The sequence below is a fragment of the Embleya sp. NPDC059213 genome, assembly GCF_042754445.1.
Lineage (GTDB): Bacteria > Actinomycetota > Actinomycetes > Streptomycetales > Streptomycetaceae > Embleya.
Map to the genome: position 1 here is coordinate 1 of NZ_JBHZAV010000070.1, position 49,151 is coordinate 49,151.

At 70.7% G+C, this 49,151-nt stretch carries 46 protein-coding genes, 2 tRNA genes and 1 pseudogene; 22 read left to right on the forward strand and 27 right to left on the reverse strand.

Annotation, left to right across the window (positions count from 1 at the left end; all coding sequences use genetic code 11):
• From ACFXMF_RS24825 to xerC, 5 genes and pseudogenes are all read left to right on the forward strand, one after another.
• Positions 1-456 (forward strand): annotated as a pseudogene (locus tag ACFXMF_RS24825) (DNA primase); the annotation flags it as partial.
• Positions 457-502: 46 nt separating this feature from the next.
• Positions 503-715: a hypothetical protein gene (locus ACFXMF_RS24830; RefSeq protein WP_379991534.1), complete on the forward strand. Its 213-nt coding sequence runs from the start codon at positions 503-505 to the stop codon at positions 713-715.
• Positions 716-860: 145 nt separating this feature from the next.
• A complete protein-coding gene (locus ACFXMF_RS24835) occupies positions 861-2,105 on the forward strand; it encodes a DUF3631 domain-containing protein (RefSeq protein WP_379991533.1) in 1,245 nt (414 codons plus the stop codon).
• Positions 2,106-2,288: 183 nt separating this feature from the next.
• Entirely contained in the window at positions 2,289-2,528 is a 240-nt protein-coding gene (locus ACFXMF_RS24840) for a helix-turn-helix domain-containing protein (protein WP_379991532.1), read from the forward strand.
• Positions 2,525-3,805, forward strand: coding sequence for a tyrosine recombinase XerC (gene xerC, locus ACFXMF_RS24845; RefSeq protein ID WP_379991531.1), 1,281 nt, complete (start codon positions 2,525-2,527; stop codon positions 3,803-3,805). The genes ACFXMF_RS24840 and xerC overlap by 4 nt, the downstream gene beginning before the upstream one ends.
• A gap of 94 nt (positions 3,806-3,899) precedes the next feature.
• On the opposite strand, the gene ACFXMF_RS24850 is transcribed toward xerC, so the two are convergent.
• Positions 3,900-3,972: transfer RNA gene (locus tag ACFXMF_RS24850), tRNA-Arg, on the reverse strand.
• A 581-nt stretch (positions 3,973-4,553) separates the two neighbouring features.
• Positions 4,554-4,642: transfer RNA gene (locus tag ACFXMF_RS24855), tRNA-Ser, on the reverse strand.
• A 144-nt stretch (positions 4,643-4,786) separates the two neighbouring features.
• Between ACFXMF_RS24855 and ACFXMF_RS24860 the strand changes: the two genes are divergently transcribed.
• Positions 4,787-8,053: a PAS domain-containing protein gene (locus tag ACFXMF_RS24860; protein ID WP_360311124.1), complete on the forward strand. Its 3,267-nt coding sequence runs from the start codon at positions 4,787-4,789 to the stop codon at positions 8,051-8,053.
• Positions 8,054-8,261: 208 nt separating this feature from the next.
• Here ACFXMF_RS24860 and ACFXMF_RS24865 read toward each other — a convergent pair whose 3' ends face one another.
• Complete coding sequence (locus ACFXMF_RS24865) at positions 8,262-8,579, reverse strand: hypothetical protein (protein ID WP_360311126.1); 318 nt, start codon at positions 8,577-8,579, stop codon at positions 8,262-8,264.
• A 338-nt stretch (positions 8,580-8,917) separates the two neighbouring features.
• On the opposite strand from ACFXMF_RS24865, the gene ACFXMF_RS24870 reads away from it, so the two are divergent.
• On the forward strand, positions 8,918-10,573 hold the full coding sequence (locus ACFXMF_RS24870; RefSeq protein ID WP_360311128.1) for a long-chain fatty acid--CoA ligase: 1,656 nt from the start codon (positions 8,918-8,920) through the stop codon (positions 10,571-10,573).
• 77 nt (positions 10,574-10,650) lie between these two features.
• On the opposite strand, the gene ACFXMF_RS24875 is transcribed toward ACFXMF_RS24870, so the two are convergent.
• The 6 genes from ACFXMF_RS24875 to ACFXMF_RS24900 form a co-directional block, all read right to left on the reverse strand.
• On the reverse strand, positions 10,651-11,457 hold the full coding sequence (locus ACFXMF_RS24875) for a DUF1906 domain-containing protein (protein WP_360311130.1): 807 nt from the start codon (positions 11,455-11,457) through the stop codon (positions 10,651-10,653).
• A gap of 158 nt (positions 11,458-11,615) precedes the next feature.
• On the reverse strand, positions 11,616-12,797 hold the full coding sequence (locus tag ACFXMF_RS24880) for a lipid-transfer protein (protein ID WP_360311132.1): 1,182 nt from the start codon (positions 12,795-12,797) through the stop codon (positions 11,616-11,618).
• Positions 12,794-13,243 (reverse strand): MaoC family dehydratase, encoded by a 450-nt coding sequence (locus ACFXMF_RS24885; RefSeq protein ID WP_360311133.1) that lies wholly within the window; start codon positions 13,241-13,243, stop codon positions 12,794-12,796. Before ACFXMF_RS24885 ends, ACFXMF_RS24880 begins: the two co-directional genes overlap by 4 nt.
• Positions 13,240-14,367: an acyl-CoA dehydrogenase family protein gene (locus tag ACFXMF_RS24890; protein WP_360311135.1), complete on the reverse strand. Its 1,128-nt coding sequence runs from the start codon at positions 14,365-14,367 to the stop codon at positions 13,240-13,242. Before ACFXMF_RS24890 ends, ACFXMF_RS24885 begins: the two co-directional genes overlap by 4 nt.
• Entirely contained in the window at positions 14,367-15,341 is a 975-nt protein-coding gene (locus tag ACFXMF_RS24895) for a bifunctional MaoC family dehydratase N-terminal/OB-fold nucleic acid binding domain-containing protein (protein WP_379990327.1), read from the reverse strand. The genes ACFXMF_RS24890 and ACFXMF_RS24895 overlap by 1 nt, the downstream gene beginning before the upstream one ends.
• An 8-nt stretch (positions 15,342-15,349) precedes the next feature.
• A complete protein-coding gene (locus ACFXMF_RS24900; RefSeq protein WP_360311139.1) occupies positions 15,350-16,531 on the reverse strand; it encodes an acyl-CoA dehydrogenase family protein in 1,182 nt (393 codons plus the stop codon).
• Between the two features lie 281 nt (positions 16,532-16,812).
• Between ACFXMF_RS24900 and ACFXMF_RS24905 the strand changes: the two genes are divergently transcribed.
• Positions 16,813-17,424: a DUF4291 domain-containing protein gene (locus tag ACFXMF_RS24905; protein ID WP_360311141.1), complete on the forward strand. Its 612-nt coding sequence runs from the start codon at positions 16,813-16,815 to the stop codon at positions 17,422-17,424.
• Between the two features lie 12 nt (positions 17,425-17,436).
• On the opposite strand, the gene ACFXMF_RS24910 is transcribed toward ACFXMF_RS24905, so the two are convergent.
• The gene (locus tag ACFXMF_RS24910; RefSeq protein ID WP_379990326.1) at positions 17,437-18,219 is read right to left on the reverse strand and encodes an SDR family NAD(P)-dependent oxidoreductase; all 783 of its coding nucleotides are present in this window, start codon (positions 18,217-18,219) and stop codon (positions 17,437-17,439) included.
• Positions 18,220-18,391: 172 nt separating this feature from the next.
• Here ACFXMF_RS24910 and ACFXMF_RS24915 point away from each other — a divergent pair, with 172 nt between their 5' ends.
• Entirely contained in the window at positions 18,392-18,937 is a 546-nt protein-coding gene (locus ACFXMF_RS24915; protein ID WP_360311145.1) for a nuclear transport factor 2 family protein, read from the forward strand.
• A 409-nt stretch (positions 18,938-19,346) separates the two neighbouring features.
• A complete protein-coding gene (locus tag ACFXMF_RS24920; protein WP_360311147.1) occupies positions 19,347-20,348 on the forward strand; it encodes a helix-turn-helix domain-containing protein in 1,002 nt (333 codons plus the stop codon).
• Positions 20,349-20,366: 18 nt separating this feature from the next.
• Here ACFXMF_RS24920 and ACFXMF_RS24925 read toward each other — a convergent pair whose 3' ends face one another.
• Positions 20,367-21,266, reverse strand: a complete 900-nt coding sequence (locus tag ACFXMF_RS24925) for an MmgE/PrpD family protein (protein ID WP_379990325.1) — start codon at positions 21,264-21,266, stop codon at positions 20,367-20,369.
• A 177-nt stretch (positions 21,267-21,443) separates the two neighbouring features.
• A complete protein-coding gene (locus ACFXMF_RS24930; protein ID WP_360311151.1) occupies positions 21,444-22,850 on the reverse strand; it encodes a VWA domain-containing protein in 1,407 nt (468 codons plus the stop codon).
• A 137-nt stretch (positions 22,851-22,987) separates the two neighbouring features.
• Between ACFXMF_RS24930 and ACFXMF_RS24935 the strand changes: the two genes are divergently transcribed.
• Positions 22,988-23,164: a hypothetical protein gene (locus ACFXMF_RS24935; RefSeq protein WP_379990324.1), complete on the forward strand. Its 177-nt coding sequence runs from the start codon at positions 22,988-22,990 to the stop codon at positions 23,162-23,164.
• Between the two features lie 314 nt (positions 23,165-23,478).
• Here the strand turns inward: ACFXMF_RS24935 and ACFXMF_RS24940 are convergent, their stop codons facing one another.
• From ACFXMF_RS24940 to ACFXMF_RS24980, 9 genes are all read right to left on the reverse strand, one after another.
• On the reverse strand, positions 23,479-24,177 hold the full coding sequence (locus tag ACFXMF_RS24940; protein ID WP_360311155.1) for a transglycosylase family protein: 699 nt from the start codon (positions 24,175-24,177) through the stop codon (positions 23,479-23,481).
• Positions 24,178-25,219: 1,042 nt separating this feature from the next.
• Entirely contained in the window at positions 25,220-25,876 is a 657-nt protein-coding gene (locus tag ACFXMF_RS24945) for a response regulator (RefSeq protein WP_379990323.1), read from the reverse strand.
• Between the two features lie 5 nt (positions 25,877-25,881).
• Positions 25,882-27,066, reverse strand: a complete 1,185-nt coding sequence (locus ACFXMF_RS24950) for a sensor histidine kinase (protein WP_379990322.1) — start codon at positions 27,064-27,066, stop codon at positions 25,882-25,884.
• 5 nt (positions 27,067-27,071) lie between these two features.
• On the reverse strand, positions 27,072-29,285 hold the full coding sequence (locus ACFXMF_RS24955) for an MMPL family transporter (RefSeq protein ID WP_379990321.1): 2,214 nt from the start codon (positions 29,283-29,285) through the stop codon (positions 27,072-27,074).
• A gap of 97 nt (positions 29,286-29,382) precedes the next feature.
• Positions 29,383-29,724, reverse strand: coding sequence for a hypothetical protein (locus ACFXMF_RS24960; RefSeq protein WP_379990320.1), 342 nt, complete (start codon positions 29,722-29,724; stop codon positions 29,383-29,385).
• Positions 29,721-30,863 carry a serine/threonine-protein kinase gene (locus ACFXMF_RS24965; protein ID WP_380020783.1) on the reverse strand — a complete coding sequence of 381 codons (1,143 nt, stop codon included), beginning with the start codon at positions 30,861-30,863 and terminating at the stop codon, positions 29,721-29,723. The genes ACFXMF_RS24960 and ACFXMF_RS24965 overlap by 4 nt, the downstream gene beginning before the upstream one ends.
• 605 nt (positions 30,864-31,468) lie before the next feature.
• Positions 31,469-33,214, reverse strand: a complete 1,746-nt coding sequence (locus ACFXMF_RS24970; protein WP_379990318.1) for a hypothetical protein — start codon at positions 33,212-33,214, stop codon at positions 31,469-31,471.
• A 697-nt stretch (positions 33,215-33,911) separates the two neighbouring features.
• A complete protein-coding gene (locus ACFXMF_RS24975; protein ID WP_379991319.1) occupies positions 33,912-35,849 on the reverse strand; it encodes a hypothetical protein in 1,938 nt (645 codons plus the stop codon).
• Between the two features lie 77 nt (positions 35,850-35,926).
• A complete protein-coding gene (locus ACFXMF_RS24980) occupies positions 35,927-36,286 on the reverse strand; it encodes a hypothetical protein (protein WP_379991318.1) in 360 nt (119 codons plus the stop codon).
• A gap of 170 nt (positions 36,287-36,456) precedes the next feature.
• On the opposite strand from ACFXMF_RS24980, the gene ACFXMF_RS24985 reads away from it, so the two are divergent.
• The 4 genes from ACFXMF_RS24985 (at position 36,457) to ACFXMF_RS25000 (ending at position 38,391) form a co-directional block, all read left to right on the forward strand.
• Positions 36,457-36,849: a phage tail protein gene (locus ACFXMF_RS24985; protein WP_379991317.1), complete on the forward strand. Its 393-nt coding sequence runs from the start codon at positions 36,457-36,459 to the stop codon at positions 36,847-36,849.
• A 131-nt stretch (positions 36,850-36,980) separates the two neighbouring features.
• The gene (locus tag ACFXMF_RS24990) at positions 36,981-37,217 is read left to right on the forward strand and encodes a hypothetical protein (protein WP_379991316.1); all 237 of its coding nucleotides are present in this window, start codon (positions 36,981-36,983) and stop codon (positions 37,215-37,217) included.
• 177 nt (positions 37,218-37,394) lie between these two features.
• Positions 37,395-37,691: a hypothetical protein gene (locus ACFXMF_RS24995; RefSeq protein WP_379991315.1), complete on the forward strand. Its 297-nt coding sequence runs from the start codon at positions 37,395-37,397 to the stop codon at positions 37,689-37,691.
• A gap of 316 nt (positions 37,692-38,007) precedes the next feature.
• Positions 38,008-38,391, forward strand: coding sequence for a profilin (locus ACFXMF_RS25000; RefSeq protein ID WP_379991314.1), 384 nt, complete (start codon positions 38,008-38,010; stop codon positions 38,389-38,391).
• A gap of 186 nt (positions 38,392-38,577) precedes the next feature.
• Here the strand turns inward: ACFXMF_RS25000 and ACFXMF_RS25005 are convergent, their stop codons facing one another.
• Together ACFXMF_RS25005 and ACFXMF_RS25010 are read right to left on the reverse strand one after the other, a co-directional pair.
• On the reverse strand, positions 38,578-39,423 hold the full coding sequence (locus ACFXMF_RS25005; RefSeq protein ID WP_379991313.1) for an IS5 family transposase: 846 nt from the start codon (positions 39,421-39,423) through the stop codon (positions 38,578-38,580).
• 137 nt (positions 39,424-39,560) lie between these two features.
• Positions 39,561-40,472, reverse strand: coding sequence for a recombinase family protein (locus tag ACFXMF_RS25010; protein ID WP_379991312.1), 912 nt, complete (start codon positions 40,470-40,472; stop codon positions 39,561-39,563).
• Between the two features lie 99 nt (positions 40,473-40,571).
• Between ACFXMF_RS25010 and ACFXMF_RS25015 the strand changes: the two genes are divergently transcribed.
• Positions 40,572-40,940, forward strand: coding sequence for a Mu transposase C-terminal domain-containing protein (locus tag ACFXMF_RS25015; protein WP_379991311.1), 369 nt, complete (start codon positions 40,572-40,574; stop codon positions 40,938-40,940).
• A 145-nt stretch (positions 40,941-41,085) separates the two neighbouring features.
• A complete protein-coding gene (locus ACFXMF_RS25020; protein WP_379991310.1) occupies positions 41,086-41,301 on the forward strand; it encodes a hypothetical protein in 216 nt (71 codons plus the stop codon).
• A 233-nt stretch (positions 41,302-41,534) separates the two neighbouring features.
• On the opposite strand, the gene ACFXMF_RS25025 is transcribed toward ACFXMF_RS25020, so the two are convergent.
• From ACFXMF_RS25025 to ACFXMF_RS25040, 4 genes are all read right to left on the reverse strand, one after another.
• Positions 41,535-42,335: a hypothetical protein gene (locus ACFXMF_RS25025; protein ID WP_379991309.1), complete on the reverse strand. Its 801-nt coding sequence runs from the start codon at positions 42,333-42,335 to the stop codon at positions 41,535-41,537.
• A 7-nt stretch (positions 42,336-42,342) separates the two neighbouring features.
• On the reverse strand, positions 42,343-43,185 hold the full coding sequence (locus ACFXMF_RS25030) for a radical SAM/SPASM domain-containing protein (protein WP_379991308.1): 843 nt from the start codon (positions 43,183-43,185) through the stop codon (positions 42,343-42,345).
• Positions 43,186-43,432: 247 nt separating this feature from the next.
• Positions 43,433-43,654: a DUF397 domain-containing protein gene (locus ACFXMF_RS25035; protein ID WP_379991307.1), complete on the reverse strand. Its 222-nt coding sequence runs from the start codon at positions 43,652-43,654 to the stop codon at positions 43,433-43,435.
• Positions 43,651-44,514, reverse strand: coding sequence for a helix-turn-helix domain-containing protein (locus ACFXMF_RS25040; protein ID WP_379991306.1), 864 nt, complete (start codon positions 44,512-44,514; stop codon positions 43,651-43,653). The genes ACFXMF_RS25035 and ACFXMF_RS25040 overlap by 4 nt, the downstream gene beginning before the upstream one ends.
• Positions 44,515-44,713: 199 nt before the next feature.
• Here ACFXMF_RS25040 and ACFXMF_RS25045 point away from each other — a divergent pair, with 199 nt between their 5' ends.
• The 5 genes from ACFXMF_RS25045 (at position 44,714) to ACFXMF_RS25065 (ending at position 49,014) form a co-directional block, all read left to right on the forward strand.
• Positions 44,714-45,181, forward strand: a complete 468-nt coding sequence (locus tag ACFXMF_RS25045; RefSeq protein WP_379991305.1) for an ATP-binding protein — start codon at positions 44,714-44,716, stop codon at positions 45,179-45,181.
• Complete coding sequence (locus tag ACFXMF_RS25050) at positions 45,174-45,509, forward strand: hypothetical protein (protein ID WP_379991304.1); 336 nt, start codon at positions 45,174-45,176, stop codon at positions 45,507-45,509. The genes ACFXMF_RS25045 and ACFXMF_RS25050 overlap by 8 nt, the downstream gene beginning before the upstream one ends.
• A gap of 107 nt (positions 45,510-45,616) precedes the next feature.
• Positions 45,617-46,525, forward strand: coding sequence for a radical SAM protein (locus ACFXMF_RS25055; RefSeq protein WP_379991303.1), 909 nt, complete (start codon positions 45,617-45,619; stop codon positions 46,523-46,525).
• Positions 46,522-47,571 carry a mevalonate kinase gene (locus ACFXMF_RS25060; RefSeq protein ID WP_379991302.1) on the forward strand — a complete coding sequence of 350 codons (1,050 nt, stop codon included), beginning with the start codon at positions 46,522-46,524 and terminating at the stop codon, positions 47,569-47,571. The genes ACFXMF_RS25055 and ACFXMF_RS25060 overlap by 4 nt, the downstream gene beginning before the upstream one ends.
• A 90-nt stretch (positions 47,572-47,661) precedes the next feature.
• Entirely contained in the window at positions 47,662-49,014 is a 1,353-nt protein-coding gene (locus ACFXMF_RS25065; protein ID WP_379991301.1) for a phosphomannomutase/phosphoglucomutase, read from the forward strand.
• The last annotated feature ends 137 nt before the right edge of the window (positions 49,015-49,151 follow it).

Here is a 49,151-nt window from a genome sequence, read left to right on the forward strand (position 1 = left end):
GTCCGGCCCCGCGTGGACATCAAGTCCCGCATGGCCTACGCCCGATGGCTCGGACCCGGCACCGGCCACGTGGCCCCTCTGCCCCCGGCCGTCCGTGCCCTGCTGAACCGGGAAGGGCAAGAGACCACCCGACCCCTGGGCGGGGTGGACTCTTCCGCCCCACCGACGCAGAGCGGATGGGCGCGCGCGGTCGCCACCGGATGCCGCCACACCGAGACCTACGTCCGCACCGGACTCGAACGCGGACTCGCCATCGTCCGCAGCCACACCGAAACCGGCGCCGGATCCAGCGCCTACGGCGTCGCCCGCTTCCTCGCCAAGCAACACACCCGATGCCCCGGCCCGTGCGGACTCGAAGCACTGGCCGAGGACATCGTCACCACCGCCGTGGCGGTCGGCGTGCCCAAGCCCTACGCCCGCCGCGCCGTCCGCAACGGACTGGCAACAGCCTCCTGACCAACCGAACCCCACCGGCACATCACCCGAGGAGGGTCGCTCCGCCATGGCCGAGTTCCACATCGAGTTCAAGGACGCCGCCGGCAACAAGCGCGGCAGCAAGAACTACAGCGAACCGACCGACACCCAAGCCCTGACCACCGGACGAAACCTGCTCACCTCCGCACACCGCACCAACAAGCGCATCGTCCTCGCCACCGTCTCCCGCCGCGTCCTCTTCCCCAACCGCACCAAGGAGATCGCCGACCTGAAGGTCTGACACCCCCGGGGCGGCCGACGGACCACCGAACCCGCCGACCGCCCCGGCCCCGTCCGACCCGGCAGCCGATCCGGGAGACCGATCCCCCGCGTCGCCCCGGGCCGGTTGCGTGGCAGCACCCCACGAGCGACAGGAGAACCACCGCATGACCGACACCCCGCCCACGATCGACGGGGCCGAACTGCTCGATGAGGTCGAGCGGTTCCACCGCAGGTTCAACGTCTTCCCCACCGAGGCCGCCTACGTCGCCGTCACCCTGTGGGACGCGCACGCCCACCTGATCGACGTGCTCGACGGCACCGCCCGCCTCGCGTTCCTGTCCCCCGAACCCGGTTCGGGCAAGTCCCGCGCGCTGGAGATCGTGGAGACGCTGACGCCGAACGCGGCGATGACCGTCAACGCGTCCGCCAACGCCCTCTTCCGCCTCGTGGAGGCCACCGAAGGAGCACCGACCCTCCTCTTCGACGAGATCGACACCGTCTTCGGCCCCGCGGCCGGGGACAACGAACCCGTCCGCGGATTCCTCAACTCCGGCTACCGGCGCGGCGCCAAGTCCCTGCGCTGCGTCGGCGACGGCTCGAACCAGAACGCCGGATGGTTCTCCTCCTTCTGCGCCGTCGCCATGGCCGGCCTGGGCTCCCTGCCCGACACGATCCTGACCCGCTCGATCATCATCCGCATGCGCAAGCGCGCACCGAACGAGAAGGTCTCGCCCTACCGGCGCCGCCTCCACGAGAAGGAGGGACACGCCCTGCGGGACCGACTCGCCGAGTGGGCCGACACCGTGCGCGACGCGGTCGCCGACGCATGGCCGGAGATGCCCGACGGCGTCACCGACCGCCCCGCCGACGTCTGGGAACCCCTGCTCGCCGTCGCCGACGCGGCCGGAGGCCACTGGCCCGAGCGGGCACGCGCGGCCTGCACCGAACTCGTCAACGCAGCACGGGACGACGACCAGGCGTCCATCGGGGTCCGGCTGCTGACCGACCTGCGCGACCGGGTCTTCCCCGGCGTCGACCGGATGCCCACCACCGCCGTCATCGAAAGGCTGCTCGTCCTGGACGACGCCCAATGGAGCGACGTGGACGACAAGCCACTCACCCCCCGCATGCTCGCCCGACTGCTCGGCCAATACGTCACCCCGGGCAACAAGCCCATCAAACCGCGCGGGATCCGCACCGCATCCGGCAGCACCCCCAAGGGCTACTACGCGGAAGACCTCACCGACGCCTGGATGCGGTACTGCCCTCCCCCACCCCCGGAAATCCGCAACATCCGCCACGCCGCCACACCGCAGGTCAACGAGGGCGAATCCGTGGCGGATACCCCTCCCGACATCCGCCACAGCCACACGGAAAACGCCACACCACCCGCCCACGCCACCGGCTGAACCACCCGCCGATCGGTGCCGACACACCCCGATGTGTCGGCACCCATCCGCCACACAACCGCTATCCGCCACAAAACCAAGCCCCTGACCTGCGATGTGGCGGCGTGGCGGATGTTGCGGATCTGGGAGGAAGGGGGACGACGCCCGAGATGCGTCGCCCTCCGAGTGACCACAGGAGGAAACGTGAGCACGCTGCCCGCACCGGCGTCGCCGACGTCTGCGAGCACTATCGAACGCAAGTGGTACACCGTGGCCGAGGTCGCTCTCATGCTCGGCTACGGCCCCTCGAAGACCAAGATGCTCGTGGCCCAGCGCCGCATCGTGTCCATCAAGGACGGGCGGAACCGGCGCATCCTCGGGCGGTGGGTGGATGACTACGTGAACCGACTCGCCACAGCGGCGGAAGCGGAGATGCGCCCGTGACGAAGACACGACAGCGGGCCAACGGTGAAGGGTCCATCTACGCCTACCGCAACGGGTTCGCCGCCTACGTGTGGGTGGACAAGCCGGACGGCACCCGCGACCGGAAGTACGTGTACGGCAAGACCCGCGACGTCGTCCACGAGAAGTGGGTGGCCCTCCAGGTGAAGGCCAAAGAGGGAGTGATGCCGACCTCAACGCCGACCGTCGCGCAGCACGTCGCCTACTGGCTTGAGGAGTACGTCAAGCCCGAATTGGCGCCGCTGTCGTATGTCTCATACGAGAGCCTGTGCCGCCTGTACGTCGTGCCGCACCTGGGCGGAAAGAAGCTCAACAAGCTCACTGTGCGGGACGTGCGGACGTGGCTCAACAAGCTCAAGACGCTCTGCCAGTGCTGCGTTCAGGGCAAGGACGCGGCACGGCCCGCCGACCACAAGGACGTCCGGCGTAGGCCACGCTGCTGCGCGATCGGGAAGTGCTGCAAGCAGGCAACGGGACAGCGCACGATCAACGCCGCGCGGGATGCGCTGCGGGCCATGTTGGGGCACGCGATGACCGAGGAACTGCTGACCCGCAACGTGGCCGCGCTGGTGAAGATGAGCAAGCCGCGCAAGCGGAAGTTCGAACCGTGGTCGGTGGAAGAGGCGAAGACTTACCTGGAGTTCTGCAAGGCCGAGGGCGACCCGCTCTACGCCGCGTGGGTCCTGGTGCTCGTGCTGGGCCTGCGCCGCGGGGAGGTGCTGGGCCTGACGTGGGACAGCGTCGACCTGGACGCGGCCAAGCTGACGCCGAGTTGGCAGATCCAGCGCGCGGGCAGGCAACTGCTGCATCGCGAGACGAAGACCGAGGCGTCGGACACCTCGCTGCCTCTGCCAGACGTGTGCGTGGCCGCGCTGAAGCTTCGTCGTGAGCAGCAGGAGGCAGCCCGGCGGGCCCATGAGGATCGGCGGGCCCGGCAACGCGCGGCAGGCAAGCGGGTGGATGGGCCGTGGCCGGTGTCGGATCTGGTGTTCACGACGGGCGTCGGCACGTCATACGAGCCGGGCAACCTGACCAAGATGTTCCCGGCGCGGTCCCGCAAGGCCGGCGTGCGCGTGATCCGGCTGCACGACACCCGGCACACATGCGGGTCGCTGCTGGTGGCGCTCGGGGTCCACCCCCGCGTCGTGATGGAGATCATGCGCCACACACAGATCGCGATCACGATGGAGATCTACAGCCACGTTCCGAGTGCGGATACGCGGGCCGCACTCAAGCAACTCGGTGACAGCCTGGGCTAGACCCGGCTACTGCTGTACTTCGGTGCTTGCAGGCCCCGGAAAACGAATCAGGGCCCCTTTCCGGATCTAGCGGAAAGGGGCCCTGACCTGCGTGTGCGCTCGGCAGGATTCGAACCTGCAACCTTCTGATCCGTAGTCAGATGCTCTATCCGTTGAGCTACGAGCGCTTGGTCGCTTGGACCGAGGTCAACAATACATGGTCCCCGGCCGGGGGTGAAATCCGTTGTTCGAGGGTGGCCGAAAGTCGGGCAAGCGGTGATCAAGCGCCTTTTACGTGTGGGTGTTCGGTGCCGGAACGGGCGGTCGTGGGGCGGCGTTCGAGGGACCGTGTCGATCGGCGGGCGGCCTCGGCGGGGTGACGGGCGGCGAACGGGCGGAACGGGCCGGCGAACGGGTCCGCCGGCCCGGGTGCTCCGAGCGGGCGCGACCCGAGGGTCGGCGACGCGCGCGAGGATGGGCTCGGCGCGTTCGCTGTGAGCTGAAAGCGCCTTTTCGGACATGTCGGCTCGTGGGGGAATCGCCGGACGCATGTTCGGGGTGCGACGGTCGCTCGGCGGCGGCCGGCCGCGGGTCGACCGAGCGGTCGTGGCCGGCGGACGAGAGGTCGGGGACGCGGCTTCGGAAAAGAGCCGTATACCGGACATCGCGTCCGGTGTCGTGACCCGGGGTCGTCGTGCGCTCACCGAAACGGCATCGTGACGGGCACGAAACAGCCCGCCTGGTGGGACCAGACGGGCTGTTCGGGAAGCGGAGGCTCCGGGATTTGAACCCGGGATGGGGATGAACCCAAACCGCATTAGCAGTGCGGCGCCATAGACCGGACTAGGCGAAGCCTCCATCGGTGTTTGCCGACGAGGAACAGATTACTAGGCTCGTCAACGTGACTGCAAAAACAATGGGATAGTCGGTCGTGACATGCCCCGGCGGCGACGGGCAAGATGGCCGTCGCGCAGTCCGAGGACCGGAGGAGGTACGCGCTTCGTGAGCAGCAGGCCATCCCGAGGCGCTGCTCGCCTCGCCGCCATACTCGACGCCCTGCCGGATGCTCTCCTGCTGGTGAATCGCAACGGCACCGTCGTCAACGCGAACGCCATGGCACTGGAGGTTCTGGAGGCGCCGGGCACACCCGTGGTCGGGCGCGGTCTCCTGGACCTGTTGCCCTCGTTCGACCATCGACGCATCCCGGGTTCGGTTCGACCCGACGACTCGCGCGACACCCGGACCAAGCCGACCCGGATGTCCGCGCACCGTACCGACGGCGGCGTCTTCCCGGTCGAGGTGACCAGCGCGAACCTGCCCGCCGGATACGACGACGAGTTGCTGATGATCGTCGTGCGCGACCTGACCGGCAAGGTCGACGTCGAGGCCGAACTGGCCCGCCAGCAGCGGCAGACCGAGATGATCCTGCGCGCGGCCTGCGAGGGCATCGTCGGCATCGACGCCGAGGGCAACATCGTGCTCGCCAACCCGGCCGCCGCCCGGATCCTGCGCCATCGCGCGAGCGACCTCGGCGGCAAGAGCGTGCACGAACTGCTCATGCACGCCCGCGCCGACGGCACGCCGCTGCCCGCACAGGAGTGCCCGCCGCTGGTGACCCTGGGCAACGGCCGCCGACAGCGGCTGCGCGACCAGGTGTTGTGGCGCGGCGACGAGGGCTACGTGACGGTGGACATGATCACCGCGCCGATCCTGCTCGGCGGCACCGTGGTCGGCGCCGTGATGACCTTCAGCGACACCGGACGGGAAAAGCTGCTCGCCGAACGGCGCTCCCAGCTCGCCGAGTTGGTCGACGCGGAGATACTGGGCCGACTCGCCGCGGTGCGTGGTCGGCTGAAGAAGGTGGCCGACGGCGCGGTCGGCGAGGTCGGCCACGGGGCCCGACGGATGGTGCGTCAGGTCGCGGGCGAGTTGGAGAGCCTGGAGGAGCTCGCGGGCGAAGTGCTCGCGCACCAGGCGGCCGGCGGTACGGACAAGGTCGAGCCGAAGGACGACGCCGACGCGGCGACCGAGCCGGAGCGGGTGCCGACCACGGTGGACGATCTGGTCGATCGGGCCATGGAGACCGTGACCTACCTCGCCCGCGGCGCGGGGGTGGAGTTCGCGGTCAACGCGTCGCCGGTCGGGGTGCGGGTGGACGTGGACGCGATGACCCGGGCCCTGGGGCATCTGCTCGCGGACGTCGTCGCCGCCGGTCCGGAAGGATCCACCGTCGTGGTCGCGGCGGCCCAGCGCGGCAACGTCGCGCGCATCGAGGTGCGCGGCCCGGAGAGTCGGGGCAGCGCCGTTCGGGTCCCGCTCGCCCGCGCCGTGGTCGAGGCGCACGGCGGCACCGTCGAGTCGCACACCATGGCCGGTCGGGGCAGCACGTACGTGGTCGAGTTGCCCGCCGACGCCGAGGCCGCCGAACAGGCCGAGAGTTCCGGCGAGCACCGCGCGGCCAAGGGCCGCCGGGCCCGCCAGACGGGCCGACCGGACCCGGCCGCCGACAAGGGCGGCAAGACCGGCAAGGACGCCGGGAATACGAAGGACGCCAAGGCCGAGGACGCGAAATCCGACGCCGACGACGCCGAGGACGCCACGACGTCGACCGACGAGGCCCAGGACACGCCGGCCGAGACGAGCGAGCCGAAGGCGGACGACGCGGCCGCGACCGAGACCGCCGAGAACGAGCCGGAGAGCGAGAACGCCCCCGACCCGAAGGCACGTTCGGGCGCCGCCCGCACGAAGGACGTCGCCCCACGCCCCACGCCCGGCAGCGGAGTCGAACTCGCCGTGCGCGGACGCGGCGCACAACCGCCGCGCGCCCGCCTGGAGCCGGTCGGTTCCGCCACGCCGCCGGTGCCCGCGCCGCCGCCGCCCGGTTCGGTGGCCGCCGCGCCGCAGGGGCCGTTCGCGTTGCCGCCCGGCACGGTCGCGCCGGTGCCGCTGGTGCCCGCGGGTTCGGGTGCGTCCGAGGGGCAACACGAGCGACCGGACGCCGACGCGTACGACGAGGCCGAGGAGGCCGCCCGCAACAACAGCGGCGCGTTCGAGGCGGTCTATCCGCCGCGCTCGCGTCGCGGTCGGCCCTCGCGCGACGCACACGACGCCGGCGAGTCCGCGGCCGGACCCTCCGGTTCGCACCGCGGCGTCGCCCACCACGGCGGTGCCGAGGTCGAGCGGGTCGAGCCGACGCCGCTGCCGCAACGGCCCGCCGCCCCACCCGCTCCCCAGGCACCCGCGGCCGGTGGGCGGCTCAACGGCACGCACGCCCCACAGGGCGCCCAGGCGCGTCGCCGGTTGTCCACGCCACCGGCGCCGATCCCGGCGCAGGGCCGCACGTCGGACGGTTCGGGGCGCAGCACCAGCGTGCAGGATCGGCCGGGCCGGCCCGCCGCCGCCGACATGCCCACCGAGTTGTTGCCGCCGATCCCGGCCGCGCCGGATCAGCCGATTCCGGTCCAGGGCCGGCGGTCCGGCTTCCCGGGCGGGCCGCCCGGTGACGTCGAGGCGATGTCCGGGGCCGACCTGCCGACCATGGTCACGCCCGCGCCGGACGGCCAACCGCGCCGGCTGCTGGTCTGGCCCGAGCCGGACACCGCGACGGCGGGCGCGCTGACCGCGCGCGGCTGGAGTCCGTTGCTGGTGCGTTCGCGCGAGGAGGTCGACGCGAGCGTCCCGGTGCAGCCGGCCGCGCTGTTCGTGGATCCGCTGACCGGCCCGATCACCCGGACCGCGCTCCAGTCGCTGCGCACCGCCGCGACCGCCGCGCAGATCCCGGTGCTGGTCACGGCCGGCCTGATGCAGGCCACCCGGGACGCGGCGTTCGGCGCCGACCCGGCCGTGCTGTTGCGCTCGCTCGCTCCGGCGGACAGCGCCGGGCACGCCTCGCGCGTACTGCTCGTGGAGGGCAATCCGGACATCGCGTCCGCGTTCACCGCGTCCCTGGAGCGGCGTGGCATGGACGTGGTGCACGCGGCCTCGGAGAGCGAGGCGGTCTCCAAGGCGTCCAGCGTCGAGCCCAACCTCGTGGTGCTGGACCTGATGTTGGTGCGCCGGCGCCGGATGGGCGTGGTCGACTGGCTGCGCAACAACGCGCGCCTGCACTCGACCCCGATCGTCGTCTACACCACGCTGGACCTGGTCGAACACGACCTGCATCGGCTCCAGACCGGCGAGACCGTGTTGTTCCTGGCCGAGCGATCGACCCGCGAGGACGTCCAGCAGCGCATCGTCGACCTGCTCGGCAAGATCGCTTCACCCTCGTAGCCGTCGGGTGACCCGCGCTCCACCCGCGCGTCACCCGAACGGGCGGACCACCCGGGCGCGCCCCGGAGGCCGCCCACCCGACGTCCCGGTCATCCGCACCGACGCCGGGGACCGCTCCGGCAGCGGGGAATCGCACACGTACGCACCCGGACCGCCGGCACCCGGGGCCCGCACGGCACCCGCCGTATCCGCACCGAACCGCACCGCCTCACCATGCCGCCGGCCCCTGGGCGTGCAGCCGACGGCTCATCTCGCCGACGGCCAGCGCCAGTTCGGTGGCCAGATCCATCGCCTGGGGGTGGTCGTGGTGTTCGCGCATCCACCAACACATGACCTGCACGATAGGCCCGGCGGACTCCGGATGTCCGATGATCGCGGTGCGTGCGCACAACGGACGCGGGGGCCCGTCCCGATCGAGTCGGAACCAGTAGCCGTCCCGGAAGCCGAGCACGGGATGGCCGAGCGCGTCCGGTAACACGACGTCGTACGGTCGGTGCGGTTCGGGTCGCACCTCCAACGGGTACATGGGGCGCCCTCCAAGCGGGAGTCGAGGGCTCGCCGGTCCCCCTCCGGAAGCATGGAAAAGCGGGAATTACCGAACGCTCGCGGCGTTATGCCGAAAACGATGTGTCATCCGGAGCAACCGGGACACCGTCGCATTCTTCCGCTCGTCCGGCCCGATCGGCCGATCGCCGCGCCTGGTTCACCCGTACGGGCGCACGGCGGATCGTCGCCGGCGCGTGCGTCGGCGCTCGACACGGGCCCGATTCCGAGAGCCCCGGGGGCTGACAACCACCCGATCGGCGAGAAAGAATCCCTTCACCTCGACCGGTCCCCGTCCGGCGAATGCAGGGAGGCCACACAGTGCTGAGCACGATGCAGGACGTGCCCTTGACGATCGCTCGCATCATGCGCCACGGCACCACGGTGCACGGTGGTTCGGAGGTGGTGACCTGGACCGGTGGTACGCCCCGGCGGGCCACCTACGCCGAGGTCGGGCGCCGGTCCGCGCAACTGGCCCACGCCCTGCGCGAGCTCGGCATCACCGGCGACGAGCGGGTCGCCACGTTCTTGTGGAACAACCAGGAGCACCTGGAGTGCTACCTCGCGATCCCGTCGATGGGTGCGGTGCTGCACACGCTCAACCTGCGCCTGCCGCCGGAGCAGTTGATCTACATCGCCAACCACGCCGAGGACCGGGTCCTGGTGCTGGACGGCTCGCTCGCCGCGCCGGCCGCCCCGCTGCTGACCCACCTCGCGACGGTGGAACACGTCGTGGTCACCGGCGCCGACACCGATCTGGCCCCGCTCGCGGACTGCGGCAAGCAGGTGCACCGCTACGACGACCTGCTCGCCGGCCGGCCGACCGAGTTCGACTGGGCCGAGGACATCGACGAGCGGCAGGGCGCCGCCATGTGTTACACGTCCGGGACCACCGGAAACCCGAAGGGGGTCGTGTACAGCCACCGGTCGACCTACCTGCACAGCATGCAGGTGTGTGCGATGGAGGGCTTCGGCCTGGGCTCGGCGGACCTGTTGTTGCCGGTCGTGCCGATGTTCCACGTCAACGCGTGGGGATTGCCGTACGCGGCGATGTTGTGCGGCGCGTCCATTCTGATGCCCGACCGGTTCCTCCAGGCGGAGCCGCTGGCCACGATGATCGCTGCGGAGAAGCCGACCTTCGCCGCCGCGGTGCCGACCATCTGGACCGGGCTGCTGGACCACCTGGACGTGCACAAGACCGACGTGTCCTCGCTCAAGGAGGTCGTGGTGGGCGGCTCGGCCTGCCCGCCCGGCCTGATGCACGCGTTCGAGGAGCGGCACGGGGTGCGGATCATCCACGCGTGGGGGATGACCGAGACCTCGCCGCTGGGTTCGGTGGCCCGCCCGCCGGCGGGGCTCACCGGCGACGAGGCGTTCCCGTACCGGATCTCGCAGGGTCGGCTGCCCGCCTCGGTGCAGGCCCGGCTGGTCGGCCCGGACGGCGTGGACGTCCCGCTCGACGGCGAGGCGGTCGGCGAACTGCTGGTGCGCGGGCCGTGGATCGCGGGCGCGTACATCGGCGACGAGGGTTCGGTGGACGCCAGTGGCGGCGGCCGGTTCAAGGACGGCTGGTTGTGTACCGGCGACGTCGGCACCATCACCGCCGACGGCTTCCTGCGGCTGACCGACCGGGCCAAGGACGTGATCAAGTCGGGCGGCGAGTGGATCTCGTCGGTCGAGTTGGAGAACACCCTGATGGGTCACGACGACGTGGTCGAGGCGGCCGTGGTGGGCGTGCCCGACGACAAGTGGGGCGAGCGCCCGTTGGCCACCGTCGTGCTGCGCGAGGGCGCCACGACCACGGTCGAGCAGCTTCGCGACTATCTCGCGGGCCGGGTGGCGCGCTGGCAGGTGCCCGAGCGGTGGAGCCTGATCACCGCCGTGCCCAAGACCAGCGTGGGCAAGTTCGACAAGAAGGTGATCCGGCGTCAGTACGCGGAGGGCGCGCTGGAGGTCAGCGAGCTCGACCGGGGCTGAGCCCGGGTACGGACCTCGCCGGTCGGACCGTTTCGGGTCCGGCCGGCGCGGGGCCGTGCCGGTCCGTCCCGGAGCGGTCACAACACCCCGACCGGTCCGTCGACCGCGTTGCGGTCGATGACGACGCGCTTGCCGCCGTGTGTCTCCGAGACGTTGCCGGTGTACTGGTGCACCCGCCGGCCGCGCCAGTATCCGTCGGGCAGCGCGCCGTCGCCGGTGGTGCCGGCGTGCCCGTCCCAGCGGGCGTACCAGACCGCGTCCGGGATCGGGCGTTTGTCGACCGCCTCGATCAGGTCGGCGATGCCGGAGCTGAGACTGCTGTAGTAGCCGGCGACGTAGCCGCGTTCGCGGACCCGGTCGGACCACGCGGACACGAAGTCCAGCACCGCGGTTCGGCAGCCGGCGTCGGTGTTGTCGTACGCCTCCATGTCGAACCAGATCGCGCTGCCCGGCCGGAAGCCGAGGGTGGCACTGCGGTCCACCGCGTCGTTCGCCTCGGCGACCCCCTGTCGGGCCGCGCGCGCCGGGTCGATCCGGCCGGTCTTGCCGGACTGCGTGCACGGTGCCTGGAGGCCCACCTGGATGGGCAGGAAGTCCCAGCCCTGGGCGTGGACGGCCTTGACCCAGTCGAAGGTCAGCCGGCTGCTCTTGCAGGCCCGGTTGTCGCCCGCGACGTAGATCCCGACCACCCGGTACGGCGATTCCCGCCAGGCACGCATGGTCTCCACGGTGGGGGTCTCGCACGTGTCGAAGCCCGGCGCGGTCACCCTCCGGGAACGTTCCGGTCGGGCGCCGGCGGCTTCGGCGAGCCCGGCCGGCAACAGGCCGAGCACGGCGGTGAGCAATACGGTCGAGGCGATCCGACGAGTGGTCAGCGGGCGCACGAGAGCTCCTCGCGTGGTGGGAATCGGGCGTCCCACCACGCTGCGCACCACGTACGGCCGTACCGGTGGACCGCACGGGTGACGCGCCGACGCGTCACCCGTGCGGCCCAAACCCTCGGGGGTGTTCGCCCTGTTCGCCCCCGTCGGCACCGCTCCCGCTACTCGACGCCCAGCACCAGCCCCGACGTCGGCACCCCGGTGCCGGCGGTCACCAGCACGTTGTGCACGTTCTCGACCTGGTTGACCGAGCTGCCGCGGATCTGCCGCACGCCCTCGGCGATGCCGTTCATGCCGTGCAGGTACGCCTCGCCCAACTGGCCGCCGTGCGTGTTCGTGGGCAGCTTGCCGCCCAGTTCCAGGCCGCCGTTCGCGACGAACGCCGGCGCCTCGCCGCGCCCGCAGAAGCCGAACTCCTCCAACTGCATCAGCACGAACGGGGTGAAGTGGTCGTAGAGCACCGCGGTCTGGATGTCGTCGGGAGTCAGCCCCGACGTCTGCCAGAGCTGCTTGGCCACCACGCCCATCTCGGCCAGTCCGGTCATCTCGTCCCGGTAGAAGCTGGTCATCTGGTCCTGCAGGCGACCCGCGCCCTGCGCCGCCGCGTTGATGATCGCGGGCTTCTGCTTCAGGTCCTTGGCCCGTTCGGCGCTGACCACCACGATCGCCTGGGCACCGTCGGTCTCCTGGCAGCAGTCGAGCAGCCGCATCGGCTCGACGATCCAGCGCGAGTTCTGGTGGTCCTCCAGCGTGATCGGCTTGCCGTGGAAGTACGCCTTCGGGTTGTTCGCCGCGTGCTTGCGGTCGGCGACCGCGACGTGGCCGAACGCCTCGGTGGTCGCGCCGTACACGTGCAGGTAGCGCTGCGCGAACATGGCCACCCACGAGGCCGGGGTGAGCAGCCCGTGCGGCATGTTCCAGCCCAGGCCCACACCCTCGACGGTGGGGTCGCGCTGGAGCACGCCGGAGCCGAATCGACGGCCGGAGCGCTCGTTGAACGCGCGGTAGCAGACCACCACGTCGGCGACCCCGCTGGAGACGGCCATCGCGGCCTGCGCGACGGTGGCGCAGGCCGCGCCGCCGCCGTAGTGGATCCGACTGAAGAAGGTCAGGTCGCCGATCCCGGCCGCGGCGGCGACCGCGATCTCGGGGTTGGTGTCCATCGTGAAGCTGACCAGGCCGTCCACCTCGGACGGTGCGATCCCGGCGTCGTCCAGGGCCGCGCCCACCGCCTCGACGGCCAGGCGCAGTTCGCTGCGACCGGACTCCTTGGAGAACTCGGTCGCGCCGATGCCGGCGATGGCGGTCCTGCCGCGCAGGTTGTCGGCGTGCTTGAGGCTCACGCTTCGGCTCCTTCCGGCAGCTTCACCGTGACCGTGCCGGTGACGTGATTGCCGAGCTTGTTGGCTCCGACGACGGCGATCTCCACGAGGGGGGTGCCGTCCTCGGCGGTGGTCTTCGCGGTCACCGTGCCGGTGAGGGTCATGGTGTCGCCGGGGTAGTTCGGGGCGCCGAGCCGGATCGCGACCTTGCGCAGCTCGGTCTCGGGGCCCGCCCAGCCGGTGATGTAGCGGCTGACCAGACCGTTGCTGGTCAGGATGTTCATGAAGATGTCCGGCGAGCCCTTGTCCGCGGCAAGCTGCGGATCGTGGTGCACGTCCTGGAAGTCGCGGGTCGCCAGCGCGGTCGACACGATCAGCGTGCGGGTCAGCGGGATGGCCAGCGGCGGCAGTTCGTCGCCGACGGACACCTCCGCGTGGGTCCGGCTCACGAGGTCCTCGGTGGTCATCGGCTGCCTCCCTGGGCGGGCGCGTGGGCGAGCAGCTTGCCGAGCGCGGCGAGCTGTTGGATGCCGCTGCCCAGGGTCACGTCGATCTGACGGCCCCACAGGAAGTGGCGGTGGATCGGGTGGTCGATGTCGGAACCGGTGCCGCCGTGCAGGTGCTGGCACGCGTGCACCACGCGCTTGCCCGCCTCGGAGGCGAACCAGCGGGCGACCAGTGCCTGTTCGGTGGCCGCTTCGCCCCGGTCCATCCGCCACGCGGCCTCCAGCGTGGTGACCCGGATGGCCTCGGTGTCCATGTACGCCTCGGCGGCGCGCAACATCACGCCCTGCTTGGTGGACAGCGGTTTGCCGAACTGCTCGCGGGCGTTCACGTGTTCGACCGTGCGGGCCAGCCCGCGCGCGCACACGCCCACCTGCTGCGCGGCCAGCGCGACGCGCGCCCGGTCGACGATCCACCCGGCGATCTCCGGGCCGGCCTCGGCGGTGCCGACCAGTCGGGCGGGCGCGTCGGTCAGCCGCAGGTTGCCCGACGCCCACGGCGCGGTGGTCGGCGCGGCCTCGATCGCCACGCCGTCCGCGTCCACGTCCACGGTGAACACGGCGAGCGCGCCGTCGAGGGAGGCGGTGACCAGGACGCGGTGGGCGACGGTGAGCCAGGCCACCGCGCGCTTGTCGCCGTCCAGACGATGGCCGGTGCCGTCCCGCCGGGCGGTCACCTTCGGTACGGCGGGCAGTCCCGCGCCGACCTCGGCGAGCGCACCGGCCACGATCCGCGAACCGTCCAGGAGGGCGGGCAGGTCGGCCTCGATCAGCTCGTCCGAACCGAAACGCAGCAGCGGCAGCAGCCCGTACACGACCGTGTCGAGCAGCGGGATCTGCGCGGTGAACCGGCCCTGCTGCTCCAGCAGCAGCGCCAGGCCCACCAGGCCCAGCTCGCCGCCGCCGTGCCGCTCCTCGATCAACGCGCCGACCAGACCGGCCTCGGCGACCTTGCCCCACAGCTCGGCGTCCAGGTCCGCGTCGGACTGGGCGAGCTTCTTCAGCCGCTCGTCGGTGGACTGGTCGGCGAAGATGCGCTCGGCCAGCGAGGACAGCTCCCGCTGGTCCTCGGTGAGGTTGAAGTCCATCAGTTCTCCCCAACCGCTCGGAACGCGGGCACCGTCAGCTCGGCGTCGTGGGTGACGAATTCCAGCTCCACCGGCATCCCGATGCGGACCTCGTCGTGTGGGACGCCGAGCACGTTGCCGAGCATCCGCACACCCTCCTCCAGCTCGATCAGGCCGACCGCGTACGGCATGTCGAACGCCGGGAACTTCGGGTAGTGCATGGTGACGTGCGAGTAGACGACGCCCTTGCCGGCCGACTCGACGGTCTCCCATTCCAGCGACGCGCACTTGTTGCAGCCGGGCGCGAACGGGAAGCGCGGCGTCGCGCAGTCCACGCACTTCTGGAACAGCAGCTTCCCGTCGGCCACACCGTCCCAGAACGCCTGGTTGTCCTTGTTGACCACCTTGCGCGGGCGCAGCGGCCGCTCGACCGGCGGCGCGGCCGCGGCCTTCTTCTTGTGCGGGGTGTAGCGCAGGATCCGGAAGCGGTGCGTGCCGACCAACTCGCGGCCGCCCTCGCCCTCGACGTAGATGTTGGTCAGCGTGGTGATGAAGTGGCCGGTGCCCAGGCCGGTGGTCTTCTGCTCGGACACGGTCTCGATGAGCTGGTCGTACTGCACCACCTCGCCCAGCCGCAGCGGGCGCACGTACTCCTGCTCGCAGTTGGTGGCCACCACCGAGCCGAAGCCGTTGTCGGTGAAGTGCTTGTACAACTCGCCGGTCGCCGAGTTCGCCGGGGCGCCGCCCTCCAGGCCGCGCATGATCCACACCTGGAGCATGGCCGCGGGCGCGACGATCTCGCCGAAGTGGGTCCGGGCGGCGGCCTCGGGGTCGGTGTACACCGGGTTGGTGTCGCCCATGGCCTCGGCCCAGTGCCGGATCATCGGCCCGTTGACCGGGTCGAGCGCGAGCACGCCGGAGACGTCGTGCACGCCCTCGTACTTCTTGACGACCGCGAGGAAGGCGGCCTTGTCCTGGCTGATGGGGTCGGTCATGTCGTCCTTCACCGCTTCACTCGGGTCATGCCAAGGCGAACCATGGCGACGATCTCCCGCTGGACCTCGCTGACGCCGCCGCCGAAGGTGTTGATCTGCGCGCGGCGGTTCATCGCCTCCAGGAGGCCGTCGCTGAACGCGCCGGGCGACTTCGGTCGCAACGTCGCGTCCGGGCCGACGATCTCCATCAGGTTGCGATACACCTCGATGGCACCTTCGGTGCCGAAGAACTTCACGCCCGACGCGTCACCCGCGTTGAGCGTGTTGTTGCCCACGTCGTGCACGAGCCGCCAACTGAACATCCGGACGGCGGACAGGCGTGCGTAGGTCTCGGCGAACTTGAGCTGGACCCACGGCTGGTCGACCACCTTGACGCCCGGCTCGATCTCGGTCTCGCGGGCCCACTCCAGCACCTCGGCGAAGAAGTCCTCGGCCTGCATGCCCAGCGCGGCGAGGGCGACCCGCTCGTGGTTGAGCTGGTTGGTGAGCAGCTTCCAGCCCGAGTTCTCCTCGAACACCAGGTTGTCGTAGGGCACCCGGATGTTGTCGTAGTACGTGGCCGTCGTGGTCATCCCGCCGACGGTGACGATCGGGGTCCAGGAGAAGCCCGGGTCGGTGGTCGGCACCAGGATCATCGTGATGCCCTTGTGCTTGGGCGCGTCCACGTCGGTCCGGCAGGCGAGCCAGATCCAGTCGGCGCCCTGGGCGGTCGAGGTGAAGATCTTCTGGCCGTTGATCACCCACTCGTCGCCCTCGCGCACCGCGCGGGTGCGCAGCGACGCCAGGTCGGTGCCGGCCGAGGGCTCGCTGTAGCCGATCGCGAAGATGATCTCGCCCGCGAGGATCCTCGGCAGGTAGTAGCTCTTCTGCGCCTCGGTACCGAACTTCATCAGGGTCGGGCCGACGGTGTTCAGGGTGACCATGGAGACCGGCGCGCCGGCGCGGTACGCCTCGTCGAAGAAGATGAACTGCATCTCCGGGCCCTTGCCCTGGCCGCCGTATTCGGTCGGCCACCCGATGCCGAGCCAGCCGTCGGAGCCCAGTTGCCGGCGCACCCGCCGCGTGGTGGGGCCGCCGGCCTCGCCCTCGCGGTCGAGTTCCGCCCGGACGTCGGGGGTGATCAGGCGGGTGAAATAGTCCCGCAGCTCTGCCCGTAGAGCGTCCTGCGCTGGGGTCGGGGCGAGATGCACGTCGCTGCTCCTTCACGTGCGTGGATCGCGTGGTCGCGACGCGGGTCGACGCCCGCCGGGCACGGAAGGGTCGCGGTCGGGTCTGCCCCGCGCTGCACATCGATATGGACCGGGAAACGCGTGTCACCCGGCAACATCGAATCTCTCCGACTCGGGATCGCTTGTCAATATCAAGCATTTTTTGGGAGCCGGCTCACGCCCGGTTCACGCCCTCTCCGGCGCCTCCCGCGGGCCGGCGAAAACGGGTGGTCCGGGCCGGGCCGCACCGACACACTGCGGGCATGGAGACACCGAACCGACAGATCCGCGCCGCGTACACCGACGACACCATCACGGTGTATCAGGCGTACAAGCCGCAGATCGCCGATGCGGCCGTCCGCGATCAGCGGTTTCCGGACACCTGGAGTCGGGAGCGGATGACCTGGGTCAAGCCCAGCTTCACCTGGATGATGTACCGGTGCGGGTGGGCGACCAAGCCTCGGCAGGAGCGGGTCTTGGCGTTGGAGATCAGCCGCGAGGGGTTCGAGGCGGCGCTGGCCGGGGCGTGTCTGAGCCACTACGAGCAGCCGACCCACCCGGACCGGGACGCCTGGGGGCGGCGGTTGCACGCGACCACCGTGCGGATCCAGTGGGACCCCGAACGCGACCTGTCGCTGCGGCCGTTGGCGCATCGCTCGTTGCAGCTCGGGCTGGCCGGGTGGGCGACGCGGGCCTACGCCGAAGAGTGGACCCGCCGGATCACCGACGTGACCGCGCTCGCGCATCGGGTGCACGACCTGGTCCGCGCCGGTGATCCGGCCGCCGCCGAGGCGGTGCCGGTCGAACGCGTCTATCCGCTGCCGGACCCGCTGGTCCCGGTGATCGGCGCCACCGCGTCGTCGCACGGCACCTGAGCGCCGATCGGCTCAGTGCACGGTCAGCCCGCCGTCGATGCTGACGATCTGGCCGGTCATGAAGCTGCCCGCATCCGACGCGAGCAACAGCGCCAGGCCGGTCATCTCCTCCGGCGCGGCGATCCGGTTCAGCGGCGCGGCACCCTTCATCCGGGCCATCATCTCGGGGCCGGTCTTGCGGACCATGTCGGTCTCCACCGCGCCCGGGGCCATCGCGTTGACCCGGATGCCGTGCTCGGCGAGTTCGCCCGCCATCGTGCGGGTGAAGGCGACCAGGCCGGCCTTGCCCGCCGCGTACAGGCCCTTGCCCTCGGCGCGGGTGAACACCGCGGCGCTGACCACGTTGAGCACCGATGCGCGCCCGGAGGCGATCAGGTGCGGCAGCGCGTACTGGACCAGGAACACCGGTCCGCGCAGGTTCACCGCGAACGACTTCTCCCACGCCTGTGGAGTGATCTCGCCCACAGGTTGGGCGAGTTCGTTGGCCGCGTTGTTCACCACGATGTCGATGCCGCCGAAGTGGGCGACGGTCGCCTCGACCAGGGCGGCCAGGGCGTCGAGTTCGCCGCAGTGGGTGGGCACCGCGAGTGCCCGGCCGCCGGCATCGGTGATCTCCTTCGCCACCGCTTCGCATGCGTCCGCCTTGCGGCTCGCGATCACCACCGAGGCGCCCGCCGACGCGTACGCGTGCGCGATCGCCCGGCCGATTCCCCGGCTGCCGCCGGTGACGATCGCCACTCGACCGCTCAGGTCGAACATCGCGTTCGCGTCTCGCACTGCGCCTGCGTCGCTCATTTCGTTGCCACCTCGTCGTCTGGAACACGGTGCGCCGCATCGGGCGAAACCGCCGATCCGTCGCCGCATGGGCCGGTCGGCCGGTGCGACACGTGTAGAGATTTGTATTGCACAGTCAATTACTTCGGTGCAAGGTGTCGGGGCGAGGCAACGACCGGCGGAGGGTGCACACATGACCGGGCTCATCGACGCGCGACGCACGTGGGAACTGGCCGAGAAGCGCCTGGCGGCGGAGGACGATCCGCGTCGGCACGCGATCCTGACCACACTGGTCGCACACATGCGTGCCGAACACGAGGGCGACCTGGACGCGCTGATGGCCACCGTGTCGCCGCGGGCGGTCTACCACCAGTGGGGAGCGTCGCCGGTCGATCGGGCCCCCAAGTCGCACGCCGAGGTCCGCGAGTTCTATCGTGCCGTGGTCGACAACGACTGCGGCCGACTCGCGCACCACATCGACCGGCTGACGGTGGATCAGGACACGGTGGTGACCGAGGGGTTGCTCCGGATCGCCTATCCGGGCCGGGTACTGGCCGGGATGGGTCGGGTGGTGGCGGACGTCGACGCGTTCTACCTGTACGAGACGCAGATGGCGATCGTGTGGGGCTTCGACGCGGACGCGCTCGTGGTGTGCGAGGACAGTTACTCCACGGGTGACGGGTTCGCCGACATGCGCCGCCTGGACCCGGACGAGGTGCCCGCCCGCAAGGGGGTCTGACGGCGTGTCCCCGAGGTGGTGCGGTCGGCCCGGCCCACGATGGGACACGCCTTGTCCACAGGAATCCCCGGCATCCACCAGAAGTTTCCACAGCCTGTGGATAACTTATGCACACCCGAGGCATCGGGTCGTGGCAGGAATCCATTCATGGTTGGCGTTTCCGCCACTCACGGCGACCCGACGCCGGCGACGAGGATCGAAAGCGAGCCGGCGTACCCCGCATCCCGCCCCGAGGCTCTTCCCGGGAGGTGGGGTACGCCGATCCGCTCGCTCGATCCCATCGGTCACGGGGCCGATGGGCGCGGGCCGCGCCAACGACGGCCCCGACGACAGGGGTCGGTCGGGAACGAGGACGGCCCACTCCCGGGCCGTGCTCGCTCCGGAGTCGGTACAGGCATAGGTTGCCGCCATGCGCCGCGTGGGAATCCTGCTGTTCGACCCGGTCCGGGTGTTCGAATACGCGGTCGCCTTCGAGATCTGGGGCGTCGATCGAACCGGCCGGGGGGTGCCCGCCTTCGAGGTGCGCGTGTGCGGCCCGCGGCGCGCCGGCGTGGACCTGGGCGCCGGCGTCGTCTGCGTCCCCGATCACGACCTGGACGGCCTGGACACGTGCGATCTCGTGGTCGTTCCGGGCAACGAACAGCGGACCGAGCCGCGACGCGAGGTATTCCCCGACGACGTGCTCGAAGCCCTGCGGTCGGCACACCGGCGGGGCGCCACGATCGCGTCGTTGTGCTCGGGCGCCTTCGTCCTGGCGGCGGCGGGCCTGCTGGACGGGCGGCGGGCGACGGCCCATTGGCTGGACACCGAGGACCTGGCCCGCCGGTATCCGAAGGTCACGGTGGACGCCAACGTGCTGTTCGTCGGCGACGGTTCGATCTGGACCTCGGCGGGCTCGGCCGCCGGCATCGACCTGTGCCTGCACCTGGTCCGGCTCGACCACGGCGCCGCCGCCGCCGGCGAGATCGCCCGGACGATGGTGACCGCGCCGTTCCGGTCCGGCGGGCAGGCCCAGTTCATCAGCAACCCGGTGCCGGCCTCGCCCACCGAACAGGGCGACAGCCTCGGCCGGCTGCGCGACCTGGTCCTCGACGACCTGCGGCATCCGTGGACCGTCGCCGAACTGGCCGCCCTCGCCGGCATGTCCGAGCGCAGCTTCGCCCGCCACTTCGTCCGCGGCACCGGCACCTCGCCGCTGCGCTGGTTGGCCGGCCAACGGGTCCTGGCCGCGCAGCGCCTCCTGGAGATCGGCGACCTGTCGATCGCGGCCATCGCCCGCGAGTGCGGCTTCGGCTCGCCGCTGACACTGCGCCAACACTTCACCCGCCATGTCGGCGTCGCGCCCAGGGACTACCGCGCCGCCTTCCGCGGCGGCCGGGGTCGACCGACCGCGAACGGCGGCATCGGGTAGCCGGCCGGCCGCACCCGCTCACGTGCCTGCGGCGATCCGCACCGTCAGGGCGAGGATCGAGTCCAGGGACGGGGCGAAGGCCAGGGCGCGAATCTCGGCGACCAGGGCGCGGGCGTCGCGACGGCTGCCGCCGAGACGTTCACAGATATCCAGGTCGAATCGGTAGTCGGTCGTCCCGGCGGCGGCGGGGTGCGGCGCGCAGGCCCACTCGACGCCGAGTCCGGCCCGGACCGTCTCCGGCCGCAGCCGCCAGGCACGGAGCAATTCGTCCATCCCGCGCGGCGGCCCGTTCGCCCCGGCGGCGGCCAGCCGCGCGGCGACGATCGCGTTGCCGGCCGCCATCCCGCCGGCCGGCCCGAGGATGCCGCCGGCGCCGATCGGCTCGCCCACGAACCCGCCCGCGATGCCCACCGCGTCCCGGATCCGGGCCCGGTCCAGCGCCATCAGCCGGGCCGCGGCCAACGCGCCGCCGAGCACCCCGACCGAGCGTGAGCCGTCCGACGCGGCCAACCGGCAGGCCAGTTCGTGCCCGGCGATCACCGCGATCAGCACCTCGTCGCCGCGTGCCTTGACCTCCTGGCCGACCGCCAGCGCGACCGGCAGCACCACCGCCATCGCCCCGCCCACGTCCACGTGCTCGGGGTCCGGCCGCGTCGCGCCGATCAACATGCCATTCGCGAACGCGGCGGCGGGAGCGGCCAATCGGCCTGCGGCGTGCCCGATCAGCTCGGCCTCGGGTGGGCCGCCGATCCCCACCGCCACGTGCACCGCCGGGTCCACCAGCCCGATCCGCGCCGCGACGACGCCGCCGGAGATCGCGGTCAGGATCCGCCGACCGGTCGCCCGTCGTACCGCCGCCGGAATATGACGCATTGTCAGCTCTGCGGCCCACTCGGCGAACTCGCCCGATACCGGCATGGAACACCTCCCCGTACCCAGGCTGCACGACGACGTGCGGCAAAGCACGGCGCAATGTCCCATTGTGACCATTCCGACGACATCGCGTCGGCTTCCGGTCACCTCGGGCGCACGAGCCGCGGACGCGGGCGCGGGCCCGCAGGGCGCCGACCCGGGACCCCGCGCTCCCGCGCCGGATCAGCGCACGACACCCGCCGCCCGCGCGGCGGTCAACCACTGCGGGAACTCGGCCAGGATGCGCTCGTACAGCTCGACGTCGGAGATCCGGTCGATGTCGTCGACCTGGAAGAAGCCCGCGTTGTCCACCAGTCGCCCGGGCATCGTGTCGATGCGCTCCAGGATCCCGTAGTTCGACCGACCCAGGCCGACGAACTGCCAGAAGATCGGCAGTCCGGCCGCGTCGGTCAGCAGCCGCTGGATCTGCTTGCTGCGGTTGACCCCGCCGTCCGAGTAGAACAACACCAACACCGGCGCGCCCGGCTCGCGCCGGTAGCGCGCGATGATGTCCTCGATCACCGCGGGCTCGTTGTTTCCGCCGAACACGCCGGAGAGGTGGTCCGGTACACGCTGCCCGCCGTCCGGCAACGGCGGCGACTGCGGCCGGTTGTTGCGGCCGTCGATGTAGACGTTGTCCGCGATCCAGCGCGGCAGTTCGGGGATCCGGACCGGTGCCAGCGGCGCGAACTCGTCGGCGAAGATCCACGCGTCCAGCTCGCCGTCGTCGTCGAGCCGGGCCGCGATCGGCGCCATCCGCTCGACCAGCCGCCCGACCGCGCCGTTCCCGTACAGCTCCCGCATCGAACCCGACCGGTCCAGCACGATCGCCACCCGGGCGCGCACCTCGCGCAGGCCCTTCTTCTCCAGCGTGATCCGTACCGCCTCCTTGCGCAGCGAGATCCGCGCGCCCACCTCCGGCGGCAGCCCGGCCAGTTGCGGGTCCTCCGAGGGCGCGGGCAACCGCATCGTCGGCTCGTCGCTGTACGGCGGCGGCGCCCACCCGGGCGTCCCGCCCACCGGCGCGACCGGCAGCGTCCCGGCGGGCCGTGCGGCGTCGGCCGCGGCGGGCGTCTCGTCCTCCTCGCCGACGTCCACGCCGTAGTCGCTCGCGAGCCCGGCCAGCCCGGTGTCGTAGCCCTGGCCGATCGCGCGCAACTTCCAAGCGCCCTGGCGCCGATACAACTCGCCGAGCACCATCACCGTCTCGCTGCCCGCGGCCTCGACCGCGAACGTCGCGACGGTGGCGCCCGATCCGTCCAGGACCACCAGCGCCAAACCGCCCACCGCGGCGAAGGTGCCCTCGTGCACCGACGCGGCCAGCACCACCCGATCCACGTCGGCGGGCAGCGCGGCCGGATCCGCCACCACCGCCTCGCCGCCGGCCGTCGGACCGACGTGGCGCACCGCGCCGTCGGCCGCGCTCGGTTGGTTGTAGAACACGAAGTCCTCGTCCGAGCGCACCTTGCCGTGCGATCCGAGCAGCAGCGCCGAGACGTCCGCGATCGGCGCGTCCGCCGCGCGGCGGATCACCAGGGTCAGCGGGCCCGCGGGAACCGGGACATTGGCCCCGGCGATCAGAGTCGTCATGGTCGTCAGTGTGGCCCGAATCGGCCTCCTGCCGCTGGGGTGTGGCCGACCTCCGGGGAACGGACGTGATCGGCATCACGAGTGATGAGCCGGCACATCGTGAATGATCGGCCCCATCCGGTGGGAACCAAGCGGTTATGGGCAACAACGGTCATCATCCGGGCGGACATCGCGCGGACCCCGGCGAGTGGAGCGAGGCCGAGCACGAACGTGCCCGGGTGCTGGTCGAACGCGCGGCGTCGATCGCCCGCCGCCTGGAGTCGCTGTGCGCCGCCGAGGCGGCCCGGACGCAGCGCGGCCCCGGTCGCACCTGACGGTGCCACCGAGGCCGGTCGAGAGGCCCGTGGGACCCCTCGCGACGCCCCGTCCCCTCCACGGCGCGTCGGGGTACTGCCGTCACCGCGGTGACGGAAAGCGCACCACACCGACCGAATCGTAGGAAAAGGTCGGGGGCGACCGCATCTCCCGGTGTTCCCACAGGAGATACGGCCGCCCCCGACCGAACACGCGGGACTCGCCCCGCGCACTGCCTTGTTCCACGCACCACTCACTCGACGCCGTGCACCGCGTCGCGGGCACCACACGGCGTACGCCGAACGCTCGAGGACCGACCCGGCCCCGGGGAGTTCTAGCGCAGGACCAGCTTCTGGCCCGGGAGGATCAGGTCGGGGTTGCTGCCGACCACGCCCTGGTTCTTCGCGTACAGCGCCTGCCAGCCGCCGCCCACGTTGTTCGCCGCGGCGATACCGCTGAGCGTGTCACCGGTCTTGACCACGTATTCGCCCGCGGTCGAGGTGGTCGAGGTGGTCTCCACGACCGGAGCCGCGGCGGGCTTGCTCGCCGGGGCGGCCTTCTTCGGCGTCTCGCTCTTGGGCGCGACGGCGACCTTCTTGGGGGTGCTCGTCTTGCTGGTCGACTCCTTCTTCGGGGTCGACGCCTTCTTCGTGGTGGTGCTGCCGGCGTCCGAGGACGGGCTGCCGCCGCCGCGGGTCAGACCGGCCTTGACCGAACACACCGGCCAGGCACCCGGGCCCTGGGTCCGGAGCACGTTCTCGGCGACCCGGATCTGCTCGGCCTTCGAGGCGTTCTGCGGGCTGCCGGTACCGCCGTTGGCGCGCCACGTGCTCTGCGTGAACTGCAGACCGCCGTAGTAGCCGTTGCCGGTGTTGATGGACCAGTTGCCGCCGCTCTCGCACTGGGCGACCTTGTCCCACGTGGAAGTGGTGGCAGCGCCGGCCGAGGTCGCGGTCGCGAGCCCGACGAGCGGGGTGGCGGCGACGACGCCGACGATGGTCGCGGTGCGCAGGCGGCGCTGGGTACGACCCATGCCGCGGTGCGTGTTGGTGCGACCGAAAGCGTTGCGGAGAGACATACATTCCTCTCGGAATTCCCCTGGGGCGGATGGACCGGCGCGACCCTCGCGGATCACCCCCGCCCGGAACCGAACGGTCACGTCCAAGACGTGATGTCCGATGCCGCAACCCCGCGGCCCTCCCAGACCGCGAGTTCCGCCATGCCGTGCCGGCGGGAACCCAGGAGGTGCGATTTGCACATCGCCAGGACCATAAACAGGTTATCCGGCCCGTATCAACCCGCTCGGGCATTTACGCAGGTCAGGATAGGTATTAGAAATGCCCACCGGGGCCCGTGGGACGGCCTTCCGGGCCGGATTCGCGTTTACCGGGCCGCAAACCAGGGAACGTTTTGCCCCTTTTGACCCCCAGCCATACACAATACGCAGTCGACACGTGACGCATTGTCGAATCATCACCGAAGGCGACCGGGCGATCACCCGGCCCGAGGGGTCGAAAGCCGCATTTCGACCGAGCCTTAAATGCCTTTATGTCCGGCTTACGTGCCGGGCGTGAGCGGCATCACAATTCCCTCGATGGTAGTCCGCGGGGGCGCCGGGTATAACCGGCCGGCCATGGCCCGGCGAACCGTCCCCGGCCTGCGTGTATTCACGCTGCGACAGCACTCCGCCACCGGCCGGAAAAGTATGCCGAATGCGATCCGAGCCACCCGGGGAACTGTGACCCGCGCCACTTTCCCGCACGCGTGGGGCTATTCACCCCCCTTTCGAGGGACACCGGCGCGGAACGCGACCGTCCGGAAGCCGGCATGCCGGGAAAGCGCGCCGATATCACGATGCGTGGCTCCGGGAAAGCGGATTCCTTGCGCCGAAAGTCGCGCCCGGCGTACCCCCTATATATAGGAGCGCTCTTCCGGGGTCCGGCGCGCCCCGGTACGGACGAATGCAGACCCGGCGCGGATCGGGGCCCGCGAGGTTCGCCGGGGGTCGCGAGGTCGCCGAATCCGCCGCGGGCCCGCCCGGGGGTGGGCCCGGCCCCGAAGCCGGTGGGACGTGCTCAGTCGCGAATTCCGTCGGCGGCCCGCGGCAGCAGGCCGCTCTCGATCGCGATGACCACCGCGTGCGTGCGGTCGCTGACGTCGAGCTTGGCGAAGACGCGCAGCAGATGTGTCTTCACCGTCGCCTCGGCGATCACCAGCCGCTTGCCGATGTCCGCGTTGGAGAGCCCGTCCGCCACCGCGTCGAGCACCTGCACCTCGCGGGTGGTCAACACCACCGGGGCGGGCCGGCGCATCCGGGCGACCAGCCGCTCGGCCACCCTGGGGGCGAGCACGGTCTGGCCCCGAGCCGCCGAGCGAATGGCGTCGACGAGTTGTTCGCGAGTGGTGTCCTTGAGCAGGTAGCCGATGGCACCGGCCTCCACCGCGCGCTCGATCTCGACGTCGGTGTCGTACGTGGTCAGGATCAACACCCGGGTCCGGCCGCCGAGTCCGACGATCCGAGTGGTGGCGGCCACCCCGTCCAGGACCGGCATCCGCAGGTCGATCAGCGCCACGTCGGGCTCCAGTCGCTCGACCAGTTCGACGGCGGCGAGCCCGTCGCCCGCCTCGCCGACGATCTCGATGGTGGGCTCCGAGGCCAGCAGCGCGACCACTCCGGCGCGCATCACCGAGTGGTCGTCCACCACCACGACGCGCAGCCTGTCCTGTGTCATGTCCTTCACTCCTGACCATCGGTGGGAATCATCGCCAGGACCCGGGTGCCGTCCCCGACCGAGCTGGTGACGGTGAACTCGCCGCCGAGTTCGGCCAGTCGCCGCCGCATGCCGTCGAGGCCGAAACCTCGCGCCGCGTCGACCACGAATCCTCGGCCGTCGTCGGTGATCTCCAGTTCGATGCCGTGCGGGTGGGCGGCGAGCAGCACGCCGACCGTCGTGGCACCCGCGTGTTTGCGCACGTTGGCCAACGACTCCTGGGTGCAGCGCAACAGCGCGATCCGGGTCGGTTGGTCGCATTCGACGTCGGGCAGTTCCGCGTCCACGGTGAGCCCGGTGTCCTCCACGAAACGGTCCAGTGTGCGGCGCAGGGCGCCGGCGACCGAGCCCGGGACGACCCCGCTCTGCGGGGCGGAGCCGACCAACACCCGGGCCTCGGCGAGGTTTTCCCGAGCGGTGTGCTCGATCGAGAGCAACTGCCGGCCGGTGGTCGCGGGATCGCTCGTGATGCCCGACCGCGCCGCCTCGGCGAGCACGATGATGGACGCGAAGCCCTGGGCGAGCGTGTCGTGGATCTCCCGGGCCAGCCGCTCCCGCTCCTCCGCGGCCCCCCGGCGCTGATTGGCCTCGGCCAACCGCCGCTGCGCGCTCTCCAGTTCGCCGTCCAGGGCACGCACCCGCTCGTCGCCCTGCTCGACGAAGCGAAGCACCGACAGCCCCAGCGGGACGCTGATCGCGTAGGCGATCAGCGTCGCCACGGTATTGCCGGTGAGCAGGTCCGGACTCCAGCCCTGCGGCGCGACACCACCGGCCACCGTGGCCGCGGCACCCAGGCCGCCGTAGACGATCGCCGACCGGGAGTCCCTGGTCAGGAACCAGAAGTGCGGGATGGTCGCGACGTACACCGACGCGCCGCCGTGGCGCGAATAGGCCATCGCGCCCAGTCCGACAATGAGCACCCACCCGAAGGTGCGCGGTCGCAACACCGGGTTGTCCGGGAACAGTCGCATGATCAGGTAGGCCAGTGCGACCAGGACCGGCAGTGCCATCGACCAGTACCGGGACGCCCCCGGGTCGTCCCGGCCGGCGACGATCATCGGCATCAGACCCAGCAGCACCCAGAAGAGCAGGTACCACCGGTGCAGGTTCCAGATCCGGAATCGGTCGATGGACTGCGGCCGTTCGGACATGCCGATCAGCCTACTTTTTCGGTCGCACGCACCCCGGCGGCGGGGCCCTGCGCGCTGCTCCGGCGCATCCCGATCGACGGCCACCAGCTCCGGTCGCCCAGCAGCAACATCGCGGCGGGCAGGATCATGATCCGGATCACGAACGCGTCCAGCAGGACGGCCGCCGCCAGGCTGAAGCCGAACTGCTTCATCTCGATCAGATGCAGACCCATGAAACTGGCGAACACGGTCACCATCACGAACGCGGCGCTGGTCACCACGCCGGCCGAGCTGCCGATTCCCTCCAGTACGGCCTGCCGGGTCGGCACCCCGCGCAGCGCGGCCTCCCGGATCCGGCTGATCACGAACACCTGGTAGTCCATCGACAAGCCGAACAGGATCACGAACAGGAACAGCGGCACCCGGGAGCCGATCGACCCGGTCGAGGTGAAGCCGAACAACCCCTCGGCCCAACTGTTCTGGAAGACCACGACCAGCAGCCCCAACGCGGCACCGGCGGACAGCAGGTTCAACAGCACACCGACCAGGCCCAGCACCACCGACCGGAACGCGAACACGGTGATCACGAAGGTCACCAGGAGCAGCGTCGCGATGATCAGCGGCAACTTCCCCTTCTGATGCTCGGGATAGTCCGCGTAGCGAGCCACATCGCCGGTCACCGCGATGTCGACGCCGGCCAACCTGCCCACCGTGGCCGGCACGTAGTCCCGGCGTACCCGCTCCAGCGAGTCCTGCGCCGCATCGGCACCGACGAAGTGCGGTACGCGCAGTTCCATCATGGTGATCCGGCGGTCCGGCGAGGTGCGCAGCTCGTCGATGTGCGCCAGTGCCGGGTCGGCCTGTGCCCGTCGCTGCAACTCGCGCAGCGCGCCCGCCACCTCGTCGGCGCGGCCGGCGTCGGCTCGGACCACGACCTGGTGCATCGACTTGAGTTCCGGGAACGCCTGGTTCTGCCGGTGCCAGGTCTCCATCGCGGGCAGGCTGCGGGAGTAGGTCTCCCGGCCGATGTCGGTCAGTTTCAGGTCGGCCAGCGGGGCGGCCAGGGCCAGCATGCCGAGCACGGCGACGGCGAGCGTGGCACCGGGGCGGCGGCTGGTGAAGCCCAGCACGGCCGAGGTGATCCGGCCGGCTCCGGCGCGCGGTTCCCGGCGCACCGGTACGGCCCGGCCGCGCCGGCTCGCACGCTCGGCCCGGCGGACCGCCCGACGCTCGGCTCGGGTGCCAAGCTCGACCAGCAGCGCGGGCAGCACGGTCAGCGACCCGAGCACCGCGACCAGGCAGACCACGATGGCCCCCGTGGCGATCGAGGAGAAGATCACGTCGTCGGCGAGGAACAGCGTCGCGCTGGAGGCGGCGACCGCGAGCCCGGACACCACGACGGCATGTCCGGAGGTGGCGGCGGCCAGTTCGACCAGCGCCCGCGAGTCGAGTCGGCCGCCGGAGCGGGCCCGTTCCTCACGTTCGCGCTTGAGGTAGAAGAGCGCGTAGTCGACGCCGACCGCCAGGCCGATCAACAGGATGACGTTGGTGCCGACCCCGGCGTCCGGGAACACGTGCGACGCGAGCATCGACAGCCCGATCGACGCCGCGATCGAGGACAGCGCGAGCAGCAGCGGCACGGTGGCCATCGCCGCCGAGCGGAACACGATCAACAGGGTGAGCAGGGTGACCGGCAGCGCGATCAGTTCGGTCCGCGAGAGGTCCTCGCCCCGCTGGCCCTGGACGTCCTTGCTGATCGAGGGGCCGCCGGTCTCCGCGATCCGCAGGCCGGGGTATCCCGCCCGCACCTTCGCGGTTTGCGCCAGCAGCGGGTCGACGTGGTTCTTCCCGTCCAGCTCGGCGCCCTTCATGGTGACGTCCACCCGGATCGCCGTGCCGTCCGCCGAGCGCACCGGCGCGGCCACCGACGACACCTCGGGCAACCTGCCCATCCGGTCCACGATCTCGCCGGCCGCGGCGGTCGCGGCGCGTACGTCCAAGGGTCCGGTTTTCGCGGTGATCAACACCCGCTCCATCGGCCGCTGTTGCAGCCCGCCCTCGGTGGCCAGCGCCTCGCCGCGACCGGCCTCGCCGACCCGGAAGTCGTCCGCCGTGGCCGCGTTGCCCCCGACGGCGATGCCACCGCCGAGGCACAACGCGACAAAGAGAACCCAGCCGGCGATGGCTCGCCAGGGGTGTCCGGCGCTCCACCGCGCCACCCGAACAGGAAGATTCGTCATGCCCGAAATCCTGGTCGCCGGGCCGGTATCGCGGACAGGCTCGACCGATGGAACCCCTCGTCCACCGATCGGTGGACAAGGACCGAGGAATCGGCGGTCAGGACCCCGTCTTCTCGGACCCCGTCTTCCACCGGGTGACGTTCACGGAGAACGTCCGCAATCCCCCGGCACTCGACGGCTCCCGGATGTCGGTCACCCACACCAGCACCACGGTCTTGCGGCTCGTCTCGACGCAGAACCCCATGTCGCGCGCCACCAGGTTCGAGTTGAGCGCGGAGAGCGGCAACGTGTCCGGCAGCGACGCCACGCGGGCCGCGCCGCGGCACTCCTCGACGGTCGCGTCGGGCTTGGCGACCAGGCCCGCGACGGCTCCGGTGTCCAGGAACCGCAGCTCGGCCGTGAGAGAGTCGTTCGAGTCACTGAGAGTCGTTCGAGTCACCGCCCGAATCCGAGTGACACGCCATGTACTTGAGCGTGACCGGCGGCGACACCGCGCTGTCCGCGCACGAGCGTGGTCACCTCGGCACCGCGCCGGCAGCCCTCGATCACCTCCGCGAGCGAAGGCCGGTCGGCGGGATCCTTGGCCAGGCACGCGTCGAGCACGCCCCGCAGCGGCTCGGGGCACGTGCTCAGATCCGGCGCCTCGCCGACGATCCGATACATCAGGGCCTGGGCGTGGCCCTGCCCGAAGGGATGGTCGCCGGTCGCGGCGTAATGACCCACCAGCGCGAGCGAGAACACATCGGACGGGAACCCGACCGGCCTGCCCTGCACCTGCTCCGGCGACATGAACGCCGGTGTGCCGACCGCGACATCGGTGCCGGTGAGCGCGGTGGTGTCGGCCGCGCGGGCGATGCCGAAGTCGATCACCCGCGGTCCGTCCGAGGCCGGCAGCACGTTGGACGGTTTCAGATCACGATGGATGACACCCGCCGCATGCACCGCCTCCAGCGCCTCGGCCACCCCGGCGACCAGCAACAACACCGTCTCGACGGGCAGCGGCCCGTGCACCCTGACCGCCTCCGACAACGGCGGCCCCGCGACGTACGCCCCGGCCGGCCACGGCAGCGGGCCATCGGTGTTGCTGTCCAGCACCGGCGCCGTGTACGGCCCGTACACCCGCCGAGCGGCCTGCACCTCGCGCTCGAACCGCCGACGAAACTCGGGGTCCCGCGCCAGATCGGGCCGCACCACCTTGAGCGCGACCGGCTGCCCACCCCGCGTACGACAGGTAGACGCTGCCCATCCCGCCCTGGCCGAGCCGACCCCGCAGCCGATACCCGGCAACCTCCCGAGGATCACCCGGCAACAACGGATCCAACATGCGCAGTCCCCCGTTCGACCGATCCCGATCCCGGCCCCGCGAGGCCGCCGGCCGAATCGAGCCCGGCCCCGATTATGGCCACCCACCCGACCCCACCCACCCACGCCCCGGGACGACCCCGTACGGGCGGAACGACCGCGAGGTCCGACCACCTCGCCCCCGCGCGCCGCAGGCCGGCGCACCCACACACAAGGGCGGCGGCACCCGAGTTGCCCCGGGTACCGCCGCCCACCTGCGTTTTCGCGCATCCGCATCGCTTCCTGCGGAGGACGTGGGATTCGAACCCACGAACAGAGTCACCCCTGTTAGCAGTTTTCAAGTCACAGCACCCGCGTGACGCACAGTACGGCGCGACACCGAACGGTGCCGCGCCGTACGCGTTTTCCCTGCTCAGAAGGCCAACGTGTGACGTCTGGTCCGCCACGCCGCGGCCCGGTTCGCAAGCGTCCGGGCACACCTCGGGCACACCCGGGGCACACCGAACACTGCTGTGAGGCTCGCTCACAGGGTCCCCGCCTGGGCGGCTACCGATGGCCACGCTCGTCGTGACGGCCGCTGCCGGTCGTGTGTTCCTCGCGGATTGAGTCAGGCGCGGGATGAGGCGCCACCCCACGCCCGGTGAACGGGGCGGTCGGAACTCGGCCCCCATTCGTGCGGCACGTCAACATGCTGGGCCGCTACTCCTTCTCGCTGCCGGACTTCCCGGTGGCCTGCGGCCCCTGCGCGACCCGGACGCGGTGGACGAGGAGTAGGCCGGTGGCCGCCGGACGCGTCCGGGTGCCGGCCGCGGAGGTCGCACGGTCCAGAGCCGTGCGACCTCCACCCGGGTGGCCGGGGGTGTGGTTGGTGGTGTCCGGGGTCAGACGGTGGCGGTGACGGTGGCCGGGCTGAAGTCGTGGACGCGGGTCCAGCGTTCGGAGTCCGCCTCGCCCTCGCTGAGGGCGGCCTTGCTGCCGAGCCAGTAGCCGCCGTCCTTCCGGGTGTTCAGCGCGCCCAGGTACAGCTCGTACTCGCCGGCCTCCACATCTGGGATGACGACGTCGTGGCGGAAGCGGCCGTCGGCGTCGAAGCCGCCGGAGAACTCCTCGTTGCGGAGCGCGGACAGGCGGTCGCCCGCCTTCTTGAAGCGCAGGGTGCCGGCGCTGATGCGGGGCCTGTATACGCCGTCGTAGTTCTCGGGGTACCAGGAGAAGCCCCAGAAGTACTCGGCCGTGGCCTCCCAGGTGGCGATGACGCCCTTCCTGTCGTTGTTCAGGGTGACGGGGGTGAGCGAGACCCGGTGGTGGACACGGGACCAGGCGTCGTCGCCGTAGTTGACCACGCCCCTGCCGGTGACGGTCTCGCCCCGTTCCTTCACGTCCGCCAGGCTCGGCGGCGCGGGCGGCGCCGGCGGAGTGGGCGGCACGTGGCGGTCGATACCGCGGTGGACCATGAGCAGCGTGTCGCGTTCGGCCCCGGCCGGCCCTTCCGTGAAGGGCAGCAGGGCGGGGGTGTTGTTGGAGGGGTGGCCCTTGAGCGCGGCCGGTTCGGTCCAGCCCGCGTCCTCGGTCCAGCTCGTGTGGTGCAGGTCGTCGTCGTGGATGTTCGGGTAGATCGCGTGGAGCCTGCCGCCGTGCGAGGCCAGAGCGGCACCGCGGCGGGATTTCGGCACCCCCTTGGTCCCCTTGCTGCCCGACACACGCAGCTTGCCGTCGCCGGGATGGGTCCACTTTTCGCCGTCGAAGACGGCGTGTCGCAGATGGCCGCCTTTCGCACCCGTCACGGTGCTGCTGACGTCGTGGAACGCGCTGTTCCTGTAGGCCAGGTGGAGTTTGCCGTCGTGGACCGCGAGTCCCACGTTGCCCGGCCAGCCGTGCTTGTCGAGTTCGGTCTGGTTCATGCTGTCCGACCATGTCTCGCGGTACGGGAGGGACGACGCGGCGGTCGGTGTCCAGGTGCCCGCGGCGGCGTCGCGGACCAGGTGCCGCACGGACCCGCCGTCGGGATCGACGAAGACCAGGTGCACCGCGCCGTTGAACACGGCCAGGCCCGGAGCCAGGGGCAGGGAGGCATCCACGGGGATCCTCCGGGGAGGGTCCCACGTGGGACCACTCCCGCCGACGACCAGATGCGTCTCCCACAGCGACGTCGCACGCCCCCCGTCACCGTCCGACCCGGTGAAGACCATCCGCAGGGTGCCGTCGTCGTCGACCAGCGCCGGCGTCTCCACGCTCAGCAGCCCACCGTCCTCGCCGGCTACGGCGTCGGGCGTCCACTTCCTCGCCTGCTCCAGCGCCTCGGCCGCAGCCCGGATGTCCTTCTCCCGCCGGGCGTGCTGCTCCTCCGCGGCCCCTTCGGCGAGAGGCTGCGACGCCTTCCTCAGCGCGTCGACGAACGGCTGGGCGGCCGCCGGGTCGAAGGAGGTCCAGCGCACGGGGAGCCGCGTGCGTCCCTCCTCGCGGGCACCCCGGTGGGCGCAGTGGAGGATGCCGTTCACCACGGCGAGGGCGGGGGCCGCCACGCTGAGATGGTCGGCGAAGGCCACCCCGGGCCCCCACCCCTCGTCGGCGGTGTACCTCGCCCGCCACAGGTTCTGGTCGTCCTCCAGCCGGGCCTGATCGGCCATGTGTCTCTCCTCCTGTGATATCGGTGCGCCCTCGGCCGACGCAGGGCCGGAAGCGCCATGACACCAGCGATTATCACGCAAGGTAGCCGTGGTGTTACCTGAAGTTCGCGCGCGTCGAGGCTTCCGTCCGGAACTTTCACCGCCCCGTCCAAACGCCGTCACCCACACCGAGCACCACAGCCACCCTCGCGGAGCCCACGAGCCTCAGGTCTTGGCTGCGGGCGGACCGTCTGGCCGGTCGGAGTACATGGGTGCGTCGGAGGGCGGCGGCCCCCGTGCATCCGTCGCCTCGCGGGCGTCGTCCACCGACCTGAGCGTCACGTGAGGCATCACCCCGTCCGCCATGGAGGAGGACTTCCCCGGGTGACGCTTTCGGGAGGTTCGCGATCCGGCTCCACGGCTGCGGCGTCGCTCTCGCCGGGCCTTGCGCCGGGCCGGGTGGATCGGGGCGCCCCGACCGCCGTCAAGGGGCCGGCGGTGGACGGCGAGGAGGGTGCCCGCGCGCGGGTGTGGCCCCGGCTTCGCCGTACGGTGACGCCGTGGTCGAGCGCGGCGCGTTCGACGGCTCCGGGTCGGCGGTGCGCAGGACCGGGCGAGTCGCGTCGCCGGCCGCCGTTGCCCGGCCGGGGGCTCGGCCGATCCCGAACGGCACCGAAAGAGCGTTCCGTTGCGCAACGGAACGCTCTTTCGGTGGGCGTCAGGTCTGGCGGCGGTACATCGCGTACAGCTTGCCGTCGTGTGAGGCGGCGGCGGGTGCGTCGAGTGGCCTGGCGCCGCCGACCACGTGGGCGGCAGACCAGGCGGTGTTGTCGCAGTTCGCCGCGTACAGGGCGCCGTCGGTGCCTCGCATGAGGATCCACATGAGGTTGCCGTGGGTGGCGAGTGCCGGGGCGTGCCCGGTGCGCCAGGACGGGTGGGCGTCCACGTTGCGCCACCCGCTGCCGTAGACCCAGCGGCTGGTGTACACCTTGGTGTCCAGTCCGTTGGCGATCCTCCACAGGTGCGGCCCCAGGGCGGTCATCGCGACGCCGTTGCCCAGAGTCCAGTCCTCGCGGTCCTGATAGGCCTCGCTCCAGCGGGTGCCGTCGTGGTACTTGGTCCATTCCGTGCGGTTGGGGCCGACGAGGCTCAGGAACACCCCGTTCGTTTCGGGATGCGCGGCGAGCGCGGGCTCGTAGGCCGAGTGGTGGTCGGCGAACTGCGCGATGGCGCTCCAGCCTCCGGCCTCGGTGTAGGTCCGCCACCACAGCTTGCCTCCCGCGCCCGTGACGGCGTAGTACAGCCTGCCGTGGGCCGCGGTCACGGCCGGGGTGAGGACACTGCCGTCGGTGCCGACCCGTTCGGGGGTCCTCCAGGTCGCGCCTTCCAGGCGGGTCCACATCACCGCGTTGTCGGCGGGGCGGATGAACAGGGCGTACAGCTTGCCCTTGTACGACGCCAGCGCCGGCGGCGTCCTGCTCTGCCAGCCCGCGGAGACCGGCGCGCTCCACACGTCGCCGGTGCGCACCGCGTACTCCAGGGGGGCCGGCCCCGGGAGGTCGATCCGGCCGTACAGTACGTGCCCTCCATCGCGTGCCACGATCTCGCCGATGAAGGGGCCCACCTGGTACTCGGCGCCGGCCAGGCGTTGCAGGGCCGCGCGGTCGTAGGTGAAGACGTGTCCCGCGACCCAGTCGTCCCCCGACGCCTGGATGAGCGCGTAGCAGAGGTCGGCGATCATGCCCGCCATGGCCGAGTAGTGCTCGGACGCCTGCCAATCGCCCAGGGGCAGCAGGGCCAGTTTCTCGGCGGTGGTGCGCAGCGTCGTCGTCATCTGGGCGAGCATCTTCCTGACGGTCGCCTCGCTGCCCTGGTCCTTCTCCCAGCATTCGATGTGGGCGATCAGCGAATTGCCGACCGGGCCGTCGAACACGGTCGTGTTCGCGTCGAGGTTGTGGGTTTCCCCCTCGTCGACGTCCCCGTACTCGCGGGTGACGCTGGTGCGTTCCGCGCCCTTGTCGGCGGAGGTGCAGGCCGCCCAGAAGATCTCGTCCGAACCGCTCCACTCGTTGGACTCGCGGTAGCACCAGAACTTCGTGAGGTCCAGCCGGACTTGGATCGGGGGCGCGCTCGCGACGGCGGGCGGTGCGCCCGAGGCGGTCACCACGACGGCCCCGTAGCCGTGCGCGGCCGCGGCCCGGTCGAACTCCTCGTCGGTGCGCGATCCCGGCACCCGCTCGCCCTCGGCGGCGTCCAGGTCGACGATCCGCACATTCGCCTGCGCGGCGATCTCCGGTGCCAGCAGGGGCAGATCCCGCGCCAGGTCCTCGTCCCCGTAGCCCTCGTCGACCGGACGCGTCGCCAGTACGTCCGGGAACAGGCGCGCACGGCCGGCCGACTCCTCGGTGTACACCCGGCCGAAGTCGTCGAGTTCCCCCTCGTCCAGCACCGCGCCCAACGCCCCGACCAGCCGGGCCTCCAGGTCCGTCAACTCCAGACCCGCCGCCCCACGCGCCGCGCCGTGCAACGCCACCCCGTACAGCAGACGCGCCCCCTTGGAGGACGCCACCCGCCCCTCGGGCAGGGCGGATTTGCCCTGCAACCGCTCCCGCAGCCGCTGCAGACGCTCGTCCCGGGTAAGCACATTCCTGGCCACGGACAACCCTTCGAGAGATGGGATACACATCGTCGTCGAGAGCCTTCCATCCCGGACGCGGCCTGCGACAGATCGCTTTACGGACATGGGCTGCGGCGCTTTCGGCCACGCGCCGGCGGGCGCCCGTCCGCCCCGGCGTCGGCCTCGCGCGGATCACTCACCCGGACGAGGTGGGGCGCGGTGCTGCGGCGGTGATCGGCCGATTCCGGTGGTCGGTCGGCGCGGAACGGCATCTGCCGCGAGCTGCCGCGGTCGGCGGGTGGTTGTTCGCCGGGTGAAGCCGAGCCGACGGCCATGACGGCGAAGAGCGTGGAGCCCGTGCTGTCGGGGTCGTACACCACGGTGAGCGGGTCGGTGAGGAGTTTCGGGCGAGATGCCGCGGCGGAGAGCTGCATGAGTTCGGCGGCGTTGCGCGCGGGTCTCTTCAGCTCGTGCACCGCCGGGATCACGCTCTGGTCTGGCGCGGCCCGTTGTCTCCGAGCGCGCGTCGCACACCGGGTGTTTCGGTCACCATCCGGTCCCGTGTCACTGCGGATAGTGTTTCCGGGACCCGCCGACAGGGCCGGTCGTGATCGGTTTCTCGTCCTGCCGACCGGAAGGTACCGCCATGAGCGGCAACTCGCCCAGCACATCCGGACTGTTCCAGCTCACCGTCGGGGAAGTGAATCTCGGCACCTTCACGATCTGCGAGGGGTTGCCGGCCAAGCAGGAGGGCGAGAGCGGAGGTTCTCGGTCTCCTCGTCCCAACATCGTCCTCCAACGGCCGCGCTGTGCCCAGTCCGAGGCGACAGGAGCCTGGTACGCGAAGCAGGTCGGCCGGAAGGCCCCCCAGCGTGCCCAGCTCACCAGTCTCGATCCGGAGCGACGTGCGACCGCCCGCTGGTTGCTGGACGGCGTGCTGCCGGTGAAATGGCAGGGCCCGTCAATCGAGGTGGAAGGGTCGCGGCCCGAGAGGGAAACCCTGGAGATCGCCCACGAGGGTTTCGTCGATCTTCCGTAGGGTTCCGCACCCGGCCCGACCGCGGGGTGGCCGGGCCGGGGCGCGGCAGCCGATTCGGGATGGTCATGGACGTCCGGCACGTTCGTGCCCGTGCGGGGCGAGGGACGGCGGATGTCGTATGCCGAAAGCCCATGCGGGTCGACGAGGCCGACGCGCTGCTGCGAGTGCTCCCGGACGGCGGAATCGACGACACCGGCCCGACGGTCCGCCGGCACCACGCGCTCGACACTTTCACCGAGACCTGGCTCATCCATCGCGGCCCCACCACGGACACCATCGCCCCCAGCGTCGCGTACAGCCTCCGCCTGATGGCCGCCCCCCGACCTGACATCGGACACAACCACGGAACCCCCGTCACCCCCTACTGACACGAACTCACGGTGAGATGTCAGCGCGCTGATCGGTGTCGTTCACGCCAACCGGACGCTGAAACCGGTCAATCATCGCGGGGACTCCGGGGCTGGTTCCCGGAGCCATGAATGATCTTGAAATGGGTCGTCGTGGCGCCCGTTGCGCGACCATCGCATCGAGACCGAGGAGTGTTCATGAACGACAGCGGAGCAGAGTCCACCGAGGTTCCCGCCGGTGAGGGGATCCACCGGATTCCGGCGACGGTCACGGTCGTCACCGAGGTTCCCGCCGCGTCCGACGCCCGGGACGCGCTGCTGAGGGCCATCGGTGCCGAGGCACAGCTCGTCGCCGAGAAGTCCGCGGGCCAGGCGTCCACCGCACTGGTCGAGCTCGCCCATGCCTACGCCTTGGTGATCGCCGGCGCGCCCACGGGCGAAGCCGGCCCGGTGAAGCCGGGTGCCCGGTACTACGCGCCCTGGCTTCAGCGCTAGGGCCTCTCTCCTTGATCGCTGGGTGGTGGGCACGCAAGCGGCCGACGTGAACGGCGAGGATTGCTCGTCCCATCGAGAGGCGACGTGAGCGGCCGGACCGTCAACGGGGCCACCGGGCACGTGCTGGGTGTTACCAGCGACACCAGCGGTGTTCCGCCGCGCGAACAGGAACACCGCCAACCATGCCCCGTTGGCTCTCCTGCCACGATGAGGTGAAGTCAGGTGCGTCTTGCCCGTTTCGTACCAGGGAGTGCTTCATAGTCGTCTCATGGCTTCCGCGCAACGGGAGCCTCTCGTACGGAAAGCGGAGAATGGCATGGGCGATTGGCAGACGTACGTGGACAGCAACCTCGTTGGAACCGGAAAGATTTCTGGGGCGGCCATCCTCGGCCTGGAGGGTGGCGTCTTGGCCACGTCGCCTGGCTTTACGGTCTCTCCGGCAGAGCAGCATGCGATCATCGCGGGGTACGTGAAACCCGACACCATTCAAGCATCCGGCGTCCACCTGGCCGGCCAGAAGTACTTCGTGCTGTCGGTCACCGATAGGACCATCCAGGCGAAAAAGGGCCCCGACGGAGTGGTGTGCGTCAAGACCAAGCAGGCCGTTCTGGTGGCCCAGTACAAGGGTCCGATTCAAGCGCCCGAGGTTACCCCCACGGTTGAGAGCCTCGCCGATTACCTGATCGGCGAGGGCCACTGACCGCGGCCGGTAGACGGCCAGGAATCTGCCCCCTACCGTCCACGGCCTGGTACCCGGGGACGCGGCGTGCAACTGCCTTATGCACGTGCCAAGCCCAAAGGCCAACGCCGTCACATCGTTGGCGGCCGATGCCTGCGGCAGGCCGCTCGGTGCACGGTCGTGATCCCGCCGCTCGCGCTTCGGCGGTCAGCCGGCTGTCCGGATGAGGATCGCGGCGAGGTGGAGTGCGGCCTGATAGGCGATGGCGAGCTTGTCCGTTCGCATGGCCGGGCCGCGCCACTGCTTCAGCCGGTTGATGCATCGCTCGACCGCGTCGCGCTGCTTGTATGCCTCCGCGTCGAAGGACGGAGGTCGGCCGCCGGCACTGCCTCGCCGCAGACGGTGGCCGATCTGGTCGGACGGCTGGGGGATGACAGCGCGGATACCGCGTTGGCGGAGGTGACTGCGGATCGCGCGGTCCGCAAGGACGGCATCAGGTCGGGTCCTGGGTCTTCCGAGTCCGCTTCGCGGAACACGGATGGCGGCCATGACGGTCTCGAAGGCCGGGGCGTCGCCTGCCTGGCCTGCGGTGACGCGGAGGGCCAGGGGTCGTGCACGACTGTCGCTGGCGAGGTGGACCTTTGTGCTCAGGCCGCCGCGGGAGCGTCCGAGCGCGTGGTCGTCGGGTTCGGCCGGGCCCGGAGCCCCCTTCTTCCTGGCTCCGGCGGAATGCTGGTGAGCCCTGCACACGGTGGAGTCCACCGACACAGTCCAGCCGATGTCGTCTGCCCTCTCAGCTGCTGCCGGCACCGCGCCAAGGATGCGTTCCCAGGTTCCGTCGACGGCCCATCTGATCAGCCGTTTATGGGCGGTTTGGAACGAGCCGAGCTCGTCGGGCAGGTCCCGCCGGGGTGAGCAGGTTCGGTACTTCCACGCGATGGCTTCCAAGGTTCGGCGGTGATCGGCCCATCGCCGACCACGGACCGGATCGGCCGGCATCAGCGGCTCGATCCGGTCCCACACCGCATCAGTGATCACTAACCGGACGGACACATCCGATCAACTGACCAACCATTCAAAGAGACACGCTCTAGGACCGGGATCGGTCGCCGCGAGCGCAGTGGTGGTGACCACCGTCCGACACTGTCGACGGTGTGTCCCCGCCGACAGTGTCGGACGCGGAGAACGTGTCAGCGCGTCGGCGAAGTTGTTCTCGGTGGCATGGCTGGTACGGCTTCGTCGGCCTCGGCGAGCGCGCGGTAGACCGACGCGAGCGAGGGGTGGCGGCCGGCGTTCTTGCCCGTCTTGATGACGAGCTTGGCGGGGATGTCGGGTACGCGGACGCCCTTGTCGCGGAGCGCCAGGGCGAAGACGAGCATGTCGTCGTCGACGACTCGGGGGCGTCCGCCGTGGCGGCCCTTGGCGGCGGCGACGTCCTGGCCTTCGAGGGTCTTCTCCCGGATGTAGTCGCGGTCGAGCTGGGCGGCCACGGCCAGGACGGCGAAGAGCATGGCGCCCATGCCGTTGGGGTCGTACACCCCGGTGAGCGGGCCGGTGAGGAGTTCGAGGGAGATGTCGCCGGCCTGGAGATCGGCCGACAGTTGCATCAGCTCGGCGGCATTGCGCGCGAGCCGTTTCAGCTCGTACACCGTGAGCAGCACGCTCTGGTCGGGCGCGGCCTCCTTGAACCGGCGGGCGAGCCGCAGGGCCTTCTCCAGTTCGGGCCGGACCTTGACCCGGGTGCTGATCTGTTCGCGGAAGATCTTCGAGCAGCCGGCCTTCTGAAGGGCCTCGGTCTGGCTCGCGAGTTCCTGCCGGCGCAGGGACGTGCGGGCGTACCCGATCCTGATCGGCCCGGGCACGCCCGCAGCGACCTCGGCCGGTGTGGGTCGTTCGATCCACGCCTTGCCGGGTCGACGGTCGGCGGGGGCGGGCACATCGAGGAGTTCGCGCAGCGCGGGCACCAGGACGAACCGCGGCATGTGGTACTTGACGGCGGTCTTCCCGGCGCGGGTGTGGCAGGGACTCCCGGCTGGCGCGGCGCACTTGGGGCAGTCGTGGCGCTCGACCGCGTCGGCGGCCCGATCCGGGGTCCGGTCCATGCCGTTCAGCGTCGCAGAACCGTCTCGCGCAATCGCATCGTTCTGCGAGGAATTGTGCGACACGAACGCCCGCACCGCTCCCTCGACGACCGAACCCCGGTGTCCACGTGGAACGAGGACCCCGCAGCCGTGCACCGGGTGCCCGCCGACCACCTGCGACACCTGTTGCTGGCCGGTGTCGAGCGCACCGTCGGCAAGAGCGGCATTCGCTTCGCGGGGCTGTCCTACCTTGCGCCGGAACTGCACGGCCTCGGCGGCCGGATCGTCCAGATCCGCTACATGCCGCACGACGACCGCTCGATCGAGGTCTACGGCGACGGCGCGCACCTGTGCACCGCGCACCCCACCGGGCACCTGACCCCGGAGCAGACCGAGGCGTTCCGCGAGCACGCCCGCGCGGAGGCGGCCCGGCTCGGGCTCGAACGCCGCAGGGCGTCGCGTCGGGCCGGCGCGAACTCGCGCCGATGACCGACGGCGCGGACGCGCAGCCCTCCCGCCTGGTCGTCGCGGCCGAGGTGGGCGAGCGTACCGAGCGCGCCCGGGAGGCCGCGATGCGACGTCTGGCCCGCAGCGACCTGCTGGAGCCTGGTCGATCCGTGCAAGGAGTCGTGAATTGCCGCGCCACTTCGTCGACCTGGCCGGGGCCGCCACGCTGCCCACCGGACACTTCCAGCTCACCGCGCGCATCGTGCGCGACCTCGTCGACCAGGCCGCCACCGGCGTCATCCACGGCCCAGCCGGAACCGGCAAGACCTATGCGGTCGAAGCCGCCCTCGAAGGCAACCACATACGCGTAGGCACGTTCCGGCGCTACCTCCGGCAGGAATAGATGCCGCGGGATGGCCCCAAAGGCCATCCACGCCCCCGGGCGACCAGGGCATCCCGAGTGTCGCGAAATCACGCACAAACGTGTCGACCACTGCCGCACGCAGCGACTCCGGGGAGGGGGTGGACCGGGTCCATCTCGGGGAGGTTGGGCATGTAACAGGGGTGCCCTTCACTTCCTGGTACGGCTTGGGTGGAGGCGTCCAGCTCTGGTCGAGTTGTTGGTTCGCGATACCGTCACGTGGCCGCTTTGCGGTGCGCCTCCCACGATTGGGCTGCTTCCGCCATGGCTCCGAGCCAGGCCGCGTCAGGCTTGCGCTCGGCGAAGGTGCGGTACATGCGGGCGGTGGCGGTGGCGAACGCGGAGATCGCGGTCGGGTCGGCCTTCGTCCATGCCGTGCACTCGGATGCCCAGGACTCGGCGGAGCGGGCGCTGTGCCCTGTTGCGATCAGCTGTACGACGAGGCAGGCCGGGTCGATGAATCCGGCGCCGCGTGTCGGCCAGGACCAGTCCACCGCCCACGTGTGCGTGGCGCCGATCATGAGGTTGCTCGGGTTGATGTCCGTGTAGAGGAGCGCGTCGCCTTGGAACAGCGCGGCTTGCGCCTCGTCGGTGGCGAATCGGTTCCACCGCGTCTCGGGCCAGTCGTGCGCGACCTCGGGCGGGTCGAGTTCCCCGATCCGGTTGAGTGTGTCGACGATCGCGGGGAGGTCCGGCGAGTCGGGCGCGAAGTCGGATCGCCGTCCCTCGACCGCTTCGAAGCCGAGCACCAGCCAGTCGTCGTCCTCGGTGTTCCACAGCAACGCCGGGGAAATCGGGTGGACCGTCGGGTTGATCAGGCGTTCCCGGATGAGGGAGTCGCGTCGTCCGCCGGGCCGGTTCCTGACGGCCTTGACGAAGAATCGGCCCTCTTCGCTCTCGACCAGGGCCGTGATGTCGGAGCTGAAGCCGCGTGAAGTGGGGCGGACGTTGCCGGGCTCTCCGGTGTGCGGCCTGATCAGGGCCAGGAACTCCGGCGGGGGAAGGCTGCGGCTCATGGGCCCTTCAGTTTCTCGGGGAGCACTCGGAGCCCGGGAACCCGGGGGTGCACTCGTCTTCGGTGTCGTCGTCATCGTCGCCGCCTCCGGTCTTTGCCAGAATTGACGCGTTGGCCTGCTTCATAGCGTTTCTGCCGAGGATGGAGGCCAGCGGGGCGCTCCTGATGTTGCCGACGCTCATCCAGTCGGAGAAGACGCAGGGGGAGACCTCGCCGGTGGGGCTGATGGCTGCCCGTCCGTCGCCGCACCGACCGCAGAGGTTCGCGGCGTCGGGGGCCAGGCCGTGCGCGCCGCGACCGAAGGGGCGCACATGGTCCACGCGTAGCTTCGTCACCCCCAGAGCGGTGAGGTCGCGTCGGGCTTCGTCGACGTCCTGCCGGTCGTCGGAGGCGATCACTCCCACACGTACGGGGATGTTCAGCCGGACGGCTGTTGCGATGTTGGCCCGGGTGCGGCGGTGACTGCGTCGCTGTGTGACGGCGTCGTGGTCGTCGGCTCGGTCCGAGTAGTAGGAGGTCGCGAGGCTGAGCCCCCTGCGCTGGAAGATCTCCCAGCACTCGTCGGAGACGTGGACCAGATTGCTGAAGACTTCGACGTGGAGACCGATGGTCAGCGCGTGGTCCACCAGGTCCGGGAAGTCGGGGTGCAGCGTGGGTTCTCCGCCGATGAACTGGACGTTGCGGACCCCGTACGCGGCGGCCTGGTCCAGGGCGCTGATCCACTCCTCACGGGTCATGCTCCCGTGGTTGCCCTCCGGCCCGGACGCGTTGTAGCAGTGCGTGCAGCGGAGTTGGCACTTGCGTGTCAGGTCCAGCCACAGGAGCGGGGTTCCGGTGTCTTGCCGACTCATGGGCATCTCCGGTGTGAGAGTGCTTCGAGGCCGGCCAGGGCCGGCACCGATCACCCCGACCGTATCTGTGTGTGACGCTATCGCTACTCAAGATCGATCTGAAGCTGTTTCGTCGACTCGTGGGTCACGCGGAAGGCGTTGTGGGGGACGGCGTGACATCGAGCCGGCGCATGGGTAGGTCCCGGCATGCTGCGGCGACCGTCTTCCCGCGGTTCGGTCGGGGGAAGACGGCCGCCGTCGGCACTGTTCAGAATTCGCCGTTGCGGACGCCTTCGCGGAAGGCGGCCCATTCGTCGGCGTCGAACCGCAGGGGCTCGCGGGTGGTGTCCTTCGAATCGCGTACGGCGATCCCGCCTCGGGGGAGGTCGGTGATCTCGACGCAGTTGTTCTCGGCGCCGCTGGCCGAGGACTTGCGCCAGGTGGCGGCGGAGAGGTCGTGGGAGTACAACTCCGCCTGGAGTTCGTTCACGTACGTGTGCCTTCTTCCCTGTCTCTGATGAGTGCGATGGAATCCTCCACGGGCAGGGCCGCCGCGCGGATGCGCTCGAACCCGCCATCGAAGGGTGACGCGTCGTCGCCCTCAACGTAGGTGGCTCCGCTGAGGTTCTCCAACAGCACGACGTCGGGGGTTGGGCCGGGAAACCGCACGAGGCTGAAACCACCCTGGAGGCCGGGGTGGGCGGTGCAGTTCAGCGCCATGATCTGCAAGGTGACGTTGGGCATCTCGGCCACCTCCCGCAGTCGTCGAAGTTGGTCGCGCATGGTCTCCGGTCGGACCGCGAACCGCTGGTGGAGGGCGGCTTCGTGGATGATCGCCCAGAACTCCAGCGGCTTGCCGGGCCGGGTGAGGACCGCTTGGCGGGCCTGTCGGACCTCCGCGAGGGCGGCGATCTCCTCCGGGGTGCGCGACATGGTGATGCCGGTGATCGTCTCGCGCGCGTAGGCGGCGGTCTGCAACAGGCCGGGGATCACGTAGGACCACTCACTGATGCGCTCGGCGTCGGATTCCAGTGAGATGTAGTCCGCGTACGCGGGCGCGACGATGCCGCTGTAGGTCTGCCACCAGCCCTTCTTGCCCGCATCCCTGGCCAGGTTCTCCAACGCGGCGAACACCTCCGGATCGGTGATGCCGTACGCCGCGATGAGCGCGTGGACCTCGTTGGGGCGGATCTGCTGGGTGGCGTTCTCGATCTTCGAGAGCTTCGGGGCCTTCCAGCCCATGGACTCGGCGGCGTCGTCCAGGGTCATGCCGGCGTCGTTCCGCAACTTCCTGAGCGTGCTGCCCAGTCGACGGCGCCGGACCGTGGGAATCAGGGGTGAGTTCGGCATTGCCGAAGTCTGACACCACCCGAACTCGAAAGAGAGTGCGATGAGGACTTCTCTCACTCGATCGGGTAGAAACCTTGCGCCTCGAACTAGAAATAGTCCACTCTCGGGAGCAAGACGCCACTCCTGGTTGATCGTTCGCCGCGTGGCGTGAAGTGGTCCATGCTGCGCGGCCCCTGGGGCTGCGGCTCGGGGGTGCCTCATGTTCGCTGTCGCACACGACAAGGTCGCGACCGGACCGGGCTTCTACATGGTTCCCAGGTCACGTGGGTTCCTCGTCCACATGACCGCCTCGCCCCGCCACCTGCGGTTGGTTCGCGGGCTGGCCGAGTCGATGTTGTCGGAGGCCGGGGTGGACGCCGCCACGACGGCGGCCGTGCAACTGGTCCTGTCCGAACTGATCGGCAACGCGGTGCGTGTGTGCGGGGACTTCGTGCCCCTGGTCGTCGAGATGGATCCCGGCCGGTCCGGAGTGACGGTGAAGGTCCACGACCCGTGCGGGGAACGGCTTCCCCGCCGCAAGCCCGTCGCGTTGGACGACGACCGGGCCGAGGACGGACGCGGGCTGGGACTGGTGGATCTCCTCGCGCCCGGCTGGTACACGCTGCGTACCCCGGTCGGCAAGCAGATCCGCTGCCGCGTGGCCCACGAGGGGGCCGGTCGTGGCTGAACAGCCCATATCCGCGCCGCCGTTCCGGGTGGAGTACCGCGAGGAGACCGGTGAGGTAGTGGTGTCCATGACCTACGGCATCGGGCCGAAGCAGTCCACCAGACGCACGACGCTCGACTCGCTGAACGCCCTGATAACTGCGGTCGCCGCGCATCGGCACGAGGCATTCCTTCGGGAGGGCTTGGCCAGGGCCCTGATGGGCGTCGCCGTGACGCGCCTGGGCGCCGACCCGCAACGGCTGGACGCCGCCGTGCGAGCGCACTTTCACACCGGCCCCGCCGGCCCGTCCGGCGCCGCGCCGCCGGGATCGGACGCCGGACGGTCCTGACCCGACCCGGCCCCACAGACCCTGCCCGGCCGGGACGACGGCTCCCCTCCCGGCCGGGCAGGCCCATCGTTTTGCCTCGATCAGTCCACCTCATACGGAGGATTGCCGTGACCGAACCAACCGCCCATGCGCACGAGTTACTGCCGCTACCACGCACGCGGGCCGGCGCCGAACAACGGCCGCTGTCGGGCCTGCGGTACGTGGAGGTGGAGACCTCCCGCTACTGCAACCGCGCCTGCGACTGGTGCCCGAACGGGCACACCGACGCGCGACGCGTGCAGCAATTGATGGACTGGGACCACTTCGCGAGGATCACCACCGAACTCGGGGCCGCCGGGTTCGCGGGGTTCTTCGCCTTCCACAACTACAACGAGCCGCTGGCCAACCCCCGCCTGGACGAGGAGATCGCGCGGGTCCGCGCCACCGTCCCGGCGGCCAAACCCGCGATCTACACCAACGGCGACCTGCTCGACCGCACCGTGTTGGAGCGGATGCGGGCCTCGGGCGTCGCCTACGTGCGGGTGACCCGCTACCCGCACAAGGCGAACGTGCTCCCCAAGTACGAGATCCTGCGACGGTGGCTGGAGAAGACCAAGCTCCAGAGCCCCGACTTCCACTGGCGGTTCACTCGGGTCCGTCAGGGCTTGGCGGCGGTGTGGTCCGACCCCGACGGCGGAATGAAGGTCGAGGTCATCCGGCCCTCGATCGCCACCTACAACGACCGCGGCGGAACAGCGACGGCGGCGCCGGCACCCGCGCGGACGGCTCCGTGCCGGATGACCGAGACCTCGCTGAGCGTGGACTACCGGGGTCAGGTGAAAATGTGCTGCAACGTCGTGCCCGAGGGCGACCAGCACCGCGAGTACGTCGTCGGGAGCGTCGCCGACCACTCCCTCGCCGAGTTGTGGCACCACCCGACCATGGTCGACTGGCGAACCCGTCATGGCCGCGCGGACTGGTCGCGCTCGCCCGCCTGCGCCACCTGCGTGCAGGCACTGCCGGAGACGCGCCGATGAGCGGGGACCGGACCCCGCTGCGGGCGGTCACCGTGTCGGTGCCGGGCCGTTTGTGCCTGGCCGGTGAATCGCTGGACTGGATGACCGGTGGCTCCTCCGTCGTGGCGGCCGTGCCGCTGCGAACGCGGGTAACGGCCTGGCGCGCGGTCGGATCGCCCGCGCTGACCCTGTTCTCCGGGCCGCCCCTGTTCCGCAGCCGCTTGGTCCCCGCCGCGCGGGCGGCGGATCCGCGCTACGACGGGCACGTCCTGGATCACATGCAGGCCGCAGCCCGGGTCACCCTGCGCGACGCCGACTTGATCGCCGGGACGGTGCTCGCCGCGTCCACCGATCTGCCGGTGGCCGCCGGGTTGTCCTCCAGCGCGGCCCTGACCCTGGCGGTGGTCGCCGCGCTGGGCGGGCTGGACGGCGACCCGCTCGACCTGGCCCGGGTCTGCGGTCTGGCCCGCCAGGCCGAGACCGGCGACCTGGGATCCGGGGCGGGCTGGATGGACTTTCTGGCCTGCGCGCACGGAGGCGTCAACCGGGTGAACGCCGGGACGGTGCCCACGGTGGAGCGCATTGCGCCGATCCTTGGCATCCCGGTCGTGATCATCGACACCCTCCAACGACGCACCACCACAGCGGTGTTGGCGTCCAAGCGGGCCCGGTTCAAGGCCCGCGAGGCGGACATGCTCGCGTACTCGCGTCGGGCCGGCGAGCTGGTCGACGCGGTCACCGACGCCCTGACCACGACAGTCGTGGACTACCGCCGAGTCGGATCGTTGCTCAACGAGGGGCAGGACCTGCTGCGGGACAAGGTCCGCTGCTCGACCGACCTGATCGACACGTGTGTCGAACGGGTGCTGGCGGCCGGTGCGTTCGGGGCCAAGCTCTCCGGTTCCGGACACGGCGGCTGCCTGTTCGCCCTCGTCCCCGACGACATGCTCACCCCGGTGCTGGAAGCCGTCGCGGACCTGCACGTCCACGCGTTCGCGCTGCCCGCGTCCGAATCACGGGGCCTGCTCGCCGACCTCCCCGAACCCCGGTCCGGCACCCATCCGTAACCAGACCACTGACCACCCGACCACTGTGTTCGAGTGGCCACCGTCGGTAATCTCTCGCTCTGGAACCCACCGACTCCCGGAAGGCAGGCCATGCCCGACTACTCACGTCTGGTGAAGGCGTACGACATTCGCGGGGAAGTACCCGCCCAGCTCGACACCGACATCGCCGCCAAGGTCGGGGCCCTGTTCGTCCGGCTGACCGGCGCAAGGCGGATCGTCATCGCGAGGGACATGCGCTCGACGTCCCCCGACCTGGCGAAGGCGTTCGCGGCTGGCGCCAACCGGGCCGGGGCCGACGTCGTGGACGCCGGGCTGGGCTCCACCGACTACCTGTACTTCGCCAGCGGCAGCCTGGACATCCCCGGGGTGATGATCACCGCCAGCCACAACCCCGCCAAGGACAACGGCATCAAGCTGTGCCGGGCCGGTGCCGCCCCCGTCGGCGAGGACACCGGACTCGGCGAGATCCGGGCCTGGTTGGAGGCCGACGACATCCCCGCCCCGGCCGCCGAGCCGGGCACCACCACCGCCCGCGACCTACTGGCCGACTACGCCGACCACCTCAACTCCCTGGTCGACCTCTCCGCGAGCCGGCGGCTGAAGGCCGTGGTGGACGCGGGCAACGGCATGGCCGGCCACACCGTCCCGGCCGTCTTCACCGACCTGCCCGTCGATCTGGTGCCGCTGTTCTTCGAGTTGGACGGCACCTTCCCCAACCACGAGGCCAACCCACTGGAACCCAAGAACCTCCTCGACCTCCAGGCCGAGGTCCGCAAGAGCGGCGCCGACATCGGCCTGGCCTTCGACGGCGACGCGGACCGGTGCTTCTTCGTCGACGAACGCGGCGACGCCGTCCCGCCGTCCGCGATCGTCGGCCTGGTCGCCGCCCGCGAGCTGGCTCGCCGGCCCGGCTCGGCCGTCGTCCACAACGTGATCACCTCCGCTGCCGCCGTGGAGATCATCCGCGAGCACGGCGGCACCCCGGTCCGCTCGCGCGTGGGCCACTCGTTCATGAAGGCCGAGATGGCCGCGCACGACGCGGTCTTCGGCGGCGAGCACTCCGGGCACTACTACTTCCGCGACTTCTGGCGGGCCGACACCGGCATGCTCACCGCCCTGCACGTCCTCGCCGCCCTGGGCGAACAGGACCGGCCGCTGTCCGAGCTGGTCGCCGCCTACTCCCGTTATGCCGCCTCGGGCGAGATCAACACCGAGGTCGCCGACGTCCCCGCCAAGCTTGACGAGATCGAGGCCGTCTACTACCAGTTCGACGGTGTCACCACGGACCGACTCGACGGATTGACCGTGGATCTCGGCGACGGCCGCTGGTTCAACCTCCGCCCCTCCAACACCGAACCGGTCCTGCGGCTCAACGTCGAAGCCCCCGGCCGGGGAGCTGTCGACGCCCTGAGCAAGGACGTCTTGGCCCTCGTCCGGTCTTGAAGCCAACCTGACCAGGCGTGGGGGGGGGCCCCGGCGGGGGGGGGGGGGGGGGCGCCGCGGGGGATACGGGCCGACGAAAGAGTACCCGCGGGGGGGCCGGGGGGGGGGGGTTAAAAAAAGACAGGGCGCGCGCAAAC

Bases quoted from the DNA above. Each gene is read 5' to 3' on its own strand.
- ACFXMF_RS24930 (WP_360311151.1), bottom strand. From the start codon at position 22,850: ATGACGACTCTGATCGCCGGGGCCAATGTCCCGGTTCCCGCGGGCCCG.
- ACFXMF_RS24990 (WP_379991316.1), top strand. From the start codon at position 36,981: ATGCGGGTCGACGAGGCCGACGCGCTGCTGCGAGTGCTCCCGGACGGC.
- ACFXMF_RS24940 (WP_360311155.1), bottom strand. From the start codon at position 24,177: ATGGGTCGTACCCAGCGCCGCCTGCGCACCGCGACCATCGTCGGCGTC.
- ACFXMF_RS24995 (WP_379991315.1), top strand. From the start codon at position 37,395: ATGAACGACAGCGGAGCAGAGTCCACCGAGGTTCCCGCCGGTGAGGGG.
- ACFXMF_RS25025 (WP_379991309.1), bottom strand. From the start codon at position 42,335: ATGAGCCGCAGCCTTCCCCCGCCGGAGTTCCTGGCCCTGATCAGGCCG.
- ACFXMF_RS24910 (WP_379990326.1), bottom strand. From the start codon at position 18,219: ATGAGCGACGCAGGCGCAGTGCGAGACGCGAACGCGATGTTCGACCTG.
- ACFXMF_RS25040 (WP_379991306.1), bottom strand. From the start codon at position 44,514: ATGCCGAACTCACCCCTGATTCCCACGGTCCGGCGCCGTCGACTGGGC.
- ACFXMF_RS24830 (WP_379991534.1), top strand. From the start codon at position 503: ATGGCCGAGTTCCACATCGAGTTCAAGGACGCCGCCGGCAACAAGCGC.
- ACFXMF_RS24925 (WP_379990325.1), bottom strand. From the start codon at position 21,266: ATGCCGGTATCGGGCGAGTTCGCCGAGTGGGCCGCAGAGCTGACAATG.
- ACFXMF_RS24905 (WP_360311141.1), top strand. From the start codon at position 16,813: ATGGAGACACCGAACCGACAGATCCGCGCCGCGTACACCGACGACACC.
- ACFXMF_RS24835 (WP_379991533.1), top strand. From the start codon at position 861: ATGACCGACACCCCGCCCACGATCGACGGGGCCGAACTGCTCGATGAG.
- ACFXMF_RS24950 (WP_379990322.1), bottom strand. From the start codon at position 27,066: ATGTCCGAACGGCCGCAGTCCATCGACCGATTCCGGATCTGGAACCTG.
- ACFXMF_RS24915 (WP_360311145.1), top strand. From the start codon at position 18,392: ATGACCGGGCTCATCGACGCGCGACGCACGTGGGAACTGGCCGAGAAG.
- ACFXMF_RS24945 (WP_379990323.1), bottom strand. From the start codon at position 25,876: ATGACACAGGACAGGCTGCGCGTCGTGGTGGTGGACGACCACTCGGTG.
- ACFXMF_RS24935 (WP_379990324.1), top strand. From the start codon at position 22,988: ATGGGCAACAACGGTCATCATCCGGGCGGACATCGCGCGGACCCCGGC.
- ACFXMF_RS24920 (WP_360311147.1), top strand. From the start codon at position 19,347: ATGCGCCGCGTGGGAATCCTGCTGTTCGACCCGGTCCGGGTGTTCGAA.
- ACFXMF_RS24970 (WP_379990318.1), bottom strand. From the start codon at position 33,214: ATGGCCGATCAGGCCCGGCTGGAGGACGACCAGAACCTGTGGCGGGCG.
- ACFXMF_RS24890 (WP_360311135.1), bottom strand. From the start codon at position 14,367: ATGGACTTCAACCTCACCGAGGACCAGCGGGAGCTGTCCTCGCTGGCC.
- ACFXMF_RS25045 (WP_379991305.1), top strand. From the start codon at position 44,714: ATGTTCGCTGTCGCACACGACAAGGTCGCGACCGGACCGGGCTTCTAC.
- ACFXMF_RS24865 (WP_360311126.1), bottom strand. From the start codon at position 8,579: ATGTACCCGTTGGAGGTGCGACCCGAACCGCACCGACCGTACGACGTC.
- ACFXMF_RS25010 (WP_379991312.1), bottom strand. From the start codon at position 40,472: ATGGACCGGACCCCGGATCGGGCCGCCGACGCGGTCGAGCGCCACGAC.
- ACFXMF_RS24885 (WP_360311133.1), bottom strand. From the start codon at position 13,243: ATGACCACCGAGGACCTCGTGAGCCGGACCCACGCGGAGGTGTCCGTC.
- ACFXMF_RS24965 (WP_380020783.1), bottom strand. From the start codon at position 30,863: ATGCGGATGCGCGAAAACGCAGGTGGGCGGCGGTACCCGGGGCAACTC.
- ACFXMF_RS24895 (WP_379990327.1), bottom strand. From the start codon at position 15,341: ATGACCGACCCCATCAGCCAGGACAAGGCCGCCTTCCTCGCGGTCGTC.
- ACFXMF_RS24985 (WP_379991317.1), top strand. From the start codon at position 36,457: ATGAGCGGCAACTCGCCCAGCACATCCGGACTGTTCCAGCTCACCGTC.
- ACFXMF_RS25030 (WP_379991308.1), bottom strand. From the start codon at position 43,185: ATGAGTCGGCAAGACACCGGAACCCCGCTCCTGTGGCTGGACCTGACA.
- ACFXMF_RS25065 (WP_379991301.1), top strand. From the start codon at position 47,662: ATGCCCGACTACTCACGTCTGGTGAAGGCGTACGACATTCGCGGGGAA.
- ACFXMF_RS25000 (WP_379991314.1), top strand. From the start codon at position 38,008: ATGGGCGATTGGCAGACGTACGTGGACAGCAACCTCGTTGGAACCGGA.
- ACFXMF_RS25060 (WP_379991302.1), top strand. From the start codon at position 46,522: ATGAGCGGGGACCGGACCCCGCTGCGGGCGGTCACCGTGTCGGTGCCG.
- ACFXMF_RS24955 (WP_379990321.1), bottom strand. From the start codon at position 29,285: ATGACGAATCTTCCTGTTCGGGTGGCGCGGTGGAGCGCCGGACACCCC.